The sequence below is a fragment of the Gracilibacillus xinjiangensis genome, assembly GCF_042651765.1.
GTDB lineage: Bacteria > Bacillota > Bacilli > Bacillales > Amphibacillaceae > Gracilibacillus > Gracilibacillus xinjiangensis.
Map to the genome: position 1 here is coordinate 288,358 of NZ_JBHSDT010000008.1, position 57,671 is coordinate 346,028.

Consider the following 57,671-nt stretch of genomic DNA (forward strand, 5'->3'; position numbering starts at 1 on the left):
ATGGTTCAGCAGAAAAAGCAATTGGAAGAAATTATTCTAGCATTAGAAGGAAAGGTATAACAATGGGGGTGCGATGGCTTTATTTACCGATTGAAGTGAAAGTTAGAGAGTGTGATGCAAAGCTGTTGCTTGCTTATTATGCAGTGAAACAGGGCTATCAAGTAGTTATTGGGGATCATCCTGGAGTAGAAGAATTGTGCGAAACATACCCTGAAGGTATTTTTTTTTCTAAAGGTGGGCCCCATGGTTTTCGAAAACGGGTGCTCGTACATGCGAAGGAATATCATCATAAAATCGTAGAATTGGATGAGGAAGGATTAATTTTCCAAAGAAATTTATACATACAGGATCGCATGCAAAAACAATCATTGAATCTGGTCGACCAGGAATATTGCTGGGGGAGCCATCAATACAAGACAATTCTGGCTGCATATCCGGACTTGTCAGGAAAACTTCATATTACTGGAAACCCCCGGTTTGACCTTTTAACACCGAAGTATAGGAAGATGTATGATCGAGAAAAGCATGAGCTGATTGAACAATATGGAGAGTTCCTGTTAATCAATACACGATTCTCTCAATATAATACGGCGAAAGGAATGAAAGAAACGGTTCATTACAAGCATATTCAAAAACTGTATCACTTATTTATATTAATGATTAAAGAGATTGCCGAGCATTTCCCAGACAAAACGGTTATCATCAGGCCGCATCCCGGGGAGAGCTTTACAAGTTATCGCAAAGCGGTTAAACCATATTCCAATGTACACGTTATTCATGAAGGAAATATTATCCCATGGTTATATGCAGCGAAATCAGTCATTCATAATGGTTGTACTTCAGGGATTGAGGCATCCTTAATGGATCGACCTGTCATCTCTTATGTGCCATTCGAGACAATGGAACCAAAGCTGCCCAATCAATCAGGGCAAATTGCAACAACGAGTAAAGAAGTTATAACTCTTATACAAAAAGTCTTTGATGGGGAAAAATTGCCTAAACCGCAAGTTAGTGAAATGGACGATTTTAAATGGTCGACAACCAATTATTCCTATCAATCAATCCTCTCCTTATGTAATCAAATTTCATTATCACCACCATTAAAGAAAATCATAATAAAAGAAGAAGCTGTTCAGCTTTCACGAATAAAAAAAAGAAAAAGAAACTTTTCCTTAACAAAAGAAGAAATTCTTTCTTTTTTTCAAAAACTAAATCAACTAAATGAGACAGAATTACGATGTCAAATTACCAGGATTGGAAATCATGTCTACCATCTAACATGTTAGCCTTTCATACAACAGCCGCCGCCGCTTCGTTTAATTGTTGCTTTTCTTTTTATGTTAGAAGCTGTAAGAGGAATAGGCTTATCAGATTTTTTAAAATTACTTTTCACATTTTGATAAATTTCTTTTGCCTTCAAAAAAATCAACTCCTTCAACACTGATAGTTTATTATATTGTATGGCTTCATAAATGCATGGGCAATAAAGAAAAACGGTTAAAATAACTTAGCCCCATTACTTGATGGAATACTGTAAGTGGAACGCTTTCTATGTGGATGACTTGAATGGAAGGAAGATTGTTGCCTGTTTTGACTTTCTTTTAACTGTTGAATGGAAAGGTTCTGTCTTTCCATTTCTTTTTTTATTATATGAAACTCCTCTTCCATACGATGGATAAAAGGTTCCATTTTCGTGAGAATATCCTCTGTATCAAGTTCACTTAGCGTTGCTCTAATAAATTGAATCTCTGATTTGATCTCTTCAACAGAAAGTAACATATCTTTAATTTCCTGATCCAATATTATACCCCTTTCAAAAAGCATTTTCTATATCCTATTGAAATCGTCCAGAAATGTGAGAAATCTATCAAGATGATTAACCATTTTTGGACTGATCACATAGGTTATTTGTGTAAGGATTTTGAATGGAGGTGTGATTACATGTTACGGTCTCAATTTGAAGAAAATAACCAGGAGTTACTTTGTATACAGACAGATAAAGTGTATGACTGGGTTATAAATGAAGCAAGTTTCGATTTAAATGTAACTGGGCTGGAGTTTCCATTAGACCCGGCTACAGGTATTCAATTGGAATGTACGGATATTCTTCCTGAAACAGTTACTTGTGTTGTAGAACCAGATGAGGTGGAGCCGATTTTTGTTGCAGATCGTCAGGATCAGCTTTTCGTGATTGATGATCAGGAAGTAACATTACAACTTGTGACAATTCGCAAAAATTTTAATGTAACCTTATTTGTTGATACAATCCCAACACTTGGCGGGACAGCAATAGAGGTTGGAACAGTGCCATTTACTCGCTGTGAACAAGTGATATTATGTGCTCCAGAGGGAACCGATATTCTTGTTAACCTTACAGATGTGAGTTGTTTTGTTTGTAACGTTAATTGTGAACCTGGAACGACTACAGAAATGGATGAAATAAATGCAACAGTGACGGTTCGCCTGTGTCAAAGCATCCAATCGACACATGAAGTAACAATTGAAGTTGTCGCAGAATTCTGTGAGCCAAGGGAAGCCCTCCCTTTGCCACCATGTCCACCACCAGTTATACCAGCCCAATGTCCTGTTCTTTTTCCATCAGTAAATTGCCCAACTTCTGGCATGGAAAAACCAGCATGTAGAAGTGGGAAAACAGTAAATAACAGTAGGAGAGAAACAAGGGAAAAGGAACAATCAGCAAGCCATGGCTTCAAAGGGAAAGCAGACGTGGAGCCAACGATAACAGAAGTTGCGGCAGAGAAGGCTGATCCGCAACCGGAAACACTAACAACACCACTAGAAGCAACTTCCCCTGTAAAAGAGACAGAAGTATCTTTTGAACCAGTACAAGAGAAAGGGATCAACGAAGAGCCAGCTCAAGAACACTTAGAATCAGCACAAGAAAAAGTGATCGACGAACAGGCAGCTCTATCTCCAGAACAACTTGGCTATGCACAAGAGAAAGTGAACGAAGATCTACCAATAATAAAATATGAAAAAGATCCAGGAGAGGAATAGTACCCCTCTCCCATTTTTTACTTATTCTATGGAAAAAACGGGCGGTATTTATAGGCCAGGGTCGTTAACTCTTTTTCCTGAGTCTAATATACATATACAGTGAAACTAGAAAATCTTGTCAGGAGAAAGAGGGAGCAACCGTGTACTTTTCTGGAAAAAGAATTTTAGTAATTGGTGGTACTGGAACAATAGGTACAAGCATTACAAAACAATTGCTGAAAGAGAACCCTGAACTGATTCGTCTATTCAGTCGGGATGAATATAAACAACATATAATGAAAGAAGCCTTTGCGCATGATAAGAAGCTGCAATTTATGATTGGCGATGTTAGGGATTATGATCGTGTCCTTCAAGCAATGAATTCCATTGATTATGTCTTTCATGTGGCTGCAATGAAACGGGTGGAAACAGGCGAAGAAAACCCGATGGAGGCAGTAAAAACAAATGTATTAGGAACAGATCATGTGATGAAAGCAGCAGCAAGACAGCGTGTAAAAAAGGTTGTCTTCACAAGTACAGACAAAGCAATCTCCCCAACCAATGCTTATGGTGCTACAAAATTAATAGCAGAGCGAATGATTGCAACAAATGATTCCAATCCACATACGGTTATTGCCAGTGTACGGTTTGGAAATGTAATGGGTTCAAGAGGCTCGGTAATCCCGCTTTTTAAAGAACAAATACTTGAACAGAAGAAAATCACCGTAACCGATTTAGAGATGACCCGCTTTATGATGACATTACAGCAAGCAACAGATTTAACGATCCATGCACTGAAAGAAGCAAAAGGTGGAGAGGTCTTTGTATTGAAAATGCCTGTTGTAAAACTTGGCGAGTTAGCCAATCTGCTAATTGAAGAAACCTGTGGGAAACACGGAATGAATAAAGATGGCATTAATATAGAAGTAACTGGTTTAAGACCTGGTGAAAAAATGTATGAAGAATTAATGACAACAGATGAAGCACAATTTGCATGGGAATTACCAGGTATGTTCATCATCCCGAACGATAAGTCAGTTACGTACCCGAATGCAACAAGGGCGCAACAAACAACCTATAGTTCAGCCAATCAGCCGCCCATTCCATACAATGAATTAAGGCGGATTTTAAAAGAAGCACAGCTAATATAAGTGAAAGGTGAGGAGGTAATGATGGATACTTTTCAGAAAAATTATTGGTCACTGTATCTTGATTTCATTCGTGATTTTGAAGGCTTAATCTATCGAGGTTACTCTTTACCTTACTTTTGTCATTTACCAAGTTATCTATTTCCGAACACCAACCTGATTCAGACACTAAAAAAACCGGAATATAGTAAAAATATTACGAATCAACTACATTTTCAAAAAGATTTTCAAAAGGTATTCAACCAGTTTGTTCAATCCCATACATTAAAACAGCCAAACAAGGTGAAAGGAAAAGTAGTGATTCATATTGATAAATTGCTGCGTTTCACAACACCTGCGATTATGAGTCATTTCGACCCAAAACAAACAATCCTTTTGTCCAATGGAAAACTATCAGGTAAACCGGCAGCTTCCACTGCCGAAGTAAAACAGGCGAAGAAAAATTCAAAAGCAGTTCCACTAAATACAGTAACGATTCATCAATCAAAAGTGAAAAATAATCACCCGGCCAATTTTAAAATGACAAATAAAATGGTTACATTATCACTGGATAATTACGGCAGAAATATAGATAGAGACATATCCCTTGTTCAGAATGAAGCAGTAAAACTGTTAAAAAAATATGAAGGACATCATTTATATAGTAACAATGCGTTTAAGAAATGGTTAGTAAACAATTTGAAGGTAGTCATGCTTCAGATCGATGCTACCCAACGATTCCTTAAGCACATTGCCGTCTCATGTGTTGTCGTCTCTACAACCCATAGCTATGTCAATCGGATATTGGCCGTTGTAGCAGCATCGAAAGGAATACCGTCAATCTGTATGCAACATGGAATTATTGCAAGTGAGCTTGGTTATTTACCAAAAGTAGCAACAGTTGATGCAGTATACGGACAGTATGAAAAAGCTTGGTTTTTAACGCATGGAGCACCGGAAGGATCTGTGGAAATTATTGGTCATCCCCGTTTTGACCAGATTTTCCAGAAATCCAAAGTGCAGCGAGCTGTTTTCCAAAGTAAATTAGGACTGGATCCAAAACGGAAAACCGTTATGATTGCCGTAAGAGGTCAGGAAGATATCGAGCAATGGCGGAAATTAATACAAATACTCTCCAAAAACATCGCATTGAATATTTTGGTAAAGAACTATCCCAGCCGTTCACCACATGAATTAACAAAGGAATTTCCCCATGTGCACTCAACGATGAATTATCATTTATATGACATCTTCGCAAATGTAGATGCAGTGATTGCCTATCCATCCACAGTAGGACTTGAAGCAATGATAAGTAATAAACCTGTATTCATATTAGATAAAGATGTTAATGGCAATACGGCCTATTATCAAAGACTGGATCATTTAATGCAAAAGAATACAAGGGAATTAGCAAATCAAGTCGTTCAATATTTTACAAATCCTTCTGCAAAGAAACTGGCGGATGCAAAACGACTAGCATTTCTTCAATATGCTTATAATACAGAAAAAAAATCAATGGAACGATTGACAGGTCTTATTCAGCGACTAACAAGATAAGGGAGAGGAGAGTTGGATGAACACTTATACAAACAATTATTGGTCCATTTTTATGGAATATTTAAAGGACTTCGATTCCCTTAACTATAAAGGGTACTCTCTATCCTATCTTATCCATTTCCCCAGCTTAATTAGAAATCATAAGGAACTTTGGATTAATCTTGCAGAGAAACAATATACCAAAAATCTGAAAAGACAAGTAGGAGCAAAAGAAGTGCAGCAAGATTTTAACCAATATGTTCAATCACTGAAGCCAAAAAGTCGTCGTAAAAAAGCCAAACAAGGGAAAATCGTATTCGTTGCCGATCGGTTACTACGTTTTCCTAAAGAGACTTTCACTAAGTACTTTAGCGAAAAACAAACAATGCTGCTGATTACAAGTAACAAAGATGATAAAAGTCAGCTGGAAAGGGATAATGCGAAATATTACGAGAGAATGGGTATTCCTTTCCAATATTTATCAAGTTATAGGCATGACATAAGAGCGCCTAGAACGCAATTGATGATTCAATTAAATCATTTATTCAAAAAATATAAAAAGCACGACATTTATCAAGAAGAAATGTTTCAAAATATGTTTCGCGTCAAAATTGATGCAACCATCCATCTGATTGAAATGGTGGAGCATATGATTGCCTCAGTACCAGTTAGCTGTTTTGTTATTTCCAGTCCCAACCATTATGGGAGAGTGGTAGCATTTGTTGCAGCGAAGAACGGAATCCCAACTGTCTGCATGCAACATGGCATTATCGGAAACGAATTAGGCTATATCCCGAAAGTTGCAACAGTTGATGCATTATATGGTCAAATTGATGTGAATTGGTATCAGCAAAGAGGGGCTAACCGAGATAGTTTAGCAATTATTGGCCACCCGCGTTTTGATCAGGCATTTGCTTCAGCAAAATATTCAAAAATAAAATTTGCTAGCATGCTTGGAATCGATACAAAGAAAAAAACATTGCTGCTCATTGTGCGCGAGAACCGGAATTTACAAAAATGGAAGCAAATGATTGATAGAATCAGCAAAGAATTAGATGTCAATTTAATTATCCGGGACTTCGAAAATAACCAGCAACATCCGTTAGTAAAACAATATCCAGCTATTCACTCAACAAGAGCCTTAGAATTGTACGATATCTTACCACACGTTGATGCCGTTGTCTCCTATACATCAACAGTAGCGCTTGAAGCAATGTTAGTTGGCAAGCCATGCTTTATTATGCATTCAAGGATTCCGGGATATTCGGGATATTATGATTCTTTTAGCCCTTTTATACAGAAGGATCCTAACAATTTGGCAAGATTAATCATAAGGTATTTTAATGAGGAGAAACAAAGAAGATTTGCAGAAGAGAAAAGAAAGCAATTCTTGGCCTATGCCTACCCTAATGCCGTACCATCCGGCAAAAGGCTGAAAGATTTAATTGAAAGGTTAACAAAACAATAATGGTTAGGAGAAGGATAAATGACTGATAAAAAGAAGTCTATGGAGGAAGTTCATAATTACTGGGTTCGTAAAAGTGCCCCGGAATCCTACCTGATCCATCAGGAAAGAAGTGAATTTCTTCTTGAATATTTACAAAAATATGTGCATCCCAATGCTCAAATACTAGAACTTGGCTGTAATGTCGGAAGAAACTTGCAAACATTATATCAAAACAATTATAAAAAGTTAACAGGGATTGAGATTAGTAAACAAGCAGTCGAAAAATTACAAACTACTTTCCCTGAACTAGCAAAAACTATGAATCTGATCCATTCACCAATAGAAGATTGGATTAAAAATGTAAAAACATACCACTATGATCTTGTTTTTACAATGGCAGTTCTCGAACATATCCATCCAGACAGTGAATGGGTTTTTGAGCATATTGCACGAATCAGCAGGGAATATATTATTACGATTGAAGATGAAAACACGACGAACTGGCGGTTATTCCCGAGAAACTATCAGGCGATTTTCGAAAAATACGGCTTTGAACAATTAGAGGAAAATGACTGCAATAAAGCAGATCTAGATAAATACCGCCTCCGGATATTCAAAAGAATAATACGGGCTTTTCCCTAATAAACTAATAAAAATCAATGAATCTGAGAGAGGATGACAATGTTGAACATACTTGTGACAGGTGGTGCAGGTTTTATAGGAAGGTGGGTTGTCAAAAGGTTACTTGATGATAATCATCTTGTATGGGTAATTGATGACTTATCGAATGGCAGAAGAGAGAATTTAATGGAATTTGAGCAGCATCCGAATTTCAAAGGATTAACGGCAGGTGATATAAAAGATCAATCATTACTTGCAGACCTATTCACAAACAATTTTGCTGTTTGCTATCACTTAGGAGCAAGTATCAATGTTCAAGATAGTATCGATGAACCAGAAACGACGTTTGCCAATGATGTTATCGGAACTTTTAATTTATTAGAACAATGCCGGAAGCACAATGTCAAACTTGTATTCATGAGTACATGTATGGTTTACGAGCGTGCTTATGATGACAAGGGAATCAGTGAAGAAAATGCTGTAAAGCCTGCCTCCCCATATGCTGGCGCTAAGTTAGCGGCAGAGAATATGGTCTTATCTTACTATTATGCCTATGATTTGCCTGTAGCGGTTATTCGTCCATTTAACACATATGGACCATTTCAGAAAACAGGCGGAGAAGGCGGCGTTGTAGCCATATTTATTAAAAATAAATTAGCAGGAAAAGATCTTTCCATTTATGGTGATGGTACACAAACAAGAGACTTGCTGTATGTAGAAGACTGTGCCCGTTTTGTTGTAGAAACAGGATATTCCGACAGTGCCAATGGTGAGGTTATTAACGCAGGTTTAGGGAAAGATGTTTCGATTAATGAGTTAGCAAAAATGATTGTGCAGGATGAAAGTCGTATGAAGCATGTAGAACACATTCATCCACAAAGCGAAATTCCTAAGTTGTTATGTAATTATTCCAAGGCAAAGCAATTATTAGATTGGGAGCCAACCTATAGTTTAGAAGCAGGGATTCGTGAGACAGAAAAATGGATAGCTTCAACGAATTTAATTTAAGGAAGATTTATAATGCCAAAACGAAGTGAATTTTTACCATATGGAAAACAATGGTTAGACGATCAGGATATACAAAAAGCAGTAGAAATATTAAAAAGTGACTGGTTGACAACAGGACCAATGATTCCTGAATTTGAACAGAAGGTTGCAGAATATGTTGGTGCAAAGTATGCCGTTGCTTTTTCCAGTGGAACAGCAGCATTACACGGTGCATGTTATGCTGCTGGCATTGCTGCAGGTGAGGAAGTGGTTACAACACCAATGACTTTTGCTGCAACAAGTAATGTGGTGTTATATCAAGGAGCCCTGCCTGTATTTGCTGATATCGACCCTGACACTTATAACATTTCTGTTCAGTCAATCGAAAAACTGATAACAGAGAAAACGAAGGCCATTATTGCTGTTGATTTTACCGGTCAACCAGCAGACTATGATGCTATCAACGAACTTGCTAAGAAGCATGGATTAACAGTCATTGCAGATGCGGCCCATGGGCTTGGGGCAACATACAAGGGAAAAAGAGTCGGGACATTAGCTGATATGACGATGTTCAGTTTCCATCCTGTTAAGCATATCACAACAGGAGAAGGCGGCATGATTACAACAAATAATCCTGAATGTTATGAAAAGCTCCGAGATTTCCGCTCACATGGCATCACACGTGATCCACTACGGATATCTCATCCAGATGAACCATGGTATTACGAGATGCAATCATTAGGGTATAACTACAGAATGACTGATATCCAGGCAGGTTTAGGTATAAGCCAACTCGAAAAGCTTGACCATTTCCTTGATAAAAGAAGAATATATGCCAGAAAATACAGCGAAGCATTCCAATCAACTCCATTTCTTACACCGCCATATCAACACCCCGAGACCAATTCAAGCTGGCATTTGTATGTGATTAAACTGGACCAATCACTTAACAGAAAAGAACTATTCAGTAAACTTCAGGAAGCAAATATTGGCGTTAATGTGCATTATATACCGGTTTATCTTCATCCATATTACCAGCAATTAGGTTACCGGAGAGGAATTTGTCCGGAAGCGGAGAAGTTGTATGAAGCAATGATCACATTACCCCTTTTTCCGAAAATGACAGAAAACGATGTGGATGATGTGATTGAAGCAGTTAATGAGTTGATTGGTGGGATGGAATGATGAAAATTGTCGCAATTATACAAGCGAGAATGGGTTCCACAAGATTACCTGGCAAAGTGCTTCGTCAAGTACTTGGCAAACCACTCTTAGCCTATCAACTGGAGAGGGTGCGTTTGGCAAAGCACATTGACGAAATTATTATTGCAACAACAACGCAGCCAACTGATGATCCGATAATTACATTCTGTCAAAAGGAAGATGTGTTATTTTCCCGCGGGTCTGAACAAGATGTTCTCTCCCGCTATTATGACACGGCTATCCAAGCAAATGCAGATGTGATTGTAAGACTCACATCAGACTGTCCACTAATCGACCCGGCTGTCATTGACAAAGTGATTGAGACATACACTTTATCCAATCACTATGTATCCAATGTTGTCCGAAGAACTTATCCAAGAGGGATGGATGTGGAAGTTTTCTCAATCGAATTATTGAAACAAATAAACGAGGAAGCAACTTCGAAAAAAGATCGTGAGCATGTGACAACATTTGTCCGTGAACAGCCAGATCGTTTTAAAATTAAAGATGTCGTTCACCGTTCTGATTACAGTAATTACCGTTTAACGGTTGATACAGCGGAGGATCTAATGTTAATCGAGAAGATTCTTGAGAAAATTTACCCAGTCAGCCCTGCTTTTACATTAGAAGATATCATTTCTCTCCTGCAAAAACATCAGGATTGGCTAAAAATCAATGCACATATTGAACAGAAAAGGTGAAAATGATGCAAATTATCTTTAGGACAGATGCATCCACTCATATAGGAACAGGGCATGTGATGCGCTGTCTTGTATTGGCTGAAAGCTTGAAAGAATTGGGAGCAGAGGTTGCTTTTATCTGTCGCAAACTTCCTGGTAATTTAACATCAAAAATATCTGCAAATAATTTTCCTGTCTATCTAGTAGAAGAAGACCATCATGCCTCAGAAACGTTAACAATTATCCAATCATTTACCAAGGTGGATTGTATGATTGTCGATCACTATGATATTGATCTCGATTGGGAAGAAAAAGTGAAACCATTTGCAGGAAAATTAATGGTGATTGATGATTTAGCTAATCGCCCTCACGATTGTGATATATTACTTGATCAAAATCATGTAGCAAATAAAGAAAAAAGGTACGATCATCTGATTCCTAAAGAAGCCGTTAGATTATTTGGTGTGAAATATCTCCTGTTACGTAAAGAGTTTCGTGAAGTAAAGGTTGATGCGAAGCACAGTCAAAGGATTAAGAGGATTCTTATTTCATTTGGTGGCAGTGATCCGACAAATGAAACAATGAAAGCACTACAAGCAGTAGCAAGTTTTCCTTATTTAAAGATTGATGTCATGATTGGTGAGGCCAATCCCTATTCCGGAGAAATTCTATCATTTTGCCATGACAAAAAATTTGTTGCAATCCATCAACAAACTAAGGATGTAGCAATATTAATGGCAGAAGCAGATATCGCGATAGGGGCTGGTGGAACAACCACATGGGAGAGGATTTATATGTTACTCCCATCACTAACAATAGAAACAGCAGCAAACCAGGCTGACATTTTAGCACATCTAGCAGATGAAGGCCTTGTCTATCATTTAGGCAAAAGTGACCATGTTACTGCTAACCATATTAAGGAGAAACTTTTATTATTAATCAAGCATCCTGATTTTTTATTAACAATGCGCAAAAAAGCGGAAGCATTCAGACAGCAAATCGATCCATTAGCTGTAGCGAGATTGATCATGGAAGGTGGATCATAATGGAATTACGGGAATTGACGGAACCATATTTGCCACTTGTTTTAAATTGGCGTAATGCCGATCATGTACGTCTATTTATGTATAATGAAGAGTTAATTAGCTGGGAAGAGCATCAAGCATGGTTTGAGCGGATTTCCAATGATCCATCTCGTCGCGTTTTTTTATATGTTGCCAACCAGAAACCGTTAGGCCTTGTCCAAATTTCCCAGATCAACCCACAACATAAGCGTTGTTATTGGGGATTTTATATTGGGGAAAAAGAGGCGCCTAAAGGTTCAGGGACCATGATGGGGGAATTAGCTATCGAGAAAATGTTCTTGGAACTGAATATGAACAAAATTTGCGCAGAAGTAATTGAAACAAATACGGTGAGCTTAAACTTTCATCATAAATTAGGCTTTAAACAAGAAGGTTTATTTCATCAACATATGAGAAAAGGAAACGACTACTTAAATGTAATTCCAATGGGGCTTTTTCGGGACAAATGGACGAAAGGAGGAAACTCGTAATGAAAATTGGCAATTTCACTATTGGCAGTGACCACCCGCCATTTATTATCGCCGAAATGTCTGGCAACCATAATCAATCATTAGAAAAAGCGTTGCAAATCGTTGAAGCGGCTGCCAAAGCTGGAGCACATGCATTAAAAATTCAAACATATCGAGCAGATACGATGACATTAAATCAAACGAATCAGCAGTTTATGATAAATGATCAGGAAAGTCTTTGGAAGAATAAATCTTTATATAAATTGTATGAAGAAGCACATACGCCGTGGGAATGGCATGAACCAATTTTTACCCGTTGCAAAGAACTTGGCATGATTGGTTTTAGCTCCCCTTTTGATGAAACAGCTGTCGACTTCCTGGAATCACTAGATGTACCATGTTACAAAATTGCCTCATTTGAATGTACCGACTTGCCGCTTATCCGCAAAGTAGCTGCATTGCAAAAACCAATGATTATCTCGACAGGAATGTGTACAGCTGCAGAGATTGATGAAACTGTTCAAACAGCAAGGGAAGCGGGATGTAAGGATATCATCTTGTTAAAATGCACGAGTACCTATCCGGCAACACCGGAAAATACCAATATACGAACAATTCCACATATGGGCGAAACATGGAACTGTGAAATTGGCTTATCTGATCACACAATGGGGGCAGGTGTAGCCGTTGCAGCAGTTACGTTAGGAGCAACAGTTGTGGAAAAGCATCTGACATTATCACGTGCAGAAGGAGGAGTAGACGCAGCATTTTCCCTGGAACCTGATGAATTAGCACAGTTAGTTACAGAATCAAAACGAGCATGGCTTGCATTAGGAGAGGTACACTATGGTACAACAGAAGCGGAAAAGGGATCAATGAAATACCGCCGCTCGATATATGTGGCACAAGATATGAAAAAAGGCGATCCTTTTACGAAAGAGAATCTAAGAGTCATTCGACCAGGATATGGACTACCGCCTAAATATTTTGATATTTTACTAGGAAAAAAAGCGAGCAAAGATATAGTGAGCGGAACACCTGTAAACTGGGAACATATTTAAACAGCTGTTGAACCGGCTAAAAGTAAATAGAGCACGTTGAAAAAGATGAGCACTCTCATTTTGGGAGAATGCTCATCTTTTTATTATGCATATGGTGTGGGTTTTCACGGTCCCATTTCGGAATATAATCATTTTCTTCCAGTTTCGTATATTTAGCTTTTAAATGATCGATCATCTTTTTTGCCTTTTCCTCAGTATATATCCCGAATTCTACATATTTTTCAATTATCGCGACTTTTTGCTTCCACACCTCATTGTGCATTATCGCCATCTCTTGCTTTTGCTCATCTGTTAATTTACCATTTTCCTCCGTCTCGGCTGAAAATGGAGATCCGAATCCTACAGTTATAATTATGGCGAAGATGGCTAAAGCTATCCACTTTTTCATCACATATACACTCCCATCTTTTTGGATAGATTGTGTAATATGTCAGGAAATATTCCTTTTCTATCATTGTAATTGATCGGAGTCCAGGTTAACTATTTCAACCACGTTTTCTTTCACTAAATAAATATGTAATTAAAAACGTTCCGCCAATCATCATCGGTAAACCGATCATTAAAAATGACTCATTACTAGGAAGTTCCCATCTTAATGTTAAAATACTCAAACAAAAGAAAAATAGTATCAAACAACCAACCATGAAAAATTGTCTCAAGTTTATCATCCTTTCAAAAAATGGTTTAAGCATTTGCTAAAATATGGTATGTTTAAATAGCGACAGGAGGTGTGAAATTCTGGAATTCCTAACATTATTATTTCTGTTCAGTATAACCTTGCATAATTTAGAAGAGGCATTATGGCTGCCTAAATGGTCAGAGCATGCAGGCAGATTTCAAAAAAGGGTTGAACCAAATGAATTTCGCTTTGCGATAATTGTCATAACATTATTCGCTTATCTGACGGTATTCTTTTATTATGTATTTAACAATACGATCACCACCATTATTCTTGTTGGATTTCTAGGTGCTATGGTATTCAATGCGATTTTCCCTCATCTTCTAGCAACCATTGTATTAAAACAGTATGCACCAGGAGTGTTGACTGGCGTTCTCCTAAATATCCCAATTAATAGCTATATTATTTACCGATTTATTGAAGAGAACCTGATTACATTATTTGGTGCAATCTGTGCAACGATCCTTATAGGGATTATTTTGCTAAGTTTTATTCCAGTTTTATTTAAAATTGGTTCAAGAATTATGCCAACAAATTAGAGGGAAGGAGGATATGATGACATTTCATTCAAGACTACAGGGATCTCCGGTTATTATGATAGTGATTACCATTATATTAATAAGTATTAATAACCAATTTCAGTACGGATTCTATTATTGTTTGTTCTATCTTCTTATATTGCTGGTCATTACCAATTTTTTGAGATATAAAGTTACGGTTGATGAGAAGATGATCCTGATCCATTATACAGTTTTATTCGGCAATCTTACTATTTATGCAAAAGAAATCTCCCCAGAGCATATAAAAGAAATCAAAGGCAAGCGGATCAACTGGTATTTAATGGGCGTGAAAGTCATCATGAAGAAAGGGATAAATTATCGTCTCAATGGGTTCTATCCTGAAACAATTTTTCACTATGTTGAACAATTTGCAAAGAAAAATGGGGTGCCAATGAAACAGTCAAAAGATTACCAGGTGTTGAGGAGAAGGCAGGAACGGTTAAACGGTGAAGAAAGTGCCCAATAATAATTGGTTTCTTAACAAACTTCAGCAAAGATAAAGCCAGAACTCAGAAAAACAGTTGCCATTCTTAAGCTTTACTTTAGTTAATAGGATGTGCCCATGTGCAAATATTACAGAATTTTATAGAAGAATCGGAATATATGAAACTCGAACATGCGGAAGATTACTTATAAGGTAGTTAGAAAGGACTTTTTACTTGAATCGATTAATCTTAATAAGACATTCCATTCCAGTTATCGAAGCAGGTGTTCCTTCGAATGAATGGGTCTTAGCAGAAGAGGGAATAGATAAGGCAAGAATAATAGCAAAGAAACTATCAGGCTATTGTTTCGGCAAATTGTATACAAGTATGGAACCAAAAGCGATTGAAACTGCTAAAATTATTGCTGACCATACAAATAGTTCATATGAAAAAATTGCAGATGTTCATGAACATTTACGTACTTCTAATCGAAAGGTATTTACTGGAGACGAATGGTTAGCGATAATGCAACAGCTCTTCACTAAACAAGATCGTTTCATATTTGGTGATGAAACTGCAGGAGCAGCAAAAAGCAGGTTCGATGAGGCTATAAAGAAACTAATTAAGACACATACGAGTAATGAGGACATCCTGTTAGTCACACATGGAACAGTCATGTCACTATTTCTTTCACTATATAATCATTTGGATGGATTTGAAATATGGTGTTCATTGGGGATGCCCGCATATGTGGAGCTTACCGTTAGTGACTATCAAATACAAAATATAGTTACATTATAAGTAAACAGGAGGAACTATGTCTAGAAAAAACATTACGTATAAAACACCAAAGAAAATTCTGACACCAACCAGCGGTTTTTTGAATGATTATACTCACACGCTAAATCCTTATGCAGGTTGTGTATTTGGTTGTTCCTATTGTTATGTGAGACAAAGCCCTGTTGGTTTATTTCGTAAAGAAGAATGGGGAACATGGGTGGATGTAAAACAAGAGGTAAAGGAAAAACTTACGAAGGAAATCAGTAATTTAAAGAAAAGAGATAAGCAAATAACCATTTTTATGTCATCAAGTACAGATCCTTATCAGCCGATCGAGCATAAAGAACATGTTACAAGGTCATTGCTTGAAGGAATGACTGAAATGCCGCCAGACTTTTTATTTGTTCAAACGAGAAGTCCTTTCATTACAAGAGATATCGATTTATTCAAACAGTTAAAAAACAGATTGCGAATCAGTGTAACAGTAGAAACAGATGATGATCTGGTACGTAAAAGATTCTCCCCCCATGCACCACCTATCCATGCAAGACTAAAAGCAGTAAAACAGCTAAGAGATCATGGACTGCCTGTCCAGATTGCCATTGCCCCGGTGTTGCCATTCACCTCACAATTTCCAGCAACTATTGCAGAATTAGTTGACCGTATTGTAATTGATGATTATTACACAGGTGATGGAAGCAGTGGAAAAAGAACCGAAAGACTCGGAATCAGTGAAATATATAATCAAGAGGAAAAACGAGAATGGTTTGGAAAGGGGACACACCAATTGGCGATCGAGAAATTGAAAGCAGCCATTCCTGCCAGTCGAATCTTCCTAAGTCAGGATGGATTTAAACCATATTAAAAGATGAATCAATGAATGAAGGGTCCAATTAATTATAAAGATATAATAATATTCCCAATAGGAGGCAATTCAAATGATTGTTGAATTAAATAAGGAAGATTTTTACCGTTGCAGGAACTTGTTAAACAGGCAAGCACATTTAGAACCAATCTCAGTAATTGATGGGATAAATTCTGGTAGAGTATTTGTTGATGACAAGCAGAATCCAACAACAGGAATGGTTTGGTTAGGAAACAATGATGGGTTTTTCTTTATCGGAAATCCCTGTAATGAAAAGTTTAATCACTATTTAAATCCTTTTATTGATCAATTTATTGTCGGAGAAGCGAAAAAAGTTAATCTGAATTACATTGAAGCAATCGGTAATAGTAAGGAATGGAATACAACATTGAAGGAACTTTTCCATATGCGGAATTATCGTAATTGGAATCAGAGGGTTTACATTATGAAAAACTATGAATATCTTGATAACCTTGAGCCGCAGATGGAAACAGAGTTTACGATTAGGAGAATGGATAAAGAAATTTTATCAGCAAGCCAAATAACGAATAATGATGAATTAAAAGCAAAAATACTGGAATCCTGGGTAACTATTGAGGACTTTCTTCAGACTGGGATTGGATTTTGTATAATGGATGATAATCAAATTGTTAGCTTCTGCTTTTCGAACTTTGTTGCAGGCAATGTTCATTGTATAGCAATCGAAACAAAGAAATCGTATGAAGGAAGAAAACTTGCACAAAAAGCCGCTCATGCTTTCGTCAAAGAATGCTTCAATCAAAAGAAACTGCCATATTGGGAATGTACGGAGAGTAATAAAGCCTCCATTTCAGTTGCGGAGAAATTAGGCTTCAAACCATATTTTCACTATATTGGGTTTGAATTTTCATTATCCTGATCCATTATTGTTGGATTTCTTTTTGAATATATTTTGGTAAACTCTTTAGTACAAGTTGATAGGAATGATTGATTAGTTTTTCAGTAAGTTCCAAAGGGATGGAAGATGAATAGTAAATAGAAATCCAATGTTTTTTGTTCATATAGTATCCTGGTTTAATCTCCTTATATTGATCACGTAATTCCTCCGAAAAAATCGGGTCACATTTTAATGTTAAGATCGGTTGTTTCTCAGAATCTTCACCAACAAGTGCATACATTTTGTCAGCTACCATAAACCGGTACGCATCCCATTCTTCCTTATACTCTTGAGTGGAACTAGGGAGACTTAAGCATATTTTTGCAATAACATTACTATCAATCATAATTTTTACCCACCTTTTCATCATTTAGAGATTTTGTTATTTTTCAAAGCTTAGAACTGTCCAAAGAACCCCTGCTGATGAGATGTATTTACATTTTAACACAGGAATGGAAAAATGTTATAATATTAATGAAAGAGAGGGAAGTACTAATGAAGATAAAATTAATCAATCAAATAAGCACAAATAATTTTACTGATGATAAACTTATGGAGAAAATCCAGCATTTGTGGAAGCAAGCGTATCAAAACATTGATGATAAAAAAATACTGTATGGTGTTTATCATAATTATGAGAGTAATTATAAAGGAGATTATTCACTAGCTGTGGGTATAGAAGACCCAAATAAGTCCGACGTACAAATAAATGAACATGCTGATTATCAAGTTTTCCCTGTCGATGCAAAAGATGAGGCAGGAATTATGAAGACATGGCAACATATATGGAATTTGGAAGAGTCAGGAGAGTTAAAGCGAGCATATACGGTGGATTTTGAAAAATATTATCCGGATGGGACAATAGAAATACATATAGCAATATAGAAAATCCAATGAATTCAGGTGGTGTATATATGGAGAAGATTATCGAACCATTTCATGAACAATCCAAGTTAGGACGATATTTTCTTACCGTTTTCTTATCATATATAACGTGTCGCAAAATTAGGAAATTAGAAGAAAAACGGACATTGCTAAAAGAAATATATGAATCAAATGCAAGAAAGTTATAGAAGGACAGAGGGATCAATTACAGAAAAAGATCAACTAAATCTCCAGATGGACCGATCAACAGAGGATACTCGCGATTTTTATTGTAATTTTGATTTCCGAGAAGTCTAATGTATGTGAGAAGGGATAAAAAGTGACTCAGCAGAATTTTTTAAACAAAATTCCGATGGTGAAAGACAGCTCCTCCGTTCGTCAGTTAACAAAAGGGTATTCCGATGATAAGAAATATGTATTAGATAATAATTACTTATTAAGAATCTTCCCCTCAGATGATAATGATTGAAGGTTACAAGAATTCCGAGCGATTCAGCAATTAGAGAACGTTTCTAATATGAGAAGTCGTCCTTGATCATGCCAATTTCACGATGATTATTCCGAAGTGGTATCAACAATCATAGTTTCATAGAGTGCCAGACAGCAAGGTGAATGGACACTCTTCCATGTACTCTTATGAATTAGCGGGTTGCTTGACTGCTTTTACGGTATACATTTTCACTTCCATATGTAAAAGAAAGTCTGGTTTTGGTTTGCCGCGGTTTGCTTTATGTCCAGCGATATGTGCATCACTCTTCTCCCATTGTTTCCAATGAGCTTCTGACTCCCAGCGGATCATAATGCAAACTTCTTGTTCACCTTTTCGTGGTTTTTCTTCCATTATCGTACTGTCTACAAATCCTTCTTGTTCTTCGATAATACCTTTGGAACCAAATTTCTCAATAAGTTGGTCGGCATAGCCTTCTTTAATGACCATTCTACGCATCATTACAAACATATTTCCACCTCTTTCCTTATATTGTTATTTTAATTGATATTAGTTATCATTGTCAATTAATTCACTTGGTGTGACAGCCGATACCAAAATGTTAAATGGAAAGGATGATTGCCAATGTCCGAATGGCCAGAGTTAACGAAACGATCTAGACAAAAATGGGAAGAGAATGCAGGTTTTTGGGATGATTACATGGGGGAGGAAAGTAATGCATTTCACAGAGATATTATTCGTCCATCCACAGAAAAATTGTTAAAAATAAAGAAAAGGGATGTCATTCTTGATGTTGCTTGTGGCAATGGCAATTTTTCCAGAAGATTAGCAGAATTAGGTGCAAAAGTTACAGCAATTGATTATAGTAAAACAATGATCGAAAGGGCAAAATTGAGATCAGAATCCATCATCCAATATAAGAGAGTTGATGCAACTGATTATGAGGAAATGCTTAAATTAGGTATTGATACATATGATAAGGCGGTTTCCAATATGGCGTTAATGGATATCTCTCATGTGGAACCATTAATAAAAGCACTCTCTCTGTTAATAAAATCAAATGGTAGATTTGTTTTTTCGATTGTACATCCCTGCTTCCAAGTTCCCGGTGCTCGAAAAGTGACAGAAACGATTGATGATAAAGGCCGACAAATCACAACACATAGTGTTCAATTATCCAACTATATAAAAATGGAGCAATATGAAGCGATTGCAGTTAATGGTCAACCATCCCCGCATTTGATGTTTCATCGGCCGTTATCGTACTATGTCAACATGTTTTCTCAATATGGTTTTGTACTTGAAAATTTAGCTGAGCCGACTTTCCAAGAAGAAGCAACCAATATATTTGAATGGATAGAAATACCACCAGCAATAATTTTTAGTTTTCGTAAACTATCAGGTTAGTGAGCACTTCTTTATTGAAAGTGTTCTTTTTTATTCACTAAAAAACAAGTGATGGCAAATTGATTAAAACCATTCTTAATTAAAAAAGATGCTAAAACGGATAATTTTCGTTATTATTATAGTAGAGAGAACTATAGGGGGCTACTAGATGCTTGATGTCATAAAGGAAGCTGATCAATTTATATTGCTGGCAGCATTAATCCTAGTAATCAGTATAATTGTTACGAAATTTTCTAATCGTCTTGGAGTACCATCATTAGTTCTGTTTATTATACTTGGCATGGTTATCGGTAGTGATGGTCTTGGTTACATTTATTTTGACAGTGCGAACATTGCTCAGCTAATTGGTATGGTTGCATTAATTATTATTTTGTTTGAAGGTGGGATTCAGACAAAATGGGCAACAATAAAACCAGTAATGGCACCAGCACTTACATTGGCAACACTTGGTGTTTTGATTACTTCAGGAATTATTGGTGTTACTGCTAAATTAATATTCGATATCACATGGCTTGAGGCAATGTTAATTGGTTCTATAGTTGGCTCGACTGATGCAGCAGCAGTGTTTGCGGTATTAAAAGGGAAGAACATCAAAGAAAAATTACAATCAACATTAGAAGCAGAGTCCGGGACGAATGACCCGATGGCTGTATTTTTAACATTATCGATGATCCAATTAATGCTCATAGATGATCTGGCAATAGGTGGGCTCATTTTTAGCTTTTTTTGGCAAATGGGTGCGGGTTTAATTATAGGATTCCTTGTAGGGAAACTTGCGACACTTTCTATCAACCGAATTAACCTTGATTCAAGCGGCCTTTATCCGTTGCTTGCCTTAGCTTTTGCCTTTATCACCTACAGTTTGGCAACACTTGTTAGTGCAAGTGGTTTTCTGGCGGTTTATATCGCTGCACTTGTTATTGGTAACTCAGACTTAACCTATAGACATTCCATTCTTCGTTTTAATGAAGGATTTGGGTGGATGGCCCAGATTACCATGTTTATTCTTCTAGGGTTATTCGTATTTCCTTCTACATTATTTACTACATCTGTGCTATGGAATGGTTTGTTGATATCTTTAGTATTAATGTTTGTAGCAAGGCCTGTTGCAACATTTCTTTCCTTATATTTTTTCCGTTTTTCCGTGAAAGAGAATATTTTCTTGTCATGGGCAGGATTAAGAGGGGCTGTTCCGATCGTGTTGGCATTATTTCCCGTATTGTTAGGGCTGGAAAATAGTCAATTGTTCTTTAATGTGGTCTTTTTCGTTGTGTTACTTTCTGCATTAGTTCAAGGATCAACGATTACGAATGTAGCTGCATCCCTCAACTTGTTAGGCCCAGAGAAGAGGCAAGTGAAGCATTCACTCGAGCTTGTTTCCTTAGGCAGATCGAATGTGGAAATGGTTGAATTTGAAGTGCCATCAGCTAGTGAATTAATCGGAAAAAAGTTAAAAGATATCACATTTCCAAACAGAGCAACAGTTAATGCAGTTATCCGAAATAACCAGGTGGTGGCCCCTGCAGGTGATACAGATATTAAAGAAGGAGACGTGTTATATATTCTTGTCCATAAAGGTTCGGAACATCAGTTAAACCAACTGCTAAAATAGTTCAATCGATTTATTTTATAAAAAGGGGGAGGTTAAATCTTGTCAAAGGATACGTCAAAAGATACAATTGCGGATGTTGAAAGAGAATTGCGCTATATTGCTGGAATAATTAAACAGCAAGGGCGGGAAATATTGCATAATTATCCGATTACTGCACCTCAGTTTATTGCCTTACAAATGCTGTTAGAACATGGTGACTTAACATTAGGAGAGCTATCACAGAAAATTCATTTAGCGTTTAGCACAACAACTGATTTAGTTGATCGAATGGAAAAGAATAACATTGTGAAACGGGTGAAAGATTCGAAAGACAGACGAGTTGTGCGCATACATTTATTAGATGAAGGCAAAGAAATTATTAAAGAGGTTGTTGAAAAGCGGAGAGAGTATTTGGGAAAGGTCTTAACAAATGTGAAGGAAGAAGACATTAAAGACTTGTCCCGACTATTGCATATATTGCACTACGAAATGAAAGAGAACAAGAATTAAAGAGGCGATAAAATGAATCAACCGATTGGCGTTATTGATTCAGGGGTTGGTGGTTTAACGGTTGCAAGTGAATTGATGCGCCAGCTGCCAAAAGAATCAATTATTTACTTAGGAGACACCGAGAGATGCCCATATGGTCCGAGACCTAAAGAAGAAGTGGTCCAATACACATGGGAAATGGTAAATTTTTTATTGGAAAAAAATATTAAAATGCTAGTAATAGCATGTAACACAGCAACAGCTTATACGTTGCACATACTAAGAGAACAGTTAGATATACCAGTTGTTGGCGTTATTCAACCAGGAGCAAGAGCTGCTATTGCGAATACGAGAACGTACAATATTGGTGTAATAGGGACAGAAGGCACGATAGCCAGTGAAGCCTATCCTGCTTCCCTTAGACATATTAATGCAGGCATTACTGTTCATGGTTTAGCATGTCCTCGATTTGTCCCACTAGTTGAAAGGGGGCTTATTTCAGGTGAGGAAGCATATCAAATTGTGGAAGAGTCATTAGAACCTTTAAAGCAACATAAGCAAATGGATACGTTAATTTTAGGTTGCACTCATTATCCAATGATTAGAGAATTAGTTCAGGAAGTAATGGGATCAACTGTTGCAATTATATCTTCCGGTGAAGAAACTGCACGTGAAGTAAGTACCATTTTAGGATTTAAGAAGACATTTTATACAGGCGATAAAGCAGCAGAGCATCAATTTTATACAACAGGTGATCCGATTATTTTTGAACAGATCGCTTCCCGATGGCTCGAACAAAAAATTGAAGCAGTGAACAAAATACAATTAACTCAAGTGAAAAGCATGGAGAAATAATTCCCATGCTTTTTTTATCGCGCAATTTTTTGTTGTTTTTGCGGGTCTGTTACTTCACATAAGTGTATTCTTATGGTAGTAATTGGCTGGTGTTCTTTTCCATAATTTCTTCCACTCTTTTTTGTTCTATTTCTTACGAGAGCTCGTATACATAGTAGTACAAACCATCGTAGGAGGTATCGGTTATGAAAATCGATTTCACAAAAAAGCTGATAGGAATACTTTTAGTAAGCATGTTATTATTGACAGGTTGTGGAGTGTTTCAAGGTGAACAGACGTTAGAGCAGCTGGATGCACCACCTGAAGAAACAACATTAACAGAGGATTTGGATACTATTTCTGATGAATTAACAGGAGCTGATGGGGAAGAAGAAATAGAAGAAGGAATCGAAGATGGTGTAGAAGAGGACGATAGTGAAGGAGATTCTGAAGGCGAGGATCCAATGAATTCTTCAGACACAGTATCCCGTGTGCTTTATCTCTTAGATAATAATGGACTTGTCGTTCCATATGAAGTAGAATTACCTACCCCTGCATCTAAAGAAGTAGCAAAACAAGTGTTAGAATACTTAGTAAAAGATGGTCCGGTAACAGGAATGCTGCCAACAGGATTTGAAGCAGTATTACCAGCAGGGACAGAGATAATGGACTTGAACTTGGAACCAAACGGTACATTAGTTGTAAATGTATCGGAAGATTTCCAAACATACCAGCCAGAAGAAGAACAACAGATATTGGAGGCAATGACTTATACATTGACTCAATTTGAAAATGTGGAACGAATTAAATTATGGATAAATGGTGTGGAGCAAAATGAGATGCCTGTTAATGGAACACCGGTTTCCCAAGGTTACTCACGGGAAAATGGAATTAATGTTCATCAGTCAGAAGGAATTGACCTAATGGAAAGTGAAGCGACTACGCTTTACTTTCCAATGCAAGCGGAAGATGAATCGGTTTATTACGTACCAATCACACAACATGTTGAGAAAGATAAGATAAATGAATATGAATCTATTGTACAAGCATTACTAAATGGACCAAGCTTTGATTTACCACTACAAAATTATATCAACACAGGATCACACCTTACACAAGCGCCGGTGATGCAGGATGGAACCCTTTCCCTGACTTTTAATGAAAATATCTTGACAAATAGTGAAAAAAGTATATTAGCTGACGAAGTGATGAGATCCCTTGTATTAACATTAACAGAACAAGAAGGAATTGAAGCAGTGGAAGTATCTGTTGAAAACCATGAACAAGTTGTGAATGAAAGTGGACAACCTTATACGGCACCCGTTTCAAAAGAAATGGTTGTACCTACAGATAGTATTTAATTGTTCGAGTAATAAGAGTTAGAAAGTGTATTTCCTGAATCGCCCCATACTTTTTATCGTATGGGGTGATTTTTCTATGTATGAAACTTAAACAGTTATGCAAAATATGTTAAGATTAGAAGGAATGTTAGGAGGAAGTATGATGCGAGAATCAGGGAGAGCAGTGAATGAGTTAAGAAAGATTGAAATGGTAACAGACTTTACGAAACATGCAGAAGGGTCTGTTTTAATCACAGTTGGTGACACGAAGGTGATCTGTAATGCAAGTGTTGAGGATAGAGTACCACCATTTATGCGTGGAACTGGAAAAGGCTGGATAACAGCAGAGTATGCTATGTTGCCGCGTGCAACAGAAACAAGAAATATTCGTGAGTCATCAAAAGGGAAAGTATCCGGAAGAACAATGGAAATTCAACGTCTTATCGGTCGTTCTTTACGTGCAGTCGTTGATTTGGATGCAATTGGAGAACGAACCGTTTGGATTGATTGTGATGTCATTCAAGCAGATGGTGGAACCAGAACTGCATCAATTACTGGGGCATTTGTCGCAATGGTTCATGCATTTGGAAAATTGGTTGATAAAGATGTATTAAAGAAATTGCCGATTACCGATTACTTAGCTGCTATATCTGTTGGCGTTTTGCCAGATGGTACCGAAATATTGGATCTGGAATATGCAGAGGATTCCATTGCAGCTGTTGATATGAATATTGTGATGACAGGTAAAGGTGAATTTGTTGAGCTCCAGGGTACCGGTGAAGAAGCGACTTTTTCGAGACAACAGCTAATGAAGATGTTAGAGCTTGCTGAAGGTGGTCTGAATGAGATTGTGCAAATCCAAAAAGATGCGATAGCCCCATATGCAGATAAATTAGAGATCAAATAGGGAGTTTTTCTAAAGATGAAAGAGATAATTATTGCAACGAAAAACCGCGGGAAAATGAAAGACTTTGAAGCACTCTTTACTCCATTGAATATAAAGGTTACATCTCTTTTAGATTTACCTGAAGATATAGAAGATATTGAAGAAACTGGTACAACTTTCGAAGAAAATGCTGCAATCAAAGCGGAGGCCATTTGCGAAAAGTTTGGCATTGCTGTAATTGCTGATGATTCTGGATTAGAAGTGGACGCACTAAATGGTGAGCCGGGTGTGTATTCTGCGAGATATGCAGGGGAGAAAAAGGATGATCAAGCTAACCTTCAGAAGGTATTGGCAGAGTTAAAGGGTGTTCCTGATCACAAACGGACAGCCCGGTTTGTTTGTGTATTAGCCGTTGCCCAACCTGGTGAAAAGACGGTTTTTAAACGTGGTGAATGTGAAGGGACAATTGGCCAAGAGCCGATTGGCGAAAATGGCTTTGGTTATGACCCGATATTTTTCCCAATAGGCAGTGACCATACAATGGCTGAAATGTCTCCGGCAGAGAAAAATAAAATAAGCCATCGCAGAAAAGCATTAGATCAATTGATAAATTGGCTAAAGGAGCAATAGAAAGAAGGGAGTGGAACCAAATGCCTAAAGTTCTCATCATCAGTGACAGTCATGGCTGGGAAAGCGAATTGTTAGAAATAAAGGAACGCCATCAACATGAGGTCGAAGCAATGATCCATTGTGGTGACTCTGAATTACTACATAGCAGCGAAGAATTATCTGGCATGAACGTTGTTAAGGGGAATATGGACAATGATGATAATCTGCCAGAAGAAATTGATTTTACTGTTGATAACTTGCATTTTTTTGTTGCTCATGGTCACATGCATCAAATAAAATTCACATTACAACCGATTTCGTACCGCGGGGATGAAGTTGGAGCAAATGTTGTATGCTTTGGTCATTCGCACATTGCTGGGGCAGAAAAAGCGGAGAATAAGCTGTTTATCAATCCTGGCAGTATTCGTCTCCCAAGGTCTCAACATCCCGGCTCTTATGCCATATTGTCAGCGAATAGGGATCTATCTGATGTAATTGTTCAATTTTATACAAAAGATGGACAGGAAATCAGTGCATTGACTTATCAAACATCATTAAAAACACAGCAGGTATAGGTTGCCTGCTGTGTTTTTCATTTATATGGAAACGGTATACCTTATAAAAAACAATTGATCCAAGTTTGAATATGAAATAGTCAGTCCATATGCAATACATATTTGGGTGGTAGCTCTCATCTACTGCCTGTACCTTGAATAAATTATTGCATGTCATTCATCCTATCCTTCCGATTCATACATTGACCCGCCAACAATTCGCTTGGGACTTATGAATATCCCATTTAATACAAGATAGATGAAACAAACAATACTAATCGATATTACTTGTGCTGTTGTCTCACTCTCAACTATACCGCTTTTCACAAGAAAAGCAGCCAGTTTATCAAACAACCAGAAAAAAGCCACAAAGATAAATTCCAGAATTTTAGAAAGGATGTCCCCAATAAAATTTCCCACATCTTCCTAGATAATACTCTCCCTTGCTTGGATGATTTAATGCTGCTTTAGTATTCCTGAAGTATGTAATGTTTTTATAAGTAACAAATTATTCCTATTAATATTAACATATATAGAAAAATAGTAAGAGATTACCCGGAAAGATTGTTTGTAGTCTGCCGATAAAGTTAATGGAAGCATAATTGCTATCCAAGAATTATAATAGAGTTTAGAGTTGAATGATCGAACAGAACATTTGGGGAATTCACCATTGTGGTACGCCCGAATAATTTTTATAAAATAAAAAAACCTTGAAATGATGGACACTTCAAGGTTTTTGACTACGTCCCAGGAGCGATTCGAACGCCCGACCTACAGATTAGAAGTCTGTTGCTCTATCCAGCTGAGCTACTGGGACATGGAGCGGGTGAAGAGAATCGAACTCTCGACATCAGCTTGGAAGGCTGAGGTTTTACCACTAAACTACACCCGCATTTGGTTATGTACTTTTTTAACGGACAAGTAATATTATATAAAGTAATGTGCCGAATGTCAACACAATTTCACAAAAAAATTATTCTTTTTTGCTTTTCTTTATTTTGATGTAGAAATCCTTACAAATAAAGCCTGTCAGAACAATAATCAACAGAGCCATCACCGTTAAAGTAAAAGTATTAGAAAAACTTTGATAAATACCGATTGCAAACCCAACTAACAGGATAAAAAGGTAAGTGATTTTAGAGAAATTCATAATGACTAAGAAAGAGTACCTTAGTGTTCACCTCACAATTGATTTATATAATTATTATAACATAATTTATTTCTTTTCTAATAAGTGATTGATTTTAGAATGAACTCCTTTTAATTACCTCCCTATTTGCCAATGTGATATAATTCCATCTTAGATAAAAAATTCTGCTGACAATTAAAGTGGTCGGCGGGGCAATTTGAGGGGGAAGTTTTTTGAGAAAGTCGATAAAATCGAAATTATTTTTGCTTTTTTTATTGTTAGCAATCGTGCCAGCAATACTAATCAGTTGGTTAGTGATCTCCAAGACGAATGACAGCTTTACAAATGTAATGTCAAAAAGCCAACTAGAATCGAAAATGCTGATCGAAAACCAGTTGCAATCAGAGATGAATGAATTACTTGACATAACCAAATTATATGCATCAAGTGAAGAATTAATAGAGGCCTTCGCTAACAAGGACCGTGATAACTTACATGAGTCCGTTACACCAGTATTCGAAAGATTACAAAGAGAACATGACTGGAATGTATTTGAATTTGGAGATGCAGATGGCACGGTTTACTATCGTGGACATAATCCAGAAGAATTCGGTGATAACAAAAGTGATAAACAAGCGATTCAATCAGCATTAAACCAGGAAGCAAATGTTGGTTTTGAATCAGGGAATAGCGGGATGACGATAAGAGCCTTTGTACCAATTATTTCAAATGATGAAGTGATTGGGACATTACAAACAGGATTAAAGCCAGAAGTTGTAAATGAGATAACCAGTTCACTTGAAGGTGTTGAGATAACAATTATCAATAAAGAGAAAGAAGTTATTCTATCATCTGCAGGGAATGACGGTAATCTAAGTACAGCAGCACAGGAGAGTGTCGCTGAAGCATTTGAAGGTAAAGAAGTCACAAACAATAATAAGGACAAATGGAAATATTACTTACCATTATTCGATCCTGCTAATGCGAATGTAGTTGGTGTGATAGAAATAATAGAGGATGTAAGTTTCTTTACGGACATTAATAAAGAAATTCTGCAAAGTATACTAATAATAGGTCTAATCATCATCCTGGTTATTGGAATTGTTGCATGGTTAGTAAGTGATCGCTTTACAAAACCAATTATGAAAGTCACTGAAATAATGTCAGAGATTGCGAATGGGAATTTAAAAAACGATTGGTCAGGAAAAATCAGCCCGGATGAGATAGGTGTTTTAGTAAATGCTGTTATACATACACAGGATACACTGCGAGCAATGATTGAAAAGGTTCAGCAAACGTCTCATTATGTTCGGAAGGAAACAGTAGAAATGAAGCAAGCCTTTGATGAAATAAACGTCAGCAGTGAACAGATTGCTGTAACGATGGATGAAATAGCGAATGGAACAGAGGTACAAGCAGACACTACTGCCCAAATTGCGGAACAGATGAATCAATTTTCCAATAAAATTAAGCTTGCAAGTGACAGTGGAGAAAAGTTGTTTCAGTCTGCAGAACAATTAAAAGGAATCACCCATAGTGGCAGTGAGTTAATGCAACATTCTATTACCCAGATTAAACAAACGAATGAAGACATTCAGCAAACAGTTTCACAAGTAAAAGGGTTAGAGAATCAAACAAAGGAAATTACAACAATTATTCATGTGATACAAAATATAGCAGAACAAACGAATCTATTGGCACTAAATGCTGCAATTGAGGCTGCCAGAGCAGGGGAAGAAGGAAAAGGATTCGCAGTTGTAGCAGACGAGGTCCGAAAATTATCTGAACAGGTTTCACGATCAATTGATGAAGTGACAGTTATTCTGCAACAGCTGCAAGCAGAAGCTTCTGTTGTTGCAAGGTCATTGACAGACGGTTCTGATCAGCTTGTTCAAGGAACAGAGCAGATTGGAGAAACGGGGAAGAGTTTTCAACAGATTCAGAACTCTGTATATACTATGATCAACAATATTGAAAATATATCCAGTAACTTCCATCATATTGTTGGAAATAATGAAAAAATATCCAGTTCAATAGAGAATATTGCAGCAATCTCAGAACAATCTGCAGCAGGGGTGGAAGAAACTTCTGCATCAGCTTCGGAAACGAGTCAATCCATTGGTAATATACTAGATACGGTCAAAGGGCTTGAAAAAATGTCAAAAGAGTTAGAGAGTATTGTAGAGGGGTATCAAGTGTAATAACAGGAAAACTACATCAGCAGGTGTAGTTTTTTTGTTAACGATAGTGGAATAAATTGAATACTTTATTGTTTTTTGGGGTATAGAAATATAGCTTCCGTATCAAAATAAAACAAACATAGGAATCCACTTGAGTCTTTCTGCTATTAAATCTATAATAGTAATAATATGATAGTAAAAGGTAGGTGAAACAATGCAGGAAGAAAAAGAGAAGATAATTATTTTCCCAAAATGGAAAAATGACTTAGAACATGAAGCGAAATTAGCAATGGAAGGCAGTGACTTCCAAACAGCATTTCAATATTTCCAAAAGTTGACTGAAAATGGTGTAGAATCTCCAGAAGTATTAACAGGTAAATTAATTTGTATGATGGAGCTTAATATGGAAGAAGAAGCGGAAGAACTGTGTGAACGGCTCATATCAAAGAAAGATAATCATTATTATTCTTACATACATATATATGCAACATTACTGTTTCAAGCTAGTAAATATCATCAAGTCATGTATTTAATCGAGGATGTACTGGAAGAAGAGGTACCCTCACCTATTAGTGGACAATTAAATCAGATGTATCAGCTTAGTAAAGAATTACAGCAGCAAGTGGATATACAGACAAACCAGGAAGTGCTTCAAAAATTGAAGGAAGCGATTGAGCAGAAGAATGATCGCCAGCAATGGTACATGGTGAAGCGCTTACTTTATCTGGGGGGCCAGAAAGACATACCTCTCTTAAAAGAAATGTTGGTAAAGGAAGATATACACCCTGTTGTTAAGACAGCGATATTAGAGTACTATGTTAATAATAACTTAACTGGTAACATACATATTGAGAAATTCAAAGTAGAAGAGACAATTGACTTACATAAAGCAGAAGTGATTCCTATTACATTCTTTGAAGGCATCTACCAACACTTAGATCACTTGCAACAGAATGATCCAACTAGTTTCCAAATGATCCAATTCATTTTACAGAGGTTTGCCTATGTTTACACACCATTTTTGCCTCAAGAAGAGAATTATTCATTATTTGCAGAAACCTTAGAATATTATGTGAATCAAAGCTTTCAATTTGAGGAAGAATTCCGTGATTTTAGTAATGTAAAAGAGCACTACATAAAGATGATTGAAATGTCAGAAGCTTTATATGGGTCGATTCTTGAGATATAATAATAGATGTTGCTTGCCGATCTTCTTCGGTCAAGCAGCACTATTAAATAACTAATCCTTTTTTCTTCGCATCCTCATCCATGAGTGAGCCAATCCCTAAACCGATCCCTATACCGATAGGAATACCTAGACCGATGTTATCAAATAATGTTAAGCCAAAAACCACACCAAGACTTGTGCCTAATGCCATATATGTGGCTAGGTAATAGCCGCTGGTGATACATTTATGTTGTTTCATCAGATGGGATTTTGCCTGTGAAAAGGTTTGTTGAAAGTCTCTCACTTCATCACCCGTTGCATCTATTTGCATAATTTTTAATTGATTTTCTATGTCTGCTAATAATTTCTTGCATTTCATACACTCATCACTGAATTGTTCTAATTTAGTGATAATTTTTTCTATTTTGTTAATATCGAGGTTTTCAGTACTTTTGCTTACTTCTTCTAATAGGTTCATGATGTCACTCATTTTCATACCTCCATCGTATTTTCTTCTTATATATACGCGAAACGTGTACCATTGGTTTCAATTAATTGTTGCATTTTCAGTCCAATTCATTAGAAAATCGGTCTAAGGAGGAACAATATGGGGCGTTTAGAGACAATACGTGCATCCGAGAAGCAATATCATGATTATTGTTATGATAAAAATAAGTTATTTGAACAAGGTTCATGGTTGCACAGGCCTGTTAAAACAGTTATAGAGTTAGTACCACTTCTTAAGGGGATTAATCAGCCATATGTTTCTCGATCTTGAAGCCGGAGCTGGCCGGGATGGCGTGTATGGAAGAAAGAAGTGAAGTTTCTGGAGTATAATATAATTAGAGATAGCAAATCTGTATTATTAAAAACAAAAGCAGTCACCTATGTGGTGCAAAAATTAAATTAGGGAGTGGGTCGAGATGACGACAGTTTGTTTAGTAAGACATGGTGAAACAGATTGGAATGCCGCTGGGAGAATACAGGGAGCAACCGATATTCCATTAAATGAAAGTGGGAAACAGCAAGCGAGAGAATGCCGCGATCATTTACAAGCTGACAGTTGGGACGTATTAATCACAAGCCCACTGAGCAGAGCGAAAAAAACGGCTGAAATTATTAATGAAGCATTACAATTACCATTAATAGAGATGAATGATTTTGCTGAGCGATCCTTTGGCGAGGCTGAAGGATTGACCGTTGAGGAAAGAAAACACAGGTTTCCTGACGGGAATTACCCAAATCAAGAAACGAGAACTGCACTTAATGAAAGAGTGTTAAAAGGTATGGCTCGGATTCAGCAAACTTATCCGGGGAAAAAAATATTGCTTGTTGCTCACGGTGCTGTCATTAATGCCATTTTATCGATTTTTTCTGAGGGAGAAATTGGTGCAGGAAAAACATTACTAATGAACGCATGCCTTAATAATATTGAATATGCAGAAGAGAAATGGAAGATACATAATTACAATGTAATTGATCATTTATCAGGAATAAAAAACGTGTAAAGAAATAATGAAGCGAAGGGCTGATCGACAAAGTCTTTCGCTTTTTGTTCATTTAACCATCACAGCTGAGTTATCTTCTAACCATAAAAACAGGATGAAAATAACTGAAATTATGACAGAAAGCGACAAACAGTTCGGATCGAAGATATAGGATTTTATAATCACTTGCATTTTCTCTATCTATATAGTAAATTCCATGTAGTAATCAAATCACAATAAATCAGTTATGCCTACATTATTATTGAAAGCATGCACTTTTATGTTATAATAAGATGGTTGCAATTTGCGTTCGGTCTATTATAGAGTGTTTATTGAATGAACGTCAAATATACAGATTTATTTATGTTGGAGGGAAATTGAATGACAGCAAAATGGGAGAAACAAGAAGGTAATGTCGGCGTACTTACTATTGAAGTGGACGCAGACAAATTTGATAAAGCACTAGATCAAGCTTTTAAGAAAGTTGTAAAACAAGTACAAGTTCCGGGCTTCCGTAAAGGAAAAATGCCTCGTGGATTATTTGAAAAACGCTTTGGTGTAGAATCACTTTATCAAGATGCAGTAGATATCATTCTGCCAGTAGAATATACTAACGCTGTTGAAGAAACTGGAATTGAGCCAGTGGATCAGCCGGAAGTAGATATCGAACAAATTGAAAAAGGAAAAAATCTTATCTTCACTGCAAAAGTTACTGTTAAGCCTGAAGTGAAATTAGGTGAGTACAAAGGACTAGAAGTAGAAGAAGAAAGCACGGAAGTAACAGATGAAGATGTAGAGAATGAATTAAAACAGCTACAAGAACGCCAGGCAGAGTTAGTTGTCAAAGAAGAAGGCGAAGTAGAGAATGGTGATACAGCTGTAATCGACTTTGAAGGATTTGTTGATGATGTGGCATTTGAAGGCGGAAAAGGTGAAAATCATTCATTAGAAATCGGTTCTGGTTCTTTCATTCCAGGTTTTGAAGAACAACTTGTTGGTAAAAAAGCTGGAGAAGAAACGGATGTGAATGTAACTTTCCCTGAAGAATACCATGCAGAAGATCTAGCTGGTAAAGAGGCAACATTTAAAGTGAAAATTCACGAAATTAAAGCAAAAGAATTACCGGAGTTAGATGATGAATTTGCTAAAGACGTGGATGATGAAGTGGAATCTTTAGATGAATTAAAAGAGAAAACAAAAAAACGTCTGCAAGAGCAAAAGGAAACAGAAGCAGATAACAACAAGCGTGAAGCTTTAATCCAGCAAGCATCTGATAATGCAGAAGTAGAAATCCCGGAAGCTATGGTACAATCAGAATTAGATCGTATGCTTCAGGAATTTGAGCAAAGACTGCAAATGCAAGGTATGACACTTGACATGTACTTCCAATTCTCAGGTCAAGATGAAAATGCGTTGAAAGAGCAAATGAAAGAAGATGCTGGCAAACGTGTGAAAACAAACTTGACATTAGAAGCAATTGCATCTGCTGAGAATGTAGAAGTAACCGAGGAAGATGTTGAAAAAGAATTAGAGTCAATGGCTTCTACGTACAAAATGGAACTTGACCAAATTAAACAGGCACTTGGCGGAAACACTGCTGGCTTAAAAGACGATTTAAAATTCAGAAAAGCAATTGATGTCCTTGTTGACAATAGCAAAACAAAATAAACAACAAAGAGAAAACAAGGCGCGAGTAACGCGCCTTGTTTTCTCACACATATAAGTAAAGTTAGCTGAATTTCGTACATGCAATAGTAAAATTTTTGCGTTTTGAAATAGAATCACATTATAATACATATACTACATATTATATTTACATGGTTGTTTCAAACCGAACCATTTGTAATTTACATAAAAGGCTGATAAGCTATAACAACATAACTTTGGAACGATAAAAAGGTGTTTTGCTTTTTTATTTTGTTACAATTTGATATGATGGGCTAAAGATAAGGGAATGCCACCATATCGAGAAATATTGATATTTTTGAACAAGGGGTGAATGGCATGTATAAGTTTAATGAAGAAAAAGGTCAATTAAAATGTTCATTCTGTGGAAAAAGTCAAGACCAGGTCCGTAAATTAGTTGCTGGACCGGGCGTTTATATATGTGATGAATGTATCGAGTTATGTACAGAAATTGTGGAAGAGGAATTAGGAACGGATGAAGAAGTAGAATACAAAGACATTCCAAAACCGCAAGAAATTTGTGACATATTAGATGATTATGTGATCGGCCAGGACAAAGCAAAGAAAAATCTAGCAGTTGCCGTGTACAACCACTATAAACGTATTAACACGCCGAAGGCAAAAGACGAAGTAGAACTATCGAAAAGTAATATTGCTATGATTGGACCAACAGGTAGTGGTAAGACATTGCTTGCACAAACATTGGCACGTATCTTGAATGTTCCATTTGCCATTGCAGATGCAACTTCACTTACAGAAGCTGGATATGTTGGGGAAGATGTGGAAAACATCTTATTAAAACTAATTCAGGCAGCTGATTACGATGTGGAGAAGGCAGAAAAAGGGATTATTTACATTGATGAGATCGATAAAGTTGCACGTAAATCAGAAAACCCTTCAATAACAAGAGATGTATCTGGTGAAGGTGTTCAACAAGCACTATTGAAAATTCTGGAAGGTACAGTAGCTAGTGTGCCTCCACAAGGTGGAAGAAAACATCCTCATCAGGAATTCATTCAAATTGATACAACAAATATTTTATTTATTTGTGGTGGAGCATTTGATGGAATAGAACAAATTATTAAACGCCGACTAGGGAAAAAAGTAATTGGTTTCGGTGCAGAAGCTGATAATCAGGAATTAGACAAAGCAACACTTTTATCTAAAGTGTTACCAGAAGATTTATTACGCTTTGGATTAATTCCAGAATTTATCGGTCGTCTACCGGTTATTGGAAGTCTAGAACCGCTTGATGAATCTGCATTAGTAGAAATATTAACAAAACCAAAAAATGCTTTAGTAAAGCAATATAACAAATTGTTTGATATGGATGGCGTTGAACTGGAATTTGATGAAGAAGCGCTGAAAGAGATTGCGAAGAAAGCAATTGAACGTCAGACAGGGGCCCGCGGTTTACGCTCCATCCTTGAGGGAATCATGTTAGACGTTATGTTTGAACTGCCTTCTCGTGATGATATTCAAAAATGTGTCGTTACAAAAGAAACGGTTATCAATGAGAATGGTCGTCCGAAATTAATCCATAATGATGGATCAGTTATCGATGATGGAAAACAATCGCCAAAAGAAAGTGCATAATGAACGAGTAAAAGAATCCCTTGTTTGCAACAAGGGGTTCTTTTACACTATAAGCATGGTGTGTTTTATAAATAAATAACAAAAGTGTGTTTTTATCAATCGTTTTTGGTAAATATATAAATAATGATGCAAATTTTAATATTTACAAAGAACAGGATTTTCTTTAAACTTATTAGAATAGAGAAGCAGCTTTTAAGTAACAATGAATTATGGATTCTTTATTGTTAAAGAGCTTTCCTGAAATTGGGATAAAGATCAGCCGTGCGCCTTACTATTATAGTAATAACTTTACTCATATTATAGTATAAAATATGCATCTTAAAAGAACTGCTAGTAATTTTGTTGGAGGTGCCAAATGTCAGAATCAAACTTTATACATATACCATTATTGCCATTAAGAGGATTGATTGTTTTCCCAGGGATGGTCATACATTTAGATGTAGGACGAGAGAAATCCATTCAATCATTAGAAAAGGCAATGATGAATGATCAAAAAATCTTCTTGGCGGCACAAAAAGAAAGTGCAATTGATGAGCCGAATGCAGAGGATATCCATAATATAGGGACAATTGCGAAAGTAAACCAAATGCTAAAGCTACCAAATGGCACAATGCGTGTATTAGTCGAAGGTTTACAGCGTGCAAACATTGAAAAGTTTATAAATAAGAAAAAACAATTCTTTGTCGAAGTAGAAATGCTAGAGGATGAGCATGAGAACTTTCAAGAAGAAGAAGCTCTAAAGCGGTCATTACTTGAACAATTTGAAAATTACTCCCGAATTTCTAAAAAAGTTACGAAAGAAACCTTAGCGAGTGTTGTTGATATTGAAGACCCATCCCGTTTCGCAGATGTGATTGCTTCCCATATTACACTTAAGATGTCTGATAAACAAGATGTTCTTGAAACAATTAATGTTATAGGCCGGTTGAAAAAGTTGCTCGATATCATTTCAAATGAGAAAGAAGTATTGGAATTAGAACGCAAAATTGGTCAACGTGTAAAAAAATCGATGGAAGATACTCAAAAAGAGTATTACTTGCGTGAACAGATGAAGGCGATCCAAAAAGAACTCGGTGACAAGGATGGTAGAACAGGTGAAATCGCTGATTTAAAGAAACGGTTAGAAGAAAAGAATTTACCTCAGCGTGTGGAAGAAGTAGCGATGAAAGAATTAGACCGTTATGAGCGTGTTCCGCAAAGTTCTGCTGAAAGTTCTGTTATTCGTAATTACATTGATTGGATTATTGCATTACCATGGGAAGAAGAAACGACCGACAATTTAGATGTCCAACATGCGGAAAAAGTACTGGATGAAGATCATTACGGATTGGAAAAGGTAAAAGAGCGCGTTTTAGAATATTTAGCTGTTCAACAACTAACCAATTCCCTAAAAGGCCCAATTCTTTGTTTAGCAGGACCACCAGGTGTTGGAAAAACATCATTGGCAAGATCGATCGCACGTTCGATTGATCGTAACTTTGTACGAATTTCACTAGGCGGTGTAAGAGATGAGGCAGAGATTCGCGGACATAGACGGACATATGTTGGCGCAATGCCTGGTCGGATTATTCAGGGAATGAAAAAGGCAGAAACAGTCAATCCTGTTTTCTTGTTAGATGAAATTGATAAAATGTCCAATGATTTCAGAGGGGACCCATCTGCCGCGATGTTGGAGGTACTGGATCCAGAACAAAACAGTACCTTTAGTGATCACTACTTAGAAGAAACTTATGATCTATCTAAAGTAATGTTCATTGCTACAGCGAACAATTTGGCGACAGTACCAAGGCCTTTACTTGATCGAATGGAAATTATTTCACTTGCCGGATACACAGAACATGAGAAAATGCACATTGCCAAAGAGCACCTTTTACCAAAACAAATAAAAGAGAATGGGTTAAAGAAAGGTCAGCTTCAAATGCGTGATGAGGCATTATTAAGGTTAATTCGCTTATATACAAGGGAAGCAGGAGTTCGGGGGCTTGAACGCCAGTTAGCTTCACTATGCAGGAAAGCTGCCAAAATCATTGTATCGAAAGAAAAGCAGCGTGTTGTGGTAACGGATAAACAATTGGAATCAATACTGGGCAAACCAAAATTCCGCTATGGATTAATGGAAGAAGAGAATCAAATTGGTGCAGCAACTGGATTGGCATATACTTCAGCAGGCGGAGATATTCTTTCCATTGAAGTTAGCTTAGCCAAAGGAAAAGGCAAACTAACTTTAACAGGGAAACTTGGTGATGTAATGAAAGAATCTGCTCAGGCTGCGTTTAGCTATATCCGTTCTCGTGCAGATGAATTGCAAATTGACCCGAATTTCCATGAAAACTATGATATCCATATTCATGTTCCAGAAGGAGCAACACCGAAAGATGGCCCTTCTGCTGGAATTACAATGGCAACAGCATTGGTTTCCGCATTAACTGGACGACCTGTTCGAAGAGAAGTAGGGATGACCGGCGAAATCACTTTAAGAGGTCGAGTATTACCAATTGGCGGCTTAAAAGAGAAATCATTAAGTGCCCATAGAGCTGGAATAACAACAATTATTATTCCAGCAGATAATGAGAAGGATCTTGAAGATATACCGGAAAGTGTTCGCGAGCAATTAACATTCATTCCAGTAGATCATTTGGACAAAGTGCTACAATACGCGTTACTGGAGGAGAAAAATGAAGGTAAATAAAGCAGAAATAGTGATAAGTGCTGTTTCTCAACAGCAATACCCTAACGACCAGTTACCAGAAATTGCGTTAGCTGGTCGTTCCAATGTTGGTAAATCATCTTTTATTAATAAACTAATCAATCGTAAAAACCTGGCAAGAACTTCTTCAAAACCAGGCAAGACTCAAACACTTAATTTTTATTTAATAAATGAACTTTTTTACTTTGTCGATGTACCAGGTTACGGCTACGCAAAAGTTTCAAAGAAAGAACGGGAAAAATGGGGAAAGATGATGGAAGAGTATTTCTCTACCCGTGAAAATTTAAAGGTTACTGCACTTATTGTTGATATTCGACATAAACCATCGGAAGATGATGTGATGATGTACAACTTCCTAAAACATCTAGAGTTACCTGTGTTAGTCATTGCAACAAAATTAGACAAAATTCCAAAAAATAGAAAGGGGACCCATCTGAAAAGAGTGATAGACACATTGGAGATGGACCCTGAAGATACACTAATCCCTTTCTCTTCAGAGACAAGTGAGGGGAAAGAAGATGTTTGGCACTATATTGATCAAATAGTAAAATAATACATGCTTCAAAAAGCAGTTCTGTGTTAGAGTTAGTATGCTCTCATATGAACTGCTTTATTTTTTTAAGTTACCATGTTTCTTTCAGGCGAGAGGAATCATTAGCAAGCAATATGTTATTTTCTTTTCAAAAGCAGGTAGATCCCTAATCCAATCAAAACAATTGGCCAAAACCTTTCCATCCATCCCATCAGATCATGAATCCACACAAACCAACTTGGTTGATTGTCGACAAACATTGCAAAGATAGAAATGACGAATAATACAACTCCTGGAATAATGCCATGTTTTGTCTTGACAAAGCGAAGCAAAAAAGCAATCGAAACAATCAGTGTATAAATCCCCCAATGGGCAATCCAAAAAGGATAATGATTCAGTCCGTGAAAATGAATCCCAAGACCAAGTAAAACAACCCCAGGAAAGATACTCTTCTCTTCATTCCCTGAAAATGCATGGACTAAAAATGCTGAACCAATCAATATTAATAAGGTAGGCCATGAATAGAAATCGGTTAAGATCGGAATTCGTAATTCACGTAACAAAAAATACAGCCCGATTCCAATTAGTAAATAGGCCAATAAACTATTTTTCTTCATGGTAAATCTCCTCTAGATTAAAATAATTATTAATTTATATTCATTACTTGATATAATGTGTTAAATGTGATAAAGTATCTATGACTTAAAGATAGAAAATATAGAACATCAACATTCTAACACAATTTTATGATGACTGTTCATAAAATGATCACGATTTAACAAAGAAAACATGTTATAATACGAATATAAGCGTAGTTAGGCTTTTGTTTTTTTGGGGGTAGATATTGTGCATATCATAACAGCAGGAATAAATTATAGAACAGCACCTGTTGAAGTAAGGGAAAAGCTAGCTTTTCGTGAAGATATGCTTGTAGAAGCAATGACAGAATTAAAAGGTCGAAAAAGCATATTAGAAAACGTCATTATTTCTACTTGCAATCGTTCCGAAATCTATGCAGTTGTTGATCAACTTCATACAGGTCGTTATTTTATAAAGCAGTTTTTAGCAGACTGGTTTGGTATTGAAAAAGAAGTGTTTGCACCACATTTAATCATTTATGAAAATGAAGCAGCAGTGGAACATCTGTTTCGTGTGAGCTGTGGTTTAGAATCGATGATTATGGGCGAAACACAAATTTTAGGGCAAGTAAAAGAAGCTTTTTTTCAAGCTCAAAATAATGGGGTAACAGGGACGATTTTAAACGAATTGTTTAAGCAAGCCATTACGATCGGGAAAAGAAGCCAGAGAGAAACTAATATTAATGAAAATGCTGTTTCAGTAAGTTATGCAGCAGTTGAATTAGCAAAGAAAATCTTTACAGACCTTCATGATAAACATGTGGTCATCATTGGTGCAGGAAAAATGGGTGAATTAGCTGCCAAAAACTTATTTGGTTCAGGCGTAAATAAGGTAACTGTTGTCAATCGGACGATGGAGAAGGCAGTACAGCTAGCTGCCCAATTTAATGGTGTTGCGAAATCGATAGAAGAATTAAATGAAACATTGACTGAAGCAGATATTGTAATTAGTTCGACTGGTTCTGAGGATTATATTATTACGAAAGAAAATTATAAGCAAATCGAGAAGAAAAGAAAAGGCAGACCACTGTTTTTAGTCGATATTGCGGTTCCCCGGGACCTTGATCCAGCACTTTCAGAAACAGATAATGTTTTCTTATATGATATTGATGACTTGCATACAGTAGTTGATGCCAACCTGGAAGCAAGAAAAGAAGCGGCAGAAGAGATTGAGATCTGGATCGAAGCAGAAATTGTTGGGTTTAACACATGGTTACAAACATTAGGTGTTGTACCAATCATTACTGCTTTAAGAGAACAAGCATTGTCCATTCAACAAGAAACAATGCAAAGTATTGAACGCAAAATGCCTAACTTAACGGAACGTGAACGAAAAGTACTCAATAAACATACAAAAAGTATTGTTAACCAAATGTTGAAACAACCAATATTACAAGCAAAAGAGTTAGCTGGTCAAAAAGATGCGGATGAGGCATTAGCTTTATTTAAAAAGATTTTTGATATTGAAGATAAAGTGGAAAATAATGTAGATAAAATAATTTCATTCGAAAAATCAAATGAAAAAGCTTACCGAAAATTACAAAATGTTTCTACACATTAAGAGGATGGTATTCCTTTATGGCTCTAGAAAGATTGCTTCATGAAAGTATACTGCTTTTGTATGCTGTAAGTGTCGTATTTTATTTTATAGATTTTTTATTCCATAACCGGAAAGCGAATCGAATCGCTTTCTGGTTCCTTGCAATGGTTTGGGTTCTTCAAACCATTTTTTTATTAAAAGAAATGGTTCAAACAGCGTCATTACCAATCCAGACATTTAATGATGGTTTATATACGTATGCCTGGATTGTTGTAACATTCTCGTTGGTAGTGCATCGCTTTTTTAAGCTGGAGTTCTTTATGTTTTTCATGAGTGTATTTGGGTTTCTTGTGATGCTGATTCATACATTGCGTTCTGTCCAAATAAATGACTCCAGTCAAATCCCAAGTATGTTAAATGAATTATTATATGCTCATATTGTTTTAGCATTAATTTCATATGGGCTGTTTACGATATCATTTGTACTCGCGTGTTTGTATTTAACACAATATAAGTTTTTGAAAGCTAAAAAAGGCTATAAATGGCTGAGAAGGTTTCGAGACTTAGAAGGATTAGAGAGAAGAGCGTTTCATTTGATCGTATTAGCTGAGCCAATGTTACTCTTGTCTATTATTCTCGGCGTTGTATGGGCTTATGTGACTGATACAACATTCTACTGGGGAGATAGCAAAACGGTTGGTTCGATTCTTGTGTTTATTATTTATGCGATGTATTTATATAGCAGGACTCGAGGAAACTATAGAGGAAAACCAATTTTGTTATTTAATGTCATTGCATTTTGTTTACTACTAATTAATTTTTTCTTATTTAATACATTATCAAATTTTCATGTATAGACATTGAAGGGAGCTTTTATTGTGCGTAAGATTGTTGTAGGTTCAAGACGCAGTAATTTAGCATTAACCCAATCAGAGTGGGTTATTGAACAACTGAAGAAACATACGGGAGATAAATATTCGTTTGAAATTAAAAAAATTGTAACAAAAGGTGACCAAATTCTTAATGTGACACTATCTAAAGTTGGTGGTAAAGGGCTGTTTGTTAAAGAGATTGAAAAAGCAATGTATGATAAAGAAATTGATTTTGCTGTGCATAGCATGAAAGATATGCCTGCAGTAATGCCTGATGGCTTAATCATTGGTTCCATTCCTGTTCGTGAAGATCATCGTGATGCATTTATCTCCAATGATCATATTAAGTTAGAAGACTTACCAGGTGGAGCAATAGTTGGAACAAGCAGTCTTCGTCGAGGATCTCAGATTCTTGCGGAACGACCTGATCTGGAGATTCAATGGATCCGTGGAAATATAGAAACACGTTTAAGAAAATTAAAAGAAGAGAACTTTGATGCAATTATTCTTGCTTCTGCCGGAATGAAACGGATGGGCTGGAGTGAAGACATTGTTACACAATATCTTGAACCGGAAATTTGTGTGCCGGCTGTTGGGCAAGGTGCATTAGCAATAGAGTGTCGTGAAGATGATCAGGAACTGTTGGAACTATTGCAGAAAATTAATGATCAATATACAGAACAAACGGTAACAGCTGAAAGAACATTTCTTCATTTACTAAATGGAGGCTGCCAAGTTCCAATTGGCGGGTATGCCTATTTAGCAGACGGTGAAATCGTCTTAACAGCCCTTGTTGCAAGCAGTGATGGCAAGACGGTATTAAAAGAAGTAATTCGCGGGACTGATCCTGTTGCAGTTGGCCAGGAAGCTGCAGAGAAGTTAAAAGCAAAAGGAGCGCAACAGCTAGTTGATCAAGCTCGAGAAGAGAATGAACAAGGATGATCAAGCCTTTACAAGGTCAACGAGTTTTAATAACAAGAGAGGAGCATCAGGCACAGCCATTAGCTGAACTTATCGAAAGCGCTGGCGGAACTGCCTGTATTGCTCCAATGCTCCAGTTTGAGCCAATCGTTTTACAGGATGTGAATGATACACATACACGACTGCAACGGAAGACGGATTGGCTTTTTTTTACGAGTAGTAATACAGTAACTTTTTTTGAAGATTATCGGAAACAACTCGGTATTTCATTACATCAGAAAATCGCGTCGGTTGGTGAGAAGACTTCTGTTGCTTTAGAAAAACGAGGATATAAAGTTGATTTTCAACCAACTGAATATAGCGGTATGACAATGGTCCGCGAATTTATCGCAAAATACGGCACCAAACAACGTGTAACAATTATATGTGGGGAAAATGCTCGTGAAGAAATCCCTCAATTGTTATCAGAAAATGGCGTTTCTTTTGATAAATTGGTTGTTTATCGTACAATAGAAAATGTGGATGCAAAGGAAACATTACAGCAGTATTTGGAGAATGGTATCGGAGCATGTTTATTTACTAGTCCATCAACTGTGAAAGCATTTGTGAAGTTTGCTGAAGCTGAAATGATTACCAAAATAAAAAAGAATACAGTATGTGTTGCTATTGGGAAAACAACAGCAGAAGAATTAGTCACACAGCAATTTAGATATGTGATTTATCCGGAGAAATATACAATAGAAGCAATGGTTGATACATTGATTGATTATATAAAGGACGGTGAAAAGAATGACAGAGTTTAAACGTCACCGAAGATTACGGAATTCAGTGACAATGCGGTCATTTGTTAGAGAAACGGAGTTGAAAACAGACGATTTAGTTTATCCCTTATTCGTTGTCGAAGGGGAGAATGTAAAGAATGAAGTAAGTTCCATGCCAGGAGTATTTCAAATTTCATTAGATTATTTAGATGATGAAGTAGAAGAGTTGCTGAAACTTGGAATTCCATCAGTACTGTTATTTGGGGTACCGAAGGAAAAGGACGAACTAGGATCTGGCGCATATGATCCGCAAGGTATTGTCCAAAAGGCAATACGCCAAATTAAACAGAAAACATCTGATTTATTAATCATTGCAGATACCTGTTTATGTGAATACACGTCCCATGGACATTGTGGTGTCATACATAATGGCGATGTCGACAATGATGCATCCTTACCTTTACATGTGAAAACGGCTGTTACGCAAGCACAAGCTGGAGCAGATATTATTGCCCCATCGAATATGATGGATGGATTTGTTAAAGAGATTCGCCAAGGACTTGATGAATCAGGATTTGAGCACATTCCAGTCATGTCATATGCAGTTAAATATGCGTCTGCTTTTTATGGTCCATTTCGAGATGCTGCGGACAGTACACCACAATTTGGTGATCGAAAGACCTACCAAATGGATCCAGCTAATCGGTTGGAAGCAATGCGTGAAGCTCAATCGGATATAGAGGAGGGTGCTGATTTCCTTATCGTTAAACCAGCACTTTCCTATATGGACATTATCCGTGATGTGAAAAATACACATCCTGTCCCTGTTGTTGCTTATAATGTTAGTGGCGAATATTCGATGGTGAAAGCAGCTAGCCTTAATGGCTGGGTTGATGAACAAGCCATTGTATTAGAGAAACTGACTAGCATGAAACGAGCAGGTGCTGATATTATTATCACCTATTTTGCTAAAGATGCAGCAAAATGGCTGCAGCAAAAATAAGAGGAGGTAACAAGGAATGGTAGCTTATCAGAAGTCAATTGATGCATACAAGGAATCGGTGGATTTATTACCAGGTGGTGTTAATTCACCAGTGCGTGCATTCAAATCAGTTGGTATGAATCCGATATTTATGGATCATGGAAAAGGATCCAGAATCTTTGATATCGACGGTAATGAATATATCGATTATGTCCTAAGCTGGGGGCCGCTAATTTTAGGGCATGCAGACGATCGAGTCGTGTCTAAACTGAAAGCAGTTGCTGAAAAGGGGACAAGTTTTGGTGCACCGACATTGCTTGAAAATGAATTAGCCCAGCTTGTTATCGATCGTGTGCCATCAATTGAAATGGTGCGCATGGTTAACTCAGGTACGGAAGCAACAATGAGTGCATTAAGACTGGCACGCGGATATACCGGTCGTAATAAAATATTGAAATTTGAGGGGAATTACCATGGTCATGGCGATTCTTTATTAATTAAAGCCGGCTCAGGTGTGGCAACACTTGGCTTACCCGATAGCCCGGGTGTACCTGAAAGTGTTGCCAAGCATACCATCACTGTCCCGTATAATGATATCGAAAGTGTACGGTATGCTTTTCGTGAATTTGGTGAAGATATTGCTGCAATTATTGTGGAACCAGTGTCTGGAAATATGGGGGTTGTGCCGCCGCAGGAAGGATTTTTACAACAATTGCGTGAGATTACGACAGAAAATGAATCTTTATTAATTTTTGATGAAGTTATGACAGGGTTTCGGGTCGGCTACAATTGTGCACAGGGACATTTTGGTGTCACCCCTGACCTTACATGTTTAGGCAAAGTAATTGGTGGCGGACTGCCAGTTGGAGCGTATGGTGGTAAACGAGAGATAATGGAAAGAATTGCACCTGTGGGCGATATTTATCAGGCAGGAACATTATCAGGAAACCCGCTTGCGATGACTGCTGGTTTAGAAACATTAAAAGCCATGACAGAATCTGAGTATGCTTCGATTAATCAAAAAGTAGACCGTTTAGTTGAGGGATATAGAGCTGCAGCAGATAAATACGGTATTTCATTGCAAATTAACCGGGCAGGTTCAATGGTTGGTGTATTCTTTGCAGATACGGAAGTTGTGAATTATGAAACAGCTTCTGGTTCTGATGTCGAGCGATTCGCGACATATTACCGTACAATGGCGGAAGAAGGCATTTTCTTACCACCATCACAATTTGAAGGGTTATTCTTATCTACAGCACATTCAGCTGAAGACATTGAAAAAACAATCAAGGCAGCGGAAAAAGCATTTGCCAAAATAGCGAATAATTAAAACAAAGCTTGTTGATCTGAAAAAGGGTCGACAAGCTTTTTTATTCATATTCCTTTCCATTGCTTCATATATTTTAAAGAATGCGAGTTCGTTTGAACATAATGGAAGGGGGAACTATGTTGCAAGATTCTTATACATTCACACTTAATGAAAATATAACATTTCATAATGATTACCCAATCAAAGAAATGTTAGGAATTGGCCTGGAACCTGTTCTTTCAATTGAAGAAATAGGGGATACGCTATCCATTAGAGGGGTGATGGAACTAAAGGGCGAGTATATTCCAAGTGAAGAAAGAGGTGAAGAAGAAGAAGAAGAAATTAATGGCCAAGTTGTGGAAAGAATTGAAGTGATGTCAGACGATATTTGTGAATTCAATCATAAATTTGTTATGGATATTTCCATCCCGATGGAACGAGTGAATCAGACGAGTGAAGTGGCAGTGGATGTTGATCATTTCGATTATGCCATTCAATCAGCAAAATGCTTAAATATCGAAGCAGTTCTTGTAATTAAAGGATTAAGCCAAGAAAAAGAAGAAGTAATTGCACCAGAAGAAACGGAACTGCTTCCACGCTTTGAAACAAAAGAAGATTCAACTGTGACAAAGGAAGAGCAAGAAGAAAGCTTTGAATTTGTTGTAAATGAAGAAAGAGAATTGGAAGAGAACGAAGAAGAAAGTAACGAAGAAACAGCAGAGATTGTATCATTATTTGAAGATAATGAAGACAAGGGTGAAAATCAAACAGAAGAGCCGCGCGACAACATCAGTTATGAAAGTGGTGGGACAGAAGAGGCAGTGGATGAGACAGAAATTGAGGAACAAACTGAAGAAGTCGAAGAAGCAGAGGAATTGGTGGAAGAAGTTAAAGAAGACCGTTTACGTGTGCAAGCTCGAGCGGATGTCGATGATACTTCCTACTTATTAAATATTTTTAGTGAAGAAGAGGAAATGGCCTATACGAAATTAAAATTATATATTGTTCAGCCAGCTGATCAGATGCAGTCCATCGCAGAAAGGTATAATGTCACCACAAGGCAAATAATGCGAACAAATCAATTGGAAGATGAAGATCTGACTTCAGGCCAATTAATTTATATTCCAGTTGCTTCAACGGACTAAAAATACAATCCCTAAAATCTAGGGATTTTTTTCTTTGCAGTGAGCAATGTATGAAAGGACCAATAACTTGAGGAGTTGGCTTCGTAGTAAGATAAGCTTTCCTTAAATTAGTGATGATAGGAGGATTTCATATGGAATGGCAACAAATATTTGACGCATACAATATACAGCCGAATTATATCGAACAAATCTCTGACCGGGTATATAAACTTATTGCAAATCACCAAAATTATTGTTTGAAATTCAGTGCTTTGACAGAAGATCAGCTTGGTCATTGGAATGCGGTTTATCATTATATTTATGAAAGGCATGTGTATGGCTTTGTTCCAGTTATTTTAACGAAAGATAATTCTCCTTATTATATGTTGGAAGGCCAGGTTATACTGCTGACACCGTGGGTAGAAGGTTATCGAAGTGACCGTTTGACAGATGAATGGATTGCCTCATTCCATGGGTTAGGGAAATTACATGGGACCACAATCCAGCATATTGAAATAAATCATTCAACAGACCAATTAACAGGGATAGGACCATATGATGATAAGGATATTAAAAGAAAAAAAGAAGAACTATTACATTATATTCGCTATTTTGAATCGAAACGGTATATGTCCCCATTTGAGCTTCAAGCATGTATGCATTACAGGGATCTGGAATGGATCTTACAAGTGAAAGAGAGATGGCAATATATTTATTTAGATTTATTAAAAGAGAAACAAAATAGAAAAGTCGTGTTATGTCACGGTAATTTAACTCCATCACATTATGTCTTAATAGATGATACTACTTACTTTCTTAACTGGGAATATGCACGAATGGACATACCTGCACGTGATGTTGCCACCTATTTAAAAAGTCTATTCACTAATCACGATTGTGATATGAAGAAAGCGTTTGACGGATTATTAATTTACTTTCAGTACGTTTCGTTTCATGATGATGATAAGTGTGAGTTAATTTTTGATTTACTAGATTTAGATCCATATTTTACTTTACTATCCGACTATGTGAATAGTCCGCAGATTGGGGAGATTAGAAAATCTGCACAACTGGAAAGGTTATATCGCCAGTTGCTATTTTCCAATCAATTAGAACAATTACTCTACCCAACACTACAAGTTAACCAGAAAGAGGATTAGATCCATTCTAATTGGAAAGCGATTAATATTGCAATTAAAATTCCTAGTAACAATACATCAAATGTCGTGGGAATAAAAATGGTTCTTATACTTTGGAAAATTACTATTGGTAAGATGCATTTCTCACAGACAATAATACATTCACGTGCCCATGGTGGCAAACGGTAACGATAATATCGGCCCATATAATCACCCCAAAATTAAATGTTAGGTAATTTATCATTGGTTTATTCTATGCATAAACTTGCTGATTAGTGCATATTAGTTAAAAAAAGGTAGAAAAGTTAGAAACTTTTAATTAAAAAGAAGGAGAATGGGAAGAAATGTAGAATATTAATATAAATATTATTTGTGAGTAGCTTTCACAATTGATGACTATACTGGGGGGGATTAAGTAAATATTCAACTATTACACAGTTCTCAACAGGTTAAGAGAATGATAATCGGATCAATTCTACTTTAGATAGAGAGATGAAACATTAATTTCAGTTAATGGCAAACCTATTGTAAAATAGGGACGCAAAGCTACAGGTCCGTCTCTCTTCGATTATTAAACGGATGGCTGAGCTGCCTGAAGTACACGTATGTATTTTGGGAGGATATAATAAAGATGGAAAAAACAACACAAATGGATTACGAATGGATCTACCTGATACTAAAGGCAAAAGAAGCAGGATTATCTGCTGAAAAAATTCGAGAATTCTTAGAAAAAGAGAAATCTACCATTAAAGAAATAGGGTAGTAACTATAGATGTTTATATATGACACTTTATTCGGGCTGATCAATAACGATGATTAGTTAGGGTGGAGTGTTTTCCGTTTTTATAGCAAATGAAAATCTAAGAGAGTCTCATAACATGCGATTATTGGAAGTCATTTCAACGATTTGATATACTGTACTAGAAAAAATACATATTAGATTAATGAATGACAGAAACTAGCGGAGTATAGGATTGAATAAACATCTTTAAGGAAGGATGAATGATTTTGACTACTACCATTCCACGTATCGTAATACTAGGTGCAGGATATGCAGGCATGATGACAACTAAACGATTAATACAGCAATTTGCCCCAGAGGAAGTGGAAATAACACTTGTCAATAAACATAATTATCATTACCAGACAACTTGGCTCCATGAGGTTGCTGCAGGAACAATCGATGTGAATCGCTCCCGTATTATGATCTCAGATGTGATTAATACGAGAAGAGTAAACTTTGTCCAAGATACAGTGAAGAAGATTCATACAGAGAATAAACAAGTGGAATTAGAAAATAGTACATTAGATTATGATTATTTAGTTATTGGTTTAGGATTTGAAAAAGCAACATTTGGTATACCAGGAATGGAGCATGCTTTTACTATTCAGACAGTTGATAAAAGCAGAATGATTCGTGATCATATTGAATATCAATTTTCCCGTTATAAAACAGAAGAAAATCCTTCTGATGATATGTTAACAATTATCGTGGGAGGAGCAGGTTTTACCGGAATAGAGTTTGTTGGAGAGCTGGCAGAGCGTGTACCATTACTATGTAAAAAATATGATATCCCGAGACACCGTGCAAAGATAATAAATATCGAAGCAGCACCATCCATTCTTCCAGGTTTTGACGAAGACTTATTAGAATATGCGAAAGAATCTCTAACAAGAAGAGGTGTAGAAATTCGCACATCTACAATGATTAAAGAAGTGAAGGAAGACTCGATCATTGTCGGAGATGACAAAGAAGAAATAAAAGCAGGTACATTTGTCTGGACTGGCGGAGTACAAGCAAATAGTATTGTTGGAGAGGCTGGTTTCGAAATAACAAAAGGCAGAGTAAACGTTGATCCAATGTTACGAGCACCAGGCTATGATGACGTATTTATATTAGGTGATTGCGCTTGGGTTACTAATAAAGAAACAGGCCGACCATACCCTGCAACTGCTCAAATTGCGATCCAGGAAGCAGATGTTTGTGCACATAATATCCGCACATTAATTTTTGGCGGAACATTACAGGAATTTGTCTATGATAATAAAGGTACTGTTGCATCATTGGGTGGCAGTGAAGCAATGGGTACGGTATTTGATGGACAGAAATTGTACGGAATGCAGGCAAAAGTAATGAAACATGTGATTGATGATCGATATTTATTTATGGTTGGCGGCCCAACATTTGTATTGAAAAAAGGTAAATTCCGTCCATTTTAATAAGGGAGGTATTTAGATGAAGAATACGCTATTCTATACATTACTAACAGCTGTTGCAACAATGGCATATGTTTTTGTCTCAAGAAAATTAGAAGATAAGCGGGATTTTCGTTAAATCGCAGGGTAGATACATTTTTGTATCTACTCTTTTACATTTTATGCAGTCTGTTGTAGTATACTAACGCTTATAGGGGGTGGATGAGCATTGTTCGAGCTTCATAATGTTCAATTTAAGGATATTTTACATATTGAAAAATTAGAGATTCATGACCAAAAAATTATTTGCTTATTTGGTGAAAGTGGGAGTGGTAAATCCACTTTATTGAAGATGTTAAATGGAATGTTGACAGAAGATAGTGGCAAGGTATTGTATAATAAAGAGTTGCTGAGCAATTATGATCCAGTGGAATTACGCAAGAAAGTCACAATGCTTGGACAGGATCCAATCATGTTTGAGGGCACAGTTCGTGATAATCTTTTAATTGGGTTAAAATTTACTGGAAATGATCTGGTTGATGATCGTAAGCTGGACCAATTACTTAAGAAATTACGTTTAGAGAAGAAATTAGATGATAATGCGGATAAGTTATCAGGCGGGGAAAAGCAGCGTGTCGCTTTCGGAAGGGTGATGCTGATGGATGCAGAAGTATATTTGTTGGATGAGCCAACTTCAGCGTTGGATGAGGAAACAGAAACAAAAGTTATGGATCAATTTAGAAACTTCCTAAAGGAAAAGGGAAAAACAGCTGTGCTTGTGACACATTCCAAAGAAGTTGCTGAAAAATATGCGGATGAGACGCTCTATATGAAAGATATTTCTGCAAAGAGGAGAGCAAACACATGAATGGAATGTTAGATATTACTTTATGGCAACTTATCACAGCCTATGTTTTTATTGTTCTCCTCCTTGCGATTGTCCGGTGGCGTAAAATTCCCCGTGAAAAAGAAATTGTTATTGCAACACTTCGTATGACCATTCAATTGGTCTTAGTTGGCTATCTATTAACATATATTTTCGAAAATGAAAATTGGATTTATTCTGTTATTGTTCTATTATTAATGGAAACTTTTGCAGTATACAACATTTATAAACGGGCAAAAAAAGAAATGAGTTCCCAATTAAAAAAAATAATTGCGATTGCAATGGTTTCTGGTACATTGTTTGCTTTCTTATATTTTGATTTTGTTGTTGTTCAATTTTCCCCATGGTATGATCCTCGCTATTTTATCCCTATTGCAGGGATGTTGATAGGAAACTCAATGACAGGCATTACACTTGGTGTAAGTGCATTAATTGAAGGTTTTTCTTCAAGAAAAAAAGAAATAGAAGCTGCCTTAATGCTTGGTGCTACACCAAATCAGGCTTCCCAGGGGATCGTAAACCATGCGTTTGACTCAGCAATACTGCCAACGATTAACAGTATGGTTGGTATGGGGATTGTTTTCTTACCGGGGATGATGACAGGCGTTATCTTATCAGGTGCGAGTCCGCTCGATGCCATTAAATACCAAATAGCGATCATGTTAGGGATAACTGGGAGTGTCTCATTATCTGTCATTATTTTTCTGTATTTCGGCTATAAAACATTTTTCAACAAAAGGGCGCAATTGAAGATATAATTTTCCTTGACGTTCGTACGTGTTTTTGGATAAAATAACATATAATCAAATTGTTACATGCAATGACGAGGAAGAGTACTGCATACTTATCGTTAGAGAGGAAAACCCACAGGCTGAAAGGTTTTTTCGGGAAAAGGTGCAGGAAGGTAGCCTCAGATGCAGCTTTATTGAACGGATAGTAGGTAAAGCCGGATGAACCGTTATCTCATCAATGAGTGTGTAAGCAGGTTAATATTGCTTATAAACAAAGGTGGTACCACGGAAATTCAATCCTTTTCGTCCTTTCTAACAAGGACGGGAAGGATTTTTTGTTTGGCTTTGGGAAGTGAGCGTTTTTCTGCAAGAAAGTTAGCTATAGAGTGTCCCCGCTACTTTGGTTCGAAAGCTTAGCAAATATGATTCATTATTTCCTAAAGGAGGATTTTAGATATGACAGAAAAAGAACAACATGAAGTTAATTTACCACCCAAATATGACCCGACAGCTGTTGAGAAGGGCCGTTATGATTATTGGGTAAATGGGAAGTTTTTTGAGGCGGAAAGGAATCCGGACAAAGAACCTTTTACGATTGTTATTCCGCCGCCAAACGTAACAGGAAAGCTTCACATTGGTCACGCTTGGGATACAACTTTACAAGACATTGTTACAAGAATTAAACGAATGCAAGGCTATGATGTATTGTACCTGCCAGGTATGGACCATGCGGGTATCGCAACCCAAGCAAAAGTGGAAGAAAAACTCCGCGAGCAAGGAGTTAGCCGTTATGACTTGGGGCGTGAGAAGTTTCTGGAAAAAGCTTGGGACTGGAAAGAAGAATATGCTGGATTCATACGTAAGCAATGGGCTAAGCTCGGTCTTGGCTTGGACTATTCCCGTGAGCGATTTACATTAGATGAAGGTCTGTCAGATGCGGTAAAAGAAGTTTTTGTAACATTATATGAAAAAGGGCTTATTTACCGTGGGGAATATATTATTAACTGGGACCCTGCAACAAAAACTGCTTTATCCGATATTGAAGTAATTTATAAAGATGTGCAAGGACATTTTTATCATATGAAATATCCACTGGCAGATGGATCCGGTCATATTGAAATTGCCACAACCCGTCCTGAAACAATGCTCGGGGATACAGCTGTAGCAGTACACCCGGAAGATGAGCGTTACAAACATTTAATTGGCAAAAAAGTAAAATTGCCAATCGTTGGACGTGAAATTGAAATTGTTGCAGATGATTATGTAGACATGGAATTTGGATCAGGTGCCGTGAAAATCACTCCAGCACACGACCCAAATGACTTTGAGATTGGTAATCGCCATAAATTGGAACGCGTGCTTGTTATGAATGAAGATGGCACAATGAATGAAAATGCAGGGAAATATCAAGGTCTAGACCGTTTTGATTGTCGTAAACAAATTGTGAAAGATCTTCAGGCAGAAGGGATTCTGTTTGAAATTGAAGACCATATGCACTCAGTTGGTCACTCAGAACGTAGCGGAGCAGTAGTGGAACCATATCTATCGACACAATGGTTTGTGAAAATGCAGCCACTTGCAGATAGCGCTGTTGCGATGCAGGAAGGTTCTGGTGAAGAGAAAGTGCATTTTGTTCCAGACCGTTTTGAGAAAACTTATTTACGGTGGATGGAGAACATTCGTGATTGGTGTATTTCGCGTCAATTATGGTGGGGTCACCGGATTCCTGCATGGTATCACAAGGAAACAGGTGAAGTATATGTAGGCAAAGAAGCACCAGAAGACCTCGATAATTGGGAGCAGGACACAGATGTATTGGATACATGGTTCTCCTCAGCATTATGGCCATTCTCCACATTAAACTGGCCAAATACGGAGGATGAAGACTTTAAGCACTTCTTCCCGACAAATGCGCTTGTAACAGGATACGACATTATCTTTTTCTGGGTTGCACGAATGATTTTCCAATCAAAAGAATTTAATAATGAGCGTCCATTTAAAGATGTATTGATTCATGGACTTGTTCGTGATGCGGAAGGCCGCAAAATGAGTAAATCACTTGGTAATGGAGTAGACCCAATGGAAGTGATTGAAAAATATGGAGCTGACTCGTTGCGTTACTTCCTTTCAACAGGTTCCAGCCCTGGTCAGGATTTACGATTCCAATGGGAAAAAGTGGAGTCAACATGGAACTTTGTTAATAAAATTTGGAATGCTTCTCGTTTTGCTTTAATGAATATGAATGGTTTAAAATATGAAGAAATTGATTTGTCAGGCAAAAAATCAGTAGCAGATCACTGGATTCTTACACGTCTAAATGAAACAATTGAACAAGTTACTCGAAATGTTGATAAATATGAATTCGGTGAAGCTGGCCGTTACTTGTACAATTTCATTTGGGATGATTTCTGTGATTGGTATATTGAGATGGCGAAATTGCCATTGTATGGTGAGGATGAAGAAGCAAAATTAACGACACGTTCTGTATTGGCATATGTTTTGGATAATACAATGCGTATGTTGCATCCATTTATGCCGTTTGTTACAGAGGAGATTTGGCAACAGCTTCCGCACGAAGGAGAGTCTATCGTGCTATCAAGCTGGCCAACAGTAAAACAGGAGCTGTCTAACCCGGAAGCTTCTCATGTTATGCAGCAATTCGTGTCGATCATTCGCTCTGTGCGTAATATTCGGGCAGAAGTGGATACCCCATTATCAAAAGAAATTCCCATTCTGATTCAAGCAAGTGATGAGAATGGAAAAGTTCTTTTAGAAGAAAACCGTGTCTATATCGATCGTTTCTGTAACCCTAGTGAGTTGACAATTGATACAAATATTCAAGTGCCTGAGAAAGCAATGTCGGCAGTGGTTACTGGTGCTGAGATCTTCTTACCGCTTGAAGGATTAATTGATGTGGACAAAGAAGTGGCACGACTGGAAGCAGAATTAGAAAAACTGAATAAAGAAGTAGAGCGTGTTGATAAGAAATTATCGAATGAAGGTTTTGTGAAAAAAGCACCAGAGCAGGTAGTGGAAGCTGAAAAAGCGAAACAGCAGGACTATATCGATAAGCGCAAAAAAGTTCAAGCACGTATTGCAGAACTGCAAGGATAAATTCGGATAAGAGAAAAAAGAGGGAAGGTCCAGCTATTGGACTTTTCCCTCTTTTTTTCATATTTTGGGATTACATATTTGTTGCAAGGATATGTTCGAGAATCGGCTCGGCAACATTTACCCCGGTATGCTTCAGAATATTTGCGACATGTGCATTTGTGTTCACTTCACAAATGATTGGCTCTCCATTTTCTCCGAATAATAAATCAACACCACAATAGGTAGCATCAACCGCTTTTGCTGCAGAAACTGCTAATTCTTTTTCTATAAGAGTGGGCACGTATCCCTCTACATTGCTGCCAAGATAGACATTTGCACGAAAGTCGGCATCAGAGCTCCGTTTCAGTCCTGCAACAACTTCATCGCCAACAACGAAAATTCGTATATCCCGACCATAACTTGACTCAACAAATTCCTGAATGACAAAAGGCCGGTCATAAATTGTTTTTAGTTTAGCAATATATTCTTTTTCGTTTTGAATAAGGTATACTTGCTCTCCAAATGATCCAAAACCTTCTTTAATAATAAAAGGATAAGAAAATTCTTCTGCTAATTTCAAAAAAGTCTCCCAATTGATCGTATTGGTATTGGAGAAAATTTTTGGTGCAACAATTGTTTTTGGAATATTTAGCTGATTTTTGGCTAAATGTTGATACATTATCACTTTATTATCACATAACTCGACACTTTGAGCACTATTGTAGACAGGAATATCGAGTAACTCTAATTGACGAGCAAGAGCAATATCTTTATCATGAAAGATAACAAATGAAGGCAACTCCCATCCTTCCATATGCTCGAGAAATACCCCGTTTTTTGTTGCTTTGTAACACAATTGATTATTCGCCACTAATTTAATTTCTATATCTTTTTTGTTTCCTGTTTTCATTATTTGTTTAGGAAACTGCAGAAAAGCATCTGTTGCCAGATGACCATTATAAATAACCCAACCGTTCAAATTGATCTCCCCTTTTCCTTCCTCTCTGTATCATAAAGTAATTAAATAGAAATTTAAACTAAGAAAGTGTGAGAAAAGTGAAATCTTTTGATGAAGTAGAACTATTTTTTGCCTCGAGAAGAAAATTAGGAATCAAGCCAGGTTTAGAAAGACTTGACTATCTGTTAGAAAAAACAGGCCACCCGGAGAAAAAAATAAAAACAATTCATGTTGCTGGAACGAATGGCAAAGGATCGACTATAACCTATATGAAAGAAGTTTTAATCAAGAGTGGGTACAATGTTGGGACATTTGTTTCACCGGGTTTGCCAACAATTAGAAATCATATGATGATCAATCATGAAATTATAACCGAACATTTATTTATTGAGATCTTAAATAATTTATTACCACTAATTAGAGAAATGGATGAGCTGGATATGTCTCCATCCGAGTACGAAATATTAATGGTCATAACATTGCACTATTTCTTAGATAATACAGATATTGCATTAGTGGAAACTTGTATGGGCGGGAAAGATGATGTGACAAATCGAGTAGAGCCAATCGTCACTGTTATTACAACAGTGGATTATGACCATATGGGCTTTCTAGGGGATAGTTTAGCGGAAATAGCTTCACATAAAGCAGGTATTATTAAAAGAAATGTGCCAGTAGTTATTGGTGATCTAGCGGAAGAAGCTCGCAAGGTGGTGCTTGAAAAAGCAAAGACAGAAACGGCATCTGTTTATCAATATAAGAAAGATTATCAGATAAAGGATTGGCAAATGAATCAAGGATCCCAGCAGTTCACATTTTCTTATAAAAGAGATAGTCCTGTTGAAATATCTATGATAGGGGAGCATCAAGTGGATAATGCAGCAAATGCTATGATGGCAGTACAGTTACTGATGGAAAAAGGCTGGTCTATTAATCGGACAGCATTACAGAAAGGCTTTAAGCAAGCAATGATAGATAACCGATTGCAAGTAATAAAATACTCTCCTTTCACTGTAATTGATGGTGCTCATAATGTTGCAAGTATCGAGCGATTAATAGAAACAAGCAGGATATATTGGAATGAGCGAAATATTTTCATCTTATTTAGTGCATTTAGAGATAAAGAAATTAGTAAGATGACTGAATTACTTGAGCAGATTAGTAGCAAGTTAGTTGTGACTACATTTGACCACCCCAGAGCATTGTCAGAAGGAGATTTGACCAATAGCCTTGTTTTCCGGAAGGATTATCAAGCTGCTTATATAGAATTACTACAACAAATGGACCAAGAAGATGTATTGCTGATAACAGGGTCGTTACATTTTGTAGAAAAAGTCAAGGAAATCATAGAAAGATAACAGTTGTTATTGGAGAGGGGGTGAATTTCTTAAATGGATATAATATACTCTGTGTGTATTTTTATGATTGGCTTAGTATTTGGCTCTTTTTTTAATGTGGTTGGTATACGCATACCGGAGAGAACGTTTTTCTCCTTGAACAGATCGAAATGTCTTCATTGTCATCATTCTCTTTCATGGAAAGAATTAATTCCCCTCCTCTCTTTTTCGATTCAGA

The 57,671-nt window shown here is 36.9% G+C and carries 63 protein-coding genes, 2 tRNA genes, 1 riboswitch and 1 other annotated feature (2 of these 67 only partly in view); of the genes, 52 read left to right on the forward strand and 13 right to left on the reverse strand.

All coding sequences use genetic code 11. The features are described from left to right. Nucleotides 1-60 carry the end of a hypothetical protein gene (locus tag ACFOY7_RS12580; protein ID WP_390252444.1) on the forward strand. It extends 225 nt beyond the left edge of the window, so 60 of the gene's 285 nt are visible here — the last part of the coding sequence; the start codon falls outside the window, past its left edge; it ends in the stop codon at nt 58-60. A gap of 2 nt (nt 61-62) precedes the next feature. Next, a complete protein-coding gene (locus ACFOY7_RS12585; protein ID WP_390252445.1) occupies nt 63-1,286 on the forward strand; it encodes a surface carbohydrate biosynthesis protein in 1,224 nt (407 codons plus the stop codon). Here the strand turns inward: ACFOY7_RS12585 and ACFOY7_RS12590 are convergent. Continuing rightward, nucleotides 1,283-1,420: a hypothetical protein gene (locus ACFOY7_RS12590; RefSeq protein WP_390252446.1), complete on the reverse strand. Its 138-nt coding sequence runs from the start codon at nt 1,418-1,420 to the stop codon at nt 1,283-1,285. The two genes, ACFOY7_RS12585 and ACFOY7_RS12590, sit on opposite strands and share 4 nt — an antisense overlap. 77 nt (nt 1,421-1,497) lie before the next feature. Then, nucleotides 1,498-1,800 carry a hypothetical protein gene (locus ACFOY7_RS12595; protein WP_390252447.1) on the reverse strand — a complete coding sequence of 101 codons (303 nt, stop codon included), beginning with the start codon at nt 1,798-1,800 and terminating at the stop codon, nt 1,498-1,500. 141 nt (nt 1,801-1,941) lie between these two features. On the opposite strand from ACFOY7_RS12595, the gene ACFOY7_RS12600 reads away from it, so the two are divergent. The 11 genes from ACFOY7_RS12600 (at nt 1,942) to pseI (ending at nt 13,193) form a co-directional block, all read left to right on the forward strand. After that, the gene (locus ACFOY7_RS12600; protein WP_390252448.1) at nt 1,942-3,018 is read left to right on the forward strand and encodes a BMQ_0737 family morphogenetic spore coat protein; all 1,077 of its coding nucleotides are present in this window, start codon (nt 1,942-1,944) and stop codon (nt 3,016-3,018) included. Nucleotides 3,019-3,158: 140 nt separating this feature from the next. Continuing rightward, nucleotides 3,159-4,148: an SDR family NAD(P)-dependent oxidoreductase gene (locus tag ACFOY7_RS12605; RefSeq protein WP_390252449.1), complete on the forward strand. Its 990-nt coding sequence runs from the start codon at nt 3,159-3,161 to the stop codon at nt 4,146-4,148. Between the two features lie 21 nt (nt 4,149-4,169). Continuing rightward, a complete protein-coding gene (locus tag ACFOY7_RS12610; protein WP_390252450.1) occupies nt 4,170-5,681 on the forward strand; it encodes a hypothetical protein in 1,512 nt (503 codons plus the stop codon). Nucleotides 5,682-5,697: 16 nt separating this feature from the next. Beyond that, nucleotides 5,698-7,128: a hypothetical protein gene (locus ACFOY7_RS12615; protein WP_390252451.1), complete on the forward strand. Its 1,431-nt coding sequence runs from the start codon at nt 5,698-5,700 to the stop codon at nt 7,126-7,128. 18 nt (nt 7,129-7,146) lie between these two features. Beyond that, complete coding sequence (locus tag ACFOY7_RS12620; protein WP_390252452.1) at nt 7,147-7,749, forward strand: class I SAM-dependent methyltransferase; 603 nt, start codon at nt 7,147-7,149, stop codon at nt 7,747-7,749. A gap of 42 nt (nt 7,750-7,791) precedes the next feature. Further along, nucleotides 7,792-8,736 carry a dTDP-glucose 4,6-dehydratase gene (locus ACFOY7_RS12625; RefSeq protein ID WP_390254087.1) on the forward strand — a complete coding sequence of 315 codons (945 nt, stop codon included), beginning with the start codon at nt 7,792-7,794 and terminating at the stop codon, nt 8,734-8,736. A gap of 12 nt (nt 8,737-8,748) precedes the next feature. Then, nucleotides 8,749-9,900: a UDP-4-amino-4,6-dideoxy-N-acetyl-beta-L-altrosamine transaminase gene (gene pseC / locus ACFOY7_RS12630; protein WP_390252453.1), complete on the forward strand. Its 1,152-nt coding sequence runs from the start codon at nt 8,749-8,751 to the stop codon at nt 9,898-9,900. Further along, nucleotides 9,900-10,619 (forward strand): cytidylyltransferase domain-containing protein, encoded by a 720-nt coding sequence (locus ACFOY7_RS12635; protein ID WP_390254089.1) that lies wholly within the window; start codon nt 9,900-9,902, stop codon nt 10,617-10,619. The genes pseC and ACFOY7_RS12635 overlap by 1 nt, the downstream gene beginning before the upstream one ends. Nucleotides 10,620-10,624: 5 nt before the next feature. After that, the gene (gene pseG, locus ACFOY7_RS12640; RefSeq protein WP_390252454.1) at nt 10,625-11,644 is read left to right on the forward strand and encodes a UDP-2,4-diacetamido-2,4,6-trideoxy-beta-L-altropyranose hydrolase; all 1,020 of its coding nucleotides are present in this window, start codon (nt 10,625-10,627) and stop codon (nt 11,642-11,644) included. Then, entirely contained in the window at nt 11,644-12,153 is a 510-nt protein-coding gene (gene pseH / locus ACFOY7_RS12645) for a UDP-4-amino-4,6-dideoxy-N-acetyl-beta-L-altrosamine N-acetyltransferase (RefSeq protein ID WP_390252455.1), read from the forward strand. The genes pseG and pseH overlap by 1 nt, the downstream gene beginning before the upstream one ends. Next, nucleotides 12,153-13,193, forward strand: coding sequence for a pseudaminic acid synthase (gene pseI, locus ACFOY7_RS12650; RefSeq protein ID WP_390252456.1), 1,041 nt, complete (start codon nt 12,153-12,155; stop codon nt 13,191-13,193). The genes pseH and pseI overlap by 1 nt, the downstream gene beginning before the upstream one ends. A 55-nt stretch (nt 13,194-13,248) precedes the next feature. Here pseI and ACFOY7_RS12655 read toward each other — a convergent pair whose 3' ends face one another. Together ACFOY7_RS12655 and ACFOY7_RS12660 are read right to left on the reverse strand one after the other, a co-directional pair. Continuing rightward, complete coding sequence (locus ACFOY7_RS12655) at nt 13,249-13,581, reverse strand: DUF2680 domain-containing protein (protein WP_390252457.1); 333 nt, start codon at nt 13,579-13,581, stop codon at nt 13,249-13,251. 97 nt (nt 13,582-13,678) lie between these two features. Continuing rightward, complete coding sequence (locus ACFOY7_RS12660; RefSeq protein WP_390252458.1) at nt 13,679-13,852, reverse strand: hypothetical protein; 174 nt, start codon at nt 13,850-13,852, stop codon at nt 13,679-13,681. Nucleotides 13,853-13,931: 79 nt separating this feature from the next. On the opposite strand from ACFOY7_RS12660, the gene ACFOY7_RS12665 reads away from it, so the two are divergent. From ACFOY7_RS12665 to ACFOY7_RS12685, 5 genes are all read left to right on the forward strand, one after another. Next, the gene (locus ACFOY7_RS12665) at nt 13,932-14,411 is read left to right on the forward strand and encodes an HXXEE domain-containing protein (RefSeq protein ID WP_390254091.1); all 480 of its coding nucleotides are present in this window, start codon (nt 13,932-13,934) and stop codon (nt 14,409-14,411) included. Nucleotides 14,412-14,427: 16 nt separating this feature from the next. Beyond that, entirely contained in the window at nt 14,428-14,898 is a 471-nt protein-coding gene (locus tag ACFOY7_RS12670; protein WP_390252459.1) for a hypothetical protein, read from the forward strand. 193 nt (nt 14,899-15,091) lie between these two features. Further along, a complete protein-coding gene (locus tag ACFOY7_RS12675) occupies nt 15,092-15,658 on the forward strand; it encodes a histidine phosphatase family protein (protein WP_390252460.1) in 567 nt (188 codons plus the stop codon). A 16-nt stretch (nt 15,659-15,674) separates the two neighbouring features. Next, nucleotides 15,675-16,502, forward strand: coding sequence for an SPL family radical SAM protein (locus tag ACFOY7_RS12680; RefSeq protein WP_390252461.1), 828 nt, complete (start codon nt 15,675-15,677; stop codon nt 16,500-16,502). 73 nt (nt 16,503-16,575) lie between these two features. Then, nucleotides 16,576-17,400, forward strand: coding sequence for a GNAT family N-acetyltransferase (locus ACFOY7_RS12685; RefSeq protein WP_390252462.1), 825 nt, complete (start codon nt 16,576-16,578; stop codon nt 17,398-17,400). A 4-nt stretch (nt 17,401-17,404) separates the two neighbouring features. Here ACFOY7_RS12685 and ACFOY7_RS12690 read toward each other — a convergent pair whose 3' ends face one another. Beyond that, entirely contained in the window at nt 17,405-17,764 is a 360-nt protein-coding gene (locus tag ACFOY7_RS12690) for an MmcQ/YjbR family DNA-binding protein (RefSeq protein WP_390252463.1), read from the reverse strand. A 149-nt stretch (nt 17,765-17,913) separates the two neighbouring features. Here ACFOY7_RS12690 and ACFOY7_RS12695 point away from each other — a divergent pair, with 149 nt between their 5' ends. From ACFOY7_RS12695 to ACFOY7_RS12705, 3 genes are all read left to right on the forward strand, one after another. Then, nucleotides 17,914-18,303, forward strand: a complete 390-nt coding sequence (locus ACFOY7_RS12695) for a GyrI-like domain-containing protein (protein ID WP_390252464.1) — start codon at nt 17,914-17,916, stop codon at nt 18,301-18,303. A gap of 29 nt (nt 18,304-18,332) precedes the next feature. Continuing rightward, nucleotides 18,333-18,491, forward strand: coding sequence for a hypothetical protein (locus ACFOY7_RS12700; protein ID WP_390252465.1), 159 nt, complete (start codon nt 18,333-18,335; stop codon nt 18,489-18,491). A gap of 131 nt (nt 18,492-18,622) precedes the next feature. Further along, complete coding sequence (locus tag ACFOY7_RS12705) at nt 18,623-18,772, forward strand: hypothetical protein (protein ID WP_390252466.1); 150 nt, start codon at nt 18,623-18,625, stop codon at nt 18,770-18,772. Nucleotides 18,773-18,937: 165 nt separating this feature from the next. On the opposite strand, the gene ACFOY7_RS12710 is transcribed toward ACFOY7_RS12705, so the two are convergent. Beyond that, nucleotides 18,938-19,261, reverse strand: coding sequence for an antibiotic biosynthesis monooxygenase family protein (locus ACFOY7_RS12710; RefSeq protein WP_390252467.1), 324 nt, complete (start codon nt 19,259-19,261; stop codon nt 18,938-18,940). A 114-nt stretch (nt 19,262-19,375) separates the two neighbouring features. On the opposite strand from ACFOY7_RS12710, the gene ACFOY7_RS12715 reads away from it, so the two are divergent. From ACFOY7_RS12715 to ACFOY7_RS12750, 8 genes are all read left to right on the forward strand, one after another. Then, on the forward strand, nt 19,376-20,158 hold the full coding sequence (locus ACFOY7_RS12715; RefSeq protein ID WP_390252468.1) for a class I SAM-dependent methyltransferase: 783 nt from the start codon (nt 19,376-19,378) through the stop codon (nt 20,156-20,158). A 148-nt stretch (nt 20,159-20,306) separates the two neighbouring features. Beyond that, nucleotides 20,307-21,770 carry a potassium/proton antiporter gene (locus ACFOY7_RS12720; protein WP_390252469.1) on the forward strand — a complete coding sequence of 488 codons (1,464 nt, stop codon included), beginning with the start codon at nt 20,307-20,309 and terminating at the stop codon, nt 21,768-21,770. A gap of 39 nt (nt 21,771-21,809) precedes the next feature. Further along, nucleotides 21,810-22,259, forward strand: coding sequence for a MarR family winged helix-turn-helix transcriptional regulator (locus tag ACFOY7_RS12725; protein WP_390252470.1), 450 nt, complete (start codon nt 21,810-21,812; stop codon nt 22,257-22,259). Nucleotides 22,260-22,271: 12 nt separating this feature from the next. Continuing rightward, nucleotides 22,272-23,093 carry a glutamate racemase gene (gene racE / locus ACFOY7_RS12730; protein ID WP_390252471.1) on the forward strand — a complete coding sequence of 274 codons (822 nt, stop codon included), beginning with the start codon at nt 22,272-22,274 and terminating at the stop codon, nt 23,091-23,093. Nucleotides 23,094-23,278: 185 nt separating this feature from the next. Beyond that, nucleotides 23,279-24,433, forward strand: a complete 1,155-nt coding sequence (locus ACFOY7_RS12735) for a GerMN domain-containing protein (RefSeq protein WP_390252472.1) — start codon at nt 23,279-23,281, stop codon at nt 24,431-24,433. A 142-nt stretch (nt 24,434-24,575) separates the two neighbouring features. Continuing rightward, nucleotides 24,576-25,319, forward strand: coding sequence for a ribonuclease PH (gene rph, locus ACFOY7_RS12740; protein WP_390252473.1), 744 nt, complete (start codon nt 24,576-24,578; stop codon nt 25,317-25,319). A gap of 15 nt (nt 25,320-25,334) precedes the next feature. Beyond that, the gene (locus ACFOY7_RS12745) at nt 25,335-25,928 is read left to right on the forward strand and encodes an XTP/dITP diphosphatase (RefSeq protein WP_390252474.1); all 594 of its coding nucleotides are present in this window, start codon (nt 25,335-25,337) and stop codon (nt 25,926-25,928) included. A gap of 20 nt (nt 25,929-25,948) precedes the next feature. Further along, on the forward strand, nt 25,949-26,482 hold the full coding sequence (locus tag ACFOY7_RS12750) for a metallophosphoesterase family protein (protein ID WP_390252475.1): 534 nt from the start codon (nt 25,949-25,951) through the stop codon (nt 26,480-26,482). A gap of 162 nt (nt 26,483-26,644) precedes the next feature. Here ACFOY7_RS12750 and ACFOY7_RS12755 read toward each other — a convergent pair whose 3' ends face one another. The 3 genes from ACFOY7_RS12755 to ACFOY7_RS12765 form a co-directional block, all read right to left on the reverse strand. Beyond that, the gene (locus tag ACFOY7_RS12755; RefSeq protein WP_390252477.1) at nt 26,645-26,881 is read right to left on the reverse strand and encodes a hypothetical protein; all 237 of its coding nucleotides are present in this window, start codon (nt 26,879-26,881) and stop codon (nt 26,645-26,647) included. A 323-nt stretch (nt 26,882-27,204) separates the two neighbouring features. Further along, a tRNA-Arg gene (locus tag ACFOY7_RS12760) sits at nt 27,205-27,278 on the reverse strand. A gap of 1 nt (nt 27,279) precedes the next feature. Beyond that, a tRNA-Gly gene (locus ACFOY7_RS12765) sits at nt 27,280-27,353 on the reverse strand. A 470-nt stretch (nt 27,354-27,823) separates the two neighbouring features. Here ACFOY7_RS12765 and ACFOY7_RS12770 point away from each other — a divergent pair. Further along, the gene (locus ACFOY7_RS12770) at nt 27,824-29,791 is read left to right on the forward strand and encodes a methyl-accepting chemotaxis protein (protein WP_390252478.1); all 1,968 of its coding nucleotides are present in this window, start codon (nt 27,824-27,826) and stop codon (nt 29,789-29,791) included. A gap of 193 nt (nt 29,792-29,984) precedes the next feature. Further along, nucleotides 29,985-30,959, forward strand: coding sequence for a hypothetical protein (locus ACFOY7_RS12775; protein ID WP_390252479.1), 975 nt, complete (start codon nt 29,985-29,987; stop codon nt 30,957-30,959). A gap of 43 nt (nt 30,960-31,002) precedes the next feature. Here the strand turns inward: ACFOY7_RS12775 and ACFOY7_RS12780 are convergent, their stop codons facing one another. Continuing rightward, nucleotides 31,003-31,428: a hypothetical protein gene (locus ACFOY7_RS12780; protein ID WP_390252480.1), complete on the reverse strand. Its 426-nt coding sequence runs from the start codon at nt 31,426-31,428 to the stop codon at nt 31,003-31,005. Nucleotides 31,429-31,545: 117 nt separating this feature from the next. On the opposite strand from ACFOY7_RS12780, the gene ACFOY7_RS12785 reads away from it, so the two are divergent. From ACFOY7_RS12785 to yihA, 6 genes are all read left to right on the forward strand, one after another. After that, nucleotides 31,546-31,716: a hypothetical protein gene (locus ACFOY7_RS12785; protein WP_390252481.1), complete on the forward strand. Its 171-nt coding sequence runs from the start codon at nt 31,546-31,548 to the stop codon at nt 31,714-31,716. A gap of 145 nt (nt 31,717-31,861) precedes the next feature. Beyond that, entirely contained in the window at nt 31,862-32,446 is a 585-nt protein-coding gene (locus tag ACFOY7_RS12790; RefSeq protein WP_390252482.1) for a histidine phosphatase family protein, read from the forward strand. Between the two features lie 360 nt (nt 32,447-32,806). Further along, on the forward strand, nt 32,807-34,093 hold the full coding sequence (tig, locus tag ACFOY7_RS12795; RefSeq protein ID WP_390252483.1) for a trigger factor: 1,287 nt from the start codon (nt 32,807-32,809) through the stop codon (nt 34,091-34,093). Nucleotides 34,094-34,429: 336 nt separating this feature from the next. Then, the gene (clpX, locus tag ACFOY7_RS12800) at nt 34,430-35,707 is read left to right on the forward strand and encodes an ATP-dependent protease ATP-binding subunit ClpX (protein WP_390252484.1); all 1,278 of its coding nucleotides are present in this window, start codon (nt 34,430-34,432) and stop codon (nt 35,705-35,707) included. A 355-nt stretch (nt 35,708-36,062) separates the two neighbouring features. Further along, a complete protein-coding gene (gene lon, locus ACFOY7_RS12805) occupies nt 36,063-38,396 on the forward strand; it encodes an endopeptidase La (protein ID WP_390252485.1) in 2,334 nt (777 codons plus the stop codon). After that, a complete protein-coding gene (yihA, locus tag ACFOY7_RS12810; protein ID WP_390252486.1) occupies nt 38,383-38,967 on the forward strand; it encodes a ribosome biogenesis GTP-binding protein YihA/YsxC in 585 nt (194 codons plus the stop codon). Before lon ends, yihA begins: the two co-directional genes overlap by 14 nt. 116 nt (nt 38,968-39,083) lie before the next feature. Here yihA and ACFOY7_RS12815 read toward each other — a convergent pair whose 3' ends face one another. Next, nucleotides 39,084-39,563 carry a LiaI-LiaF-like domain-containing protein gene (locus ACFOY7_RS12815; RefSeq protein WP_390252487.1) on the reverse strand — a complete coding sequence of 160 codons (480 nt, stop codon included), beginning with the start codon at nt 39,561-39,563 and terminating at the stop codon, nt 39,084-39,086. A 229-nt stretch (nt 39,564-39,792) separates the two neighbouring features. Between ACFOY7_RS12815 and hemA the strand changes: the two genes are divergently transcribed. The 8 genes from hemA (at nt 39,793) to ACFOY7_RS12855 (ending at nt 48,253) form a co-directional block, all read left to right on the forward strand. Next, nucleotides 39,793-41,145, forward strand: coding sequence for a glutamyl-tRNA reductase (gene hemA, locus ACFOY7_RS12820; protein ID WP_390252488.1), 1,353 nt, complete (start codon nt 39,793-39,795; stop codon nt 41,143-41,145). 17 nt (nt 41,146-41,162) lie between these two features. Beyond that, on the forward strand, nt 41,163-41,981 hold the full coding sequence (locus ACFOY7_RS12825) for a cytochrome C assembly family protein (RefSeq protein WP_390252489.1): 819 nt from the start codon (nt 41,163-41,165) through the stop codon (nt 41,979-41,981). A 21-nt stretch (nt 41,982-42,002) separates the two neighbouring features. Then, on the forward strand, nt 42,003-42,938 hold the full coding sequence (gene hemC / locus ACFOY7_RS12830; protein ID WP_390252490.1) for a hydroxymethylbilane synthase: 936 nt from the start codon (nt 42,003-42,005) through the stop codon (nt 42,936-42,938). After that, nucleotides 42,935-43,720, forward strand: coding sequence for a uroporphyrinogen-III synthase (locus tag ACFOY7_RS12835; RefSeq protein WP_390252491.1), 786 nt, complete (start codon nt 42,935-42,937; stop codon nt 43,718-43,720). Before hemC ends, ACFOY7_RS12835 begins: the two co-directional genes overlap by 4 nt. Continuing rightward, on the forward strand, nt 43,707-44,681 hold the full coding sequence (gene hemB, locus ACFOY7_RS12840) for a porphobilinogen synthase (RefSeq protein WP_390252492.1): 975 nt from the start codon (nt 43,707-43,709) through the stop codon (nt 44,679-44,681). Before ACFOY7_RS12835 ends, hemB begins: the two co-directional genes overlap by 14 nt. Before the next feature lie 16 nt (nt 44,682-44,697). Continuing rightward, a complete protein-coding gene (hemL, locus tag ACFOY7_RS12845) occupies nt 44,698-45,990 on the forward strand; it encodes a glutamate-1-semialdehyde 2,1-aminomutase (protein WP_390252493.1) in 1,293 nt (430 codons plus the stop codon). 119 nt (nt 45,991-46,109) lie between these two features. Next, nucleotides 46,110-47,114, forward strand: a complete 1,005-nt coding sequence (gene spoVID, locus ACFOY7_RS12850) for a stage VI sporulation protein D (protein WP_390252494.1) — start codon at nt 46,110-46,112, stop codon at nt 47,112-47,114. A 131-nt stretch (nt 47,115-47,245) separates the two neighbouring features. Continuing rightward, nucleotides 47,246-48,253, forward strand: a complete 1,008-nt coding sequence (locus ACFOY7_RS12855; RefSeq protein ID WP_390252495.1) for a phosphotransferase — start codon at nt 47,246-47,248, stop codon at nt 48,251-48,253. On the opposite strand, the gene ACFOY7_RS12860 is transcribed toward ACFOY7_RS12855, so the two are convergent. Next, a complete protein-coding gene (locus ACFOY7_RS12860) occupies nt 48,250-48,438 on the reverse strand; it encodes a hypothetical protein (RefSeq protein WP_390252496.1) in 189 nt (62 codons plus the stop codon). The two genes, ACFOY7_RS12855 and ACFOY7_RS12860, sit on opposite strands and share 4 nt — an antisense overlap. A gap of 299 nt (nt 48,439-48,737) precedes the next feature. Then, a riboswitch (cyclic di-GMP riboswitch) is annotated at nt 48,738-48,828 on the forward strand. A gap of 35 nt (nt 48,829-48,863) precedes the next feature. On the opposite strand from ACFOY7_RS12860, the gene ACFOY7_RS12865 reads away from it, so the two are divergent. From ACFOY7_RS12865 to ACFOY7_RS12885, 5 genes are all read left to right on the forward strand, one after another. Further along, complete coding sequence (locus tag ACFOY7_RS12865) at nt 48,864-48,995, forward strand: anti-repressor SinI family protein (RefSeq protein WP_390252497.1); 132 nt, start codon at nt 48,864-48,866, stop codon at nt 48,993-48,995. A gap of 239 nt (nt 48,996-49,234) precedes the next feature. Then, nucleotides 49,235-50,452 carry an NAD(P)/FAD-dependent oxidoreductase gene (locus ACFOY7_RS12870; RefSeq protein ID WP_390252498.1) on the forward strand — a complete coding sequence of 406 codons (1,218 nt, stop codon included), beginning with the start codon at nt 49,235-49,237 and terminating at the stop codon, nt 50,450-50,452. 205 nt (nt 50,453-50,657) lie between these two features. Beyond that, nucleotides 50,658-51,296, forward strand: coding sequence for an ABC transporter ATP-binding protein (locus ACFOY7_RS12875; RefSeq protein ID WP_390252499.1), 639 nt, complete (start codon nt 50,658-50,660; stop codon nt 51,294-51,296). Next, nucleotides 51,293-52,072: an ABC transporter permease gene (locus ACFOY7_RS12880; protein WP_390252500.1), complete on the forward strand. Its 780-nt coding sequence runs from the start codon at nt 51,293-51,295 to the stop codon at nt 52,070-52,072. The genes ACFOY7_RS12875 and ACFOY7_RS12880 overlap by 4 nt, the downstream gene beginning before the upstream one ends. A gap of 53 nt (nt 52,073-52,125) precedes the next feature. After that, nucleotides 52,126-52,359, forward strand: a binding site (T-box leader). A gap of 142 nt (nt 52,360-52,501) precedes the next feature. Continuing rightward, complete coding sequence (locus ACFOY7_RS12885; RefSeq protein ID WP_390252501.1) at nt 52,502-55,159, forward strand: valine--tRNA ligase; 2,658 nt, start codon at nt 52,502-52,504, stop codon at nt 55,157-55,159. Between the two features lie 70 nt (nt 55,160-55,229). Here ACFOY7_RS12885 and ACFOY7_RS12890 read toward each other — a convergent pair whose 3' ends face one another. Then, nucleotides 55,230-56,117 carry an ATP-grasp domain-containing protein gene (locus ACFOY7_RS12890; protein WP_390252502.1) on the reverse strand — a complete coding sequence of 296 codons (888 nt, stop codon included), beginning with the start codon at nt 56,115-56,117 and terminating at the stop codon, nt 55,230-55,232. Nucleotides 56,118-56,194: 77 nt separating this feature from the next. Here ACFOY7_RS12890 and ACFOY7_RS12895 point away from each other — a divergent pair, with 77 nt between their 5' ends. After that, complete coding sequence (locus ACFOY7_RS12895; RefSeq protein WP_390252503.1) at nt 56,195-57,454, forward strand: bifunctional folylpolyglutamate synthase/dihydrofolate synthase; 1,260 nt, start codon at nt 56,195-56,197, stop codon at nt 57,452-57,454. Between the two features lie 33 nt (nt 57,455-57,487). Further along, nucleotides 57,488-57,671 carry the start of a prepilin peptidase gene (locus tag ACFOY7_RS12900; protein WP_390252504.1) on the forward strand. It continues 566 nt past the right edge of the window, so 184 of the gene's 750 nt are visible here — the first part of the coding sequence; the start codon lies at nt 57,488-57,490; its stop codon lies beyond the right edge, outside the window.

What these genes read in the sequence shown, in the direction of transcription:
- ACFOY7_RS12585 (WP_390252445.1), top strand. Translation starts at nt 63, where the DNA reads ATGGGGGTGCGATGGCTTTATTTACCGATTGAAGTGAAAGTTAGAGAG.
- ACFOY7_RS12600 (WP_390252448.1), top strand. Translation starts at nt 1,942, where the DNA reads ATGTTACGGTCTCAATTTGAAGAAAATAACCAGGAGTTACTTTGTATA.
- ACFOY7_RS12610 (WP_390252450.1), top strand. Translation starts at nt 4,170, where the DNA reads ATGGATACTTTTCAGAAAAATTATTGGTCACTGTATCTTGATTTCATT.
- ACFOY7_RS12615 (WP_390252451.1), top strand. Translation starts at nt 5,698, where the DNA reads ATGAACACTTATACAAACAATTATTGGTCCATTTTTATGGAATATTTA.
- ACFOY7_RS12620 (WP_390252452.1), top strand. Translation starts at nt 7,147, where the DNA reads ATGACTGATAAAAAGAAGTCTATGGAGGAAGTTCATAATTACTGGGTT.
- pseC (WP_390252453.1), top strand. Translation starts at nt 8,749, where the DNA reads ATGCCAAAACGAAGTGAATTTTTACCATATGGAAAACAATGGTTAGAC.
- ACFOY7_RS12635 (WP_390254089.1), top strand. Translation starts at nt 9,900, where the DNA reads ATGAAAATTGTCGCAATTATACAAGCGAGAATGGGTTCCACAAGATTA.
- pseG (WP_390252454.1), top strand. Translation starts at nt 10,625, where the DNA reads ATGCAAATTATCTTTAGGACAGATGCATCCACTCATATAGGAACAGGG.
- pseH (WP_390252455.1), top strand. Translation starts at nt 11,644, where the DNA reads ATGGAATTACGGGAATTGACGGAACCATATTTGCCACTTGTTTTAAAT.
- pseI (WP_390252456.1), top strand. Translation starts at nt 12,153, where the DNA reads ATGAAAATTGGCAATTTCACTATTGGCAGTGACCACCCGCCATTTATT.
- ACFOY7_RS12655 (WP_390252457.1), bottom strand. Translation starts at nt 13,581, where the DNA reads ATGAAAAAGTGGATAGCTTTAGCCATCTTCGCCATAATTATAACTGTA.
- ACFOY7_RS12670 (WP_390252459.1), top strand. Translation starts at nt 14,428, where the DNA reads ATGACATTTCATTCAAGACTACAGGGATCTCCGGTTATTATGATAGTG.
- ACFOY7_RS12680 (WP_390252461.1), top strand. Translation starts at nt 15,675, where the DNA reads ATGTCTAGAAAAAACATTACGTATAAAACACCAAAGAAAATTCTGACA.
- ACFOY7_RS12685 (WP_390252462.1), top strand. Translation starts at nt 16,576, where the DNA reads ATGATTGTTGAATTAAATAAGGAAGATTTTTACCGTTGCAGGAACTTG.
- ACFOY7_RS12690 (WP_390252463.1), bottom strand. Translation starts at nt 17,764, where the DNA reads ATGATTGATAGTAATGTTATTGCAAAAATATGCTTAAGTCTCCCTAGT.
- ACFOY7_RS12695 (WP_390252464.1), top strand. Translation starts at nt 17,914, where the DNA reads ATGAAGATAAAATTAATCAATCAAATAAGCACAAATAATTTTACTGAT.
- ACFOY7_RS12700 (WP_390252465.1), top strand. Translation starts at nt 18,333, where the DNA reads ATGGAGAAGATTATCGAACCATTTCATGAACAATCCAAGTTAGGACGA.
- ACFOY7_RS12710 (WP_390252467.1), bottom strand. Translation starts at nt 19,261, where the DNA reads ATGTTTGTAATGATGCGTAGAATGGTCATTAAAGAAGGCTATGCCGAC.
- ACFOY7_RS12715 (WP_390252468.1), top strand. Translation starts at nt 19,376, where the DNA reads ATGTCCGAATGGCCAGAGTTAACGAAACGATCTAGACAAAAATGGGAA.
- ACFOY7_RS12720 (WP_390252469.1), top strand. Translation starts at nt 20,307, where the DNA reads ATGCTTGATGTCATAAAGGAAGCTGATCAATTTATATTGCTGGCAGCA.
- racE (WP_390252471.1), top strand. Translation starts at nt 22,272, where the DNA reads ATGAATCAACCGATTGGCGTTATTGATTCAGGGGTTGGTGGTTTAACG.
- ACFOY7_RS12735 (WP_390252472.1), top strand. Translation starts at nt 23,279, where the DNA reads ATGAAAATCGATTTCACAAAAAAGCTGATAGGAATACTTTTAGTAAGC.
- rph (WP_390252473.1), top strand. Translation starts at nt 24,576, where the DNA reads ATGCGAGAATCAGGGAGAGCAGTGAATGAGTTAAGAAAGATTGAAATG.
- ACFOY7_RS12745 (WP_390252474.1), top strand. Translation starts at nt 25,335, where the DNA reads ATGAAAGAGATAATTATTGCAACGAAAAACCGCGGGAAAATGAAAGAC.
- ACFOY7_RS12750 (WP_390252475.1), top strand. Translation starts at nt 25,949, where the DNA reads ATGCCTAAAGTTCTCATCATCAGTGACAGTCATGGCTGGGAAAGCGAA.
- ACFOY7_RS12775 (WP_390252479.1), top strand. Translation starts at nt 29,985, where the DNA reads ATGCAGGAAGAAAAAGAGAAGATAATTATTTTCCCAAAATGGAAAAAT.
- ACFOY7_RS12780 (WP_390252480.1), bottom strand. Translation starts at nt 31,428, where the DNA reads ATGAGTGACATCATGAACCTATTAGAAGAAGTAAGCAAAAGTACTGAA.
- ACFOY7_RS12785 (WP_390252481.1), top strand. Translation starts at nt 31,546, where the DNA reads ATGGGGCGTTTAGAGACAATACGTGCATCCGAGAAGCAATATCATGAT.
- ACFOY7_RS12790 (WP_390252482.1), top strand. Translation starts at nt 31,862, where the DNA reads ATGACGACAGTTTGTTTAGTAAGACATGGTGAAACAGATTGGAATGCC.
- tig (WP_390252483.1), top strand. Translation starts at nt 32,807, where the DNA reads ATGACAGCAAAATGGGAGAAACAAGAAGGTAATGTCGGCGTACTTACT.
- clpX (WP_390252484.1), top strand. Translation starts at nt 34,430, where the DNA reads ATGTATAAGTTTAATGAAGAAAAAGGTCAATTAAAATGTTCATTCTGT.
- lon (WP_390252485.1), top strand. Translation starts at nt 36,063, where the DNA reads ATGTCAGAATCAAACTTTATACATATACCATTATTGCCATTAAGAGGA.
- yihA (WP_390252486.1), top strand. Translation starts at nt 38,383, where the DNA reads ATGAAGGTAAATAAAGCAGAAATAGTGATAAGTGCTGTTTCTCAACAG.
- ACFOY7_RS12815 (WP_390252487.1), bottom strand. Translation starts at nt 39,563, where the DNA reads ATGAAGAAAAATAGTTTATTGGCCTATTTACTAATTGGAATCGGGCTG.
- ACFOY7_RS12825 (WP_390252489.1), top strand. Translation starts at nt 41,163, where the DNA reads ATGGCTCTAGAAAGATTGCTTCATGAAAGTATACTGCTTTTGTATGCT.
- ACFOY7_RS12835 (WP_390252491.1), top strand. Translation starts at nt 42,935, where the DNA reads ATGATCAAGCCTTTACAAGGTCAACGAGTTTTAATAACAAGAGAGGAG.
- hemB (WP_390252492.1), top strand. Translation starts at nt 43,707, where the DNA reads ATGACAGAGTTTAAACGTCACCGAAGATTACGGAATTCAGTGACAATG.
- hemL (WP_390252493.1), top strand. Translation starts at nt 44,698, where the DNA reads ATGGTAGCTTATCAGAAGTCAATTGATGCATACAAGGAATCGGTGGAT.
- ACFOY7_RS12855 (WP_390252495.1), top strand. Translation starts at nt 47,246, where the DNA reads ATGGAATGGCAACAAATATTTGACGCATACAATATACAGCCGAATTAT.
- ACFOY7_RS12860 (WP_390252496.1), bottom strand. Translation starts at nt 48,438, where the DNA reads ATGGGCCGATATTATCGTTACCGTTTGCCACCATGGGCACGTGAATGT.
- ACFOY7_RS12865 (WP_390252497.1), top strand. Translation starts at nt 48,864, where the DNA reads ATGGAAAAAACAACACAAATGGATTACGAATGGATCTACCTGATACTA.
- ACFOY7_RS12870 (WP_390252498.1), top strand. Translation starts at nt 49,235, where the DNA reads ATGATTTTGACTACTACCATTCCACGTATCGTAATACTAGGTGCAGGA.
- ACFOY7_RS12880 (WP_390252500.1), top strand. Translation starts at nt 51,293, where the DNA reads ATGAATGGAATGTTAGATATTACTTTATGGCAACTTATCACAGCCTAT.
- ACFOY7_RS12885 (WP_390252501.1), top strand. Translation starts at nt 52,502, where the DNA reads ATGACAGAAAAAGAACAACATGAAGTTAATTTACCACCCAAATATGAC.